The following is a 57,259-nucleotide window of genomic DNA, read 5'->3' as shown; positions in this document are numbered from 1 at the left end:
CCAACGGCTGCACCGTGTATGACGAGCGCCCGCTGATTTGCAGGCTGTTTGGCACAACCAAAACCCTGCCTTGCCCCAATGGGCGGCGGCCGGTGGAGTTGATCCATCCACGGGTGGAAAAGCAGATTCACGCCTACATGGCCAGCACTCGCCAGGTGCTGGTCTAGCAATTGAATGCGCGCGGTTAGTCCGGAATCGGCAGGTTCAGGCTCTCCTTCACCTCTTCCATCACGATATAGCTCTTGGATTCGCGCACATGGGGCAGCTTGAGCAGGATGTCGCCGAGCAATTTGCGGTACGACGCCATCTCGGAAATCCGCGCTTTCACCAGGTAATCGAAGTCGCCTGACACCAAGTGGCACTCCAGCACATGGGGCAGTTTCAGCACCGCGCGGCGGAACTCCTCAAAGGTGTCGCCCGACTTGTAATCCAGGCTGATCTCGACAAATACCAGCAAACTCCCCTTCAAATGCTGCGGATTGAGCCGCGCGTTATAGCCCATGATGATCCCCTCCCGCTCCAGGCGCCGCACCCGCTCGGTACAGGGCGTGGTCGACAGCCCGACCTTTTCCCCCAGCTCCGTGAACGAAATACGCCCATCGGCTTGCAGGATGCGCAGGATATTGCGGTCGATCTTGTCCAGCTCCCGCTTGGTCTGGGTGTTGGTACGCATAGGGGATACGCCTCTGTGAAAAGGGTTTTTGCCGAGAATTGTCGCCAAATATAGGCACTTATATAGTGAAATGCACTGGGGATTCTTTTTTACACTGCGCCCATCATTGCTCCAATAACACACGTCAGCGGCTGAGCCCGCGATGAGGATAAAAAATGCGCGTTCTGGTTTTGGGTAGCGGCGTCATTGGTGTGACCAGTGCCTACTATTTGGCACGGGCCGGCTATGAGGTGGTTGTGGTCGACCGTCAGCCTGCCGCTGCCATGGAAACCAGCTTCGCCAACGCCGGCCAGGTGTCGCCAGGTTATGCCTCGCCATGGGCCGCGCCGGGTGTGCCGCTCAAGGCGATCAAGTGGTTGCTGCAACGCCACGCGCCGCTGGCGATCAAGGCCACTGCCGATATCGACCAATACCTGTGGATGGCGCAGATGCTGCGCAACTGCACGGCCAGCCGCTATGCGGTGAACAAGGAGCGCATGGTGCGCCTGTCCGAGTACAGCCGCGATTGCCTCGACGAATTGCGCGCCGAAACCGGCATTGCCTACGAAGGCCGCAGCCTGGGGACGACGCAGTTGTTCCGCACCCAGGCGCAGCTCGACGGCGCTGCCAAGGACATCGCCGTGCTGCAGGCGTCGGGTGTGCCGTTCGAGTTGCTCGACCGCGCCGGCATCGCCCGCGTTGAGCCGGCCCTGGCCAGTGTCACTGATATTCTTGCCGGCGCCCTGCGCCTGCCGAACGACCAGACCGGCGATTGCCAGCTGTTCACCACGCGCCTGGCTGACATGTGCAGTCAGTTGGGTGTGGAGTTCCGCTTCGAACAGGATATCCAGCGCCTCGACTGGGCCGGCGACCGCGTCAATGGCGTGTGGGTCGACGGCAAGCTGGAAACCGCCGACCGCTACGTACTGGCCTTGGGCAGTTACTCGCCCAAGCTGCTCAAACCGCTGGGGATCAAGGCGCCGGTGTACCCGCTCAAGGGTTACTCGTTGACCGTGCCGATCACCAACCCGGCGATGGCGCCAACGTCGACCATTCTCGACGAGACCTACAAGGTCGCGATCACCCGTTTCGACAACCGCATCCGCGTCGGCGGCATGGCCGAAATAGCCGGTTTTGACCTGTCGCTGAACCCGCGTCGACGCGAAACCCTGGAGATGATCGTCAACGACCTTTATCCTCAGGGCGGCGATCTGGCCCAGGCGAATTTCTGGACCGGCCTGCGCCCGACCACGCCGGATGGCACGCCGATTGTGGGTGCCACCCCGTTCAGGAACCTGTTCCTCAATACCGGCCATGGCACCCTCGGCTGGACCATGGCGTGTGGCTCCGGTCGCTTGCTGGCCGACCTGATCGCGCGTAAAACTCCGCAGATCAGCGCCGAAGGCCTCGATATTTCCCGTTACGGTAGTCACCAGGAGTCCGCAAAACATGTCCATCCAGCGCCAGCTCACCAATGAGCGCATGAGTCAGATTGTGGTCCACAGCGGCACTGTCTATCTGGCGGGGCAGGTCGGCGACGACATGAGCGCCGGTATCGAACAGCAGACCCGCGAAACCCTGGTCAACATCGAGCGTTTGCTGGACCTCGCCGGCACCGACAAAACCCGGTTGCTGTCGGTGACCATCTACCTCAAAGACATCAACGCTGATTTTGCCGGCATGAACGCGGTGTGGGACCAGTGGCTGCCCAAGGGTGTCGCCCCGGCTCGCGCCACGGTTGAGGCCAGGTTGTGCGAACCGGACATTCTGGTAGAGCTGTCCGTCGTGGCTGCGTTGCCATAACTACCGATCCGGCGCCGACGCGTTCAGTCGGTGCCGGTTTTTTTCACCTTGCCGCCTACTGGATAGAAGCCCGCCGCCATGCGTCCTGCCCGTGCCCTCATTGATCTCCAGGCCCTGCGCCACAACTACCAATTGGCCCGTGAGGTCGCGGGAGCCAAGGCCCTTGCGGTGGTCAAGGCCGACGCCTATGGCCACGGCGCCGTGCGCGTGGCCCAGGCGCTGGAAGCCGAAGCCGACGGGTTTGCCGTGGCGTGCATCGAGGAAGCGCTGGAACTGCGAGCGGCCGGCATTCGTGCGCCGGTGCTGCTGCTGGAAGGGTTTTTCGAAGCCGACGAACTGCCGCTGATCATCGAGCATGATTTCTGGTGCGTGGTGCATTCGCTGTGGCAACTGGAGGCCATCGAACAGGCCCCCTTGAGCAAACCACTGACTGTCTGGCTCAAGCTCGACTCGGGCATGCACCGCGTCGGCCTGCATCCCGAGGATTACCCGTCGGCTTATCAGCGCCTGCTGGCCAGTGGCAAGGCGGCGAAGATCGTACTCATGAGCCACTTCGCCCGTGCCGATGAACTCGACTGCGTGCGCAGTGATGAACAGGTGGCGGTGTTCGAGGCGGCGCGCCAGGGCTTGTCGGCCGAGGTCAGCCTGCGCAATTCACCGTCGGTGATGGGCTGGCCACAGGTGTGCAGCGACTGGGTACGCCCCGGCATCATGCTGTACGGCGCCACCCCGTTTGGCGAAGACCAGGCCATCGCCGCGCGCCTGCAGCCGGTGATGACCCTGGAGTCGAAGGTGATTTGCGTGCGTGAACTGCCGGCTGGCGAGCCGGTGGGTTACGGCGCCAGGTTCATCACGCCCAGGCCGATGCGCGTCGGCGTGGTTGCCATGGGTTACGCAGATGGCTACCCGCGGCATGCACCTACCGGCACGCCGGTGCTGGTGGCGGGCCAGCGCAGCCAGTTGTTGGGGCGTGTGTCCATGGACATGCTGTGCGTCGATCTCACGGATATCCCGCACGCCGGCCTCGGTTCCACCGTGGAGCTATGGGGCAAACACATTCTTGCCAGTGACGTAGCCGCTGCCGCCGAGACCATCCCCTATCAGATCTTCTGCAACCTGCGCCGCGTGCCAAGGCTCTATTGCGGCGCTTGATCGCAAGCGAGCGAGACGGCCGTCCGGGATTCAGGCCCAAGTGTTGTAAATACTGAACGCTGTCGCCATGATAACGCTCAACTACAACAAAGCCTGAATCCCAGGAGGCACCAGCATTGGACGTCGGCGAACGACTGCAATCCATCCGTAAACTCAAAGGTCTTTCCCAGCGTGAGCTTGCCAAGCGCGCGGGCGTTACCAACAGCACCATTTCGATGATCGAAAAAAACAGCGTCAGCCCCTCGATCAGCTCCTTGCGCAAGGTGCTGGGCGGCATCCCCATGTCCATGGTCGAGTTCTTTTCCGAGGAGATTCTCCAGGAAGTCCCCACGCAGATCGTCTACAAGGCCCACGAGCTGATCGACATTTCCGACGGCGCCGTCACCATGAAGCTGGTCGGTCGGGCGCACCCCAGCCGGGCGATTGCGTTTCTCAACGAGATCTACCCGCCGGGCGCCGACACGGGCGAAGAAATGCTCACCCACGAAGGCGAAGAAACCGGGATCCTGGTGGAAGGGCGTCTGGAGTTGGTGGTCGGTCTTGAAACGTTTGTGCTCGAAGCGGGCGATAGCTACTACTTCGAGAGCAGCAGACCTCATCGTTTTCGCAACCCGTTCGACGTGCCGGCGCGACTGATCAGCGCAGCCACCCCCGCGAATTTTTAAGCAACGAGGCGCGCTGCCTGCGAAACCCTGGCCGCAGGCGTGAACAGCCACCATGAGGGTGAACGCGTGAACCGGATCAGCAGAATGCTGGCTGCACCAGCCACTTTATTGGCCCTGTGGGCGTTCAGCGCCCAGGCGGCAACCGACGACGACATTGCCAAGCGCCTGGAGCCTGTAGGCCAGGTGTGCGTTCAGGGTAAGGCCTGCACAGGCACGGACGTTGCCGTAACAGCGGGCGGCGCCAGTGCGAGAACGCCGGATGAGGTGATCGCCCAGCATTGCACCGCATGTCACAGCGCCGGCCTGTTGAACGCGCCGAAAATTGGCGATGCGGCAGACTGGGGTAAACGCGCCCAGGAGCAGGGAGGTCTTGATGGCTTGCTTGCCAAAGCCATCACCGGTATCAATGCCATGCCGCCCAAGGGCACCTGCGGGGATTGCTCGGATGACGAACTCAAGGGCGCCATCGAGAAAATGTCTGGGCTGAAATAGTCCGATCTTCGTCAAAAAGCCGCTGCGCCGTGGCTTTTTTGTGAGCGTCATTTGTGTTTCGATGCTGTTCATTGCAGCAAAGACCCGGCAATCTCGGTCCAACCCCACATCATGGAATGTCAGGAGGGTCGGATGGTGCAGTTGTGTTCAATCGAGCAAGCAGTTGACGACGTACTGGCGCGGTTGCCGGCGCATATCCACCTGGGCATCCCCCTGGGTCTGGGCAAACCCAATCAGTTCGTCAATGCGCTTTACCGGCGCATCGCCACGCTGCCGGACCGCGCCTTGACTGTCTACACCGCACTCAGCCTGGGCCGCCCGACGATGGGCGACGGCTTGCAGAAACGCTTCCTCGAACCCTTCATCGAGCGCGTGTTTGGCGATTACCCTGAGCTGGATTTCCTCGCTGACCTGAACAAGGACAGCCTGCCGAAGAACATCCGCGTGCAGCAGTTTTTCATGCAGCCCGGCAGCCTGCTGCACAGTGCGGCCGCGCAGCAGGATTACGTCAGCAGCAACTACAGCCACGCGGCGCGCGATATCAACGCCGCCGGGCTGAACCTGGTGGCGCAACTGGTCGCCAGCAGCCCTGAGCATCCCGACCGCCTGAGTCTGAGCTGCAACCCGGATATTTCCCTCGACCTGTTGCCAATGATCGCCAAGCGCCGCGAAGCCGGGGAAACCATTCTCGTCGTCGGCCAAGTGCACAGCGATTTGCCCTACATGCCCGGCGATGCCGAGCTGGGCATGGACGCCTTCGATTACCTGCTCGACGAGAAAGACAACACCACGCTGTTCTCCACGCCCAATATGCCGGTGGGCTTCCAGGACCACTTTATCGGCGTGCATGCCAGCACCCTGGTGCGCGATGGCGGCACGCTGCAGATCGGCATCGGCTCCATGGGCGACGCATTGACCGCCGCCTTGCTCGCGCGCCAGGCCGATAACGAGGCCTACCGTCTGCTGCTTACCGACCTGAATGTGTACCAGTGGGCGCGCCTGATCAGCCGTGAAGGCGGTGTCGATCCCTTCGTCCGTGGCCTCTACGGCTGCAGCGAAATGTTCGTCAACGGCCTGCTGGTGCTGGCGGATGCCGGGATCATACGGCGCAAGGTCTACCCGGATGTGGCGACTCAGGAGCAGGCCAACGCCGGCCTGCTCGACGATGCAGCGCAGCCCGACGGTGTGTCGGTTCACGGCGGCTTCTTCCTGGGCCCGCGCAGTTTTTACCAGCGCCTGCAGGAAATGACGCACGCCAAGCGCCTTGAATTCAAAATGACGCGCATCAGCTACATCAACGAACTGTATGGCCAGGAAGAACTCAAGCGCTTGCAACGCCTGGATGCGCGGTTCATCAACAGCGCGATCATGGTGACCCTGCTCGGCGCCGGCGTGGCTGACCAGCTTGAAGACGGCCGGGTACTCAGCGGCGTCGGCGGGCAGTACAACTTCGTCGCCCAAGGGCATGCGCTGGAAGGTGCACGCTCGATCCTGATCCTGCGCAGCTGGCGCGAGTCGGCGGGGGAGGTCAGCTCCAATATCGTCTGGGAATATGGCCACTGCACCATTCCCCGGCACCTGCGCGATATCGTCATCACCGAGTACGGTATCGCCGACCTGCGGGGTCAGACCGATGCCCAGGTGATCGAGGCGCTGCTCAATATCACCGACTCACGGTTCCAGGGTGACCTGATCGAGCGCGCGCAAAAGGCCGGCAAGTTGCCCAGGGATTTCCAGCTGGATCCGCGCTTTCGTGACAACACGCCGGAGCGCTTGAAAGCGATTCAGGCGCGGCATGGCCGGTTGTTCCCTGAGTACCCGCTGGGCACGGATTTTACCGACGAAGAACGGGATCTGTTGCGCGCGCTGAATTGGCTCAAGAGCAAATTCAAGCTGACGGAGATTCTTGAGTTGGGCCGTGCGGCGCTGGATGCGCCTGAGCCGGAGGCCTTTCCCAGGCACCTGGAGCGGATGCGCCTGAACAAGCCCGAGGGGTTAAAAGAAGACCTGTATCAGCGCCTGCTGCTCGCGGGCCTCCAGGCCACCGCACACTGAAAGACTCACACAAAACCAAATGTGCGAGGGGGCTTGCTCCCGATGGCGGTGTATCAGTCGTACATCCGGCGACTGACACCCTGCTATCGGGAGCAAGCCCCTCCCACTTTTTAGAGCGGTGTTGGCTCAGATGAAGGTGACGACACCCCCGGCCAGGGATTTCACCCGTGCCAGCGATTCAACCCGATAACCCTGCGCATCGAGTTCCGCACGGCCGCCCTGGAACGACTTCTCGATCACGATGCCCAGCCCGGCAACGGTCGCGCCGGCCTGCTTGATGATCGAGATCAGTGCCTGGGAGGCCTTGCCATTGGCCAAAAAGTCATCGATCACCAGTACGCGGTCGCTGCTGGTCAAGTGGCGCGGCGAAATGGCCACGGTGCTTTCGGTCTTCTTGGTGAAGGAATACACGGTCGCCGACAGCAGATTTTCAGTCAGGGTCAGGGACTGCTGCTTGCGGGCGAAAATCACCGGCACGCCGAGGTTCAGGCCGGTCATGATCGCCGGCGCGATGCCCGAGGCTTCGATGGTGACGATCTTGGTAATGCCCGAATCCTTGAACAGCGCGGCGAACTCGTCGCCGATCAGTTTCATCAGCGCCGGATCGATCTGGTGGTTCAAGAAGGCGTCGACCTTGAGAACCTGATCGGAAAGCACGATGCCTTCTTCGCGAATTTTCTTGTGCAGTGCTTCCACGGAAAGCTTCCTCTAATGGCGCGGTCTGCGCCGAAAGTAGATTAAAAAGTAGTCGATTCTAGCGCTTTAACATCGCGCGTATGTCGGCCAGGGCAGTGTTGCCGCGAACGGCCTTGACCTCGGTCGGGGTGTCGTCGTTGCCTTCCCAGGCCAGATCGTCCGGCGGCAGTTCGTCTAGGAACCGGCTGGGGGCGCAATCGATGATTTCGCCGTATTGCTTGCGCTTGGCGGCAAAGGTGAAGGCCAGCGTCTGACGTGCGCGGGTAATGCCCACATAGGCCAGTCGGCGTTCTTCCTCAATGGTGTCGGCTTCGATGCTGGAACGGTGCGGGAGGATTTCCTCCTCCATGCCCATGATGAACACGTAGGGAAATTCCAGGCCTTTGGAGGCATGCAAGGTCATCATCTGCACGCCTTCGGCGCCGTCTTCCTCTTCCTGCTGGCGCTCGAGCATGTCGCGCAGCACCAGCTTGCCGATGGCGTCCTCGACGGTCATTTCGCCGTCTTCGTCTTTTTCCAGGGTGTTCTTCAGCGCGTCGATCAGGAACCAGACGTTGCCCATGCGGTAATCCGCGGCCTTGTCGCTGGAGCTGTTGGTACGCAGCCAGTTCTCGTAATCGATGTCCATGACCATGCTGCGCAGGGCGCTGATCGGGTCTTCGCCGGCGCATTGTTCACGCACCTTGTCCATGAAGCGCTTGAAGCGCGCCAGGCGATCGGTGAAGCGCGTGTCCAGGTGCTCGCCCAGGCCGATTTCATCGGTGGCGGCGTACATCGAGATCTTGCGTTCGGTGGCGTAGTTACCGAGCTTTTCCAGCGTAGTCGAACCGATTTCCCGGCGTGGGACGTTGATCACGCGCAGGAAGGCATTGTCGTCATCGGGGTTCACGATCAGCCGGAAGTAGGCCATCAGGTCTTTGACTTCCTGGCGCCCGAAGAAGCTGTTGCCGCCCGACAGGCGATAGGGAATCTGATGGTGCTGCAGCTTCAACTCGATCAGTTTGGCCTGGTAGTTGCCGCGATACAGGATGGCGAAATCGCTGTAGGGCCGGTCGGTCCGCAGGTGCAGCGTGAGCAGTTCAACCGCCACGCGCTCGGCTTCGGCGTCTTCGTTGCGGCAGCGGATCACGCGGATCTCGTCGCCATGGCCCATCTCGCTCCACAGCTGTTTTTCAAACGCGTGAGGGTTGTTGGAGATCAGCACGTTGGCGCACCGCAGGATGCGGCTGGTGGAGCGGTAGTTCTGCTCCAGCATGACGACTTTCAACGACGGGTAGTCGTCCTTGAGCAGCATCAGGTTTTCCGGGCGAGCGCCGCGCCAGGCGTAGATCGACTGGTCATCGTCGCCGACCACGGTGAACTGGTTGCGCGTGCCGATCAGCAGCTTCACCAGCAGGTACTGGCTGGCGTTGGTGTCCTGGTATTCGTCCACCAGCAGGTAGCGCACCTTGTTCTGCCACTTTTCGAGGATGTCCTTGTGTTCCTGAAACAGCTTTACCGGCAGCAGGATCAAGTCGTCGAAGTCCACCGCGTTGAACGCCTTGAGCGTGCGCTGGTAGTGGGTGTAGACGATGGCGGCGGTCTGCTCCTTGGGATTGCGCGCCGCTTCCAGCGCCTCGGCAGGCAGGATCAGGTCGTTTTTCCACGACCCGATCATGTTCTTTATCTCGTCGACGCCGTCGTCGCCCGCGTATTCCTTCTGCATGATGTCGGTCATCAGCGACTTGACGTCCGTCTCGTCGAAGATCGAAAAGCCCGGCTTGTAGCCCAGCCGCGCATGCTCCTTGCGGATGATGTTCAGCCCCAGGTTGTGGAACGTACACACGGTGAGCCCACGGCCTTCGCCACCCTTGAGCAGGGTGCCGACGCGCTCTTTCATTTCCCGCGCCGCCTTGTTGGTAAAGGTCATGGCGACGATGTACTGGGCACGGATGCCGCAGTTCTGGATCAGGTGCGCGATCTTGCGGGTGATCACGCTGGTCTTGCCGGAGCCCGCGCCGGCGAGCACCAATAGAGGGCCGCCGACGTAGTTCACGGCTTCTTGCTGCCGGGGATTGAGTCGGGACATACAGAATTCGGGAAGTCGTTGTTCAAAAGGGCGGGCATTTTAACAGGCTGGCAAGATTCTGCTGCTCTGGATCGACGGTGTGACGTACCACTCGATCTAAATTTGCCGGTTTTGTTACTTTGCCGCAGGATGTGACGCGTTTTCAGGACTTTTTCTGACAACTTGCGTATTTGATAACCCCTATCATTGGTGATTATCAGGCCGCACGTCATAATGCCCGCCGCCAACGAAATTTTGCAGAGTCTAGGGAGCTAGCTTGGCTACGCCTGTCGAACCCTTGCGTTTGCTGCTGCTGTCCGATGCGCCTGAGTGGGCAGCCTTGTTGCGCGAGTGCCTGGCGCCGATGGGCGACGCAGCTGTGTTGATCAGCGCGCCCAATTGGGACTCGGTGAGCCGTCTGTTCGATGACGACCACAGCGCCGTGTTGTTGACCACCCCCGGCCTGCAACCCGGGCCAGGCCGCTGCAGCCTGCCGTGCGTATTGCTGCTGGAGCAGGAGCCGCTGGTTTCACCGCTGGGGGTCAGTGACTGGCTGGTGCGTGATGCACTGGACGCCGGCACGGTGCGCCGTTGCCTGCGCCATGTGCGTGAACGTGGCGTGCTCGAACACACGCTGCAGCGTCTGGCCGAGCAGGACCCGCTCACCGGGATCGCCAACCGCCAGGGCTTCCAGACCCTGTTGGCGGCGCGGCTGGCCGACAATGAAGGACGCGGCCTGGCTCTCGGTCACTTGGACCTCGACAACTTCCGCCATGCCAACGACGCCCTCGGCCATCAGGCCGGCGACCGGCTGATCCTGCAAGTGGTCTCACGGCTCAAGAGCCAACTCGAAGCCGGCGACCAGTTGGCACGCCTGGGCAGCGACGAATTCGCCCTGTTGATCGACACCCGCCGCGCCCCTCAGCGCGCCGAATGGATGGCCGAGCGCATCACCGAGGTCATGGCCGAGCCGTACTGGGTAGACGGTGAAAGCCTGCTGATCGGCTGCAGCCTGGGCGTGGCCCATGCCCGCGCGCGCGCTGGCGCCGATCCGTTGATGTGGCATGCGCACATCGCCATGCAGCAAGCCAAGAGCACCCAGGGCTGCACCTTTCATATCTTCAACGAGCGCATCAACCGCAATGCGCGCAGCCTTGCCGACCTCGAAAGCGAACTGCGCCGCGCCTTGCGCCGTGACGAGCTGGAACTGCATTACCAGCCGCGCCTGGACCTGGGCGACGGCCGTATCGTCGGCCTCGAAGCCCTGGTGCGCTGGCGCCACGGCGAGCGCGGGCTGCTGGCGCCCAGCGAATTCGTGCCCCTGGCCGAACAGAGCGGCCTGATCGTGCCGCTGGGTTACTGGGTGATCTCCCGCGCCCTGCGCGACATGCAGGACCTGCGCGAACGCGGCCTGCCGCCGCTGCACATGGCGGTCAACCTGTCGTTTCGCCAGTTCCAGGACAGCCAGTTGCTGTCCACCCTCAGTCGGCTGATCACCGAGCGTGGCGTGGAAGCGCAATGGCTGGAATTCGAGCTGACCGAAACCGCCGTGATGCGCCGCAGCGACCTGGTCAAGCAGACCATGGACGCCCTCGGCCGCCTCGGCGTGCGGTTTTCCCTGGACGACTTTGGCACTGGCTTTTCGTCGTTCGTGCACCTCAACAGCCTGCCGATTGCCTTGCTGAAGGTCGACAAGAGCTTTGTCGGCGGCATGGAGGAGCGCGAAGAGAACCGCAAGCTGGTCCACGCCATGATCAACCTGGCCCACAACCTCAACCTGGAAGTGGTGGCCGAAGGCGTGGAAACGCCGGAGCAACTGGCGTTGCTGCGCCTGTTCGGCTGCGACCAGGCCCAGGGCTACCTGATCAGCAAGCCGTTGCCGTTGCCGGAGTTGGTGCAGTATTTGACTCACGGCAAGGGCCAGCAGGCGCAACTGGGCTGACGTGCTGCAAGCCCAATCAAACCTGTGTGAGTGGGTTTGGAATCAGTCTTTACATCAGTTGACTGAAACGCTGCAGTCGGGTCCTGCGTTATAAACCGGACGCAACCTGCGGATCGCAATACCGAAACGTATTGTGGTGCAGCCCGTCTCTTCCGCAGGTGCTGCTCAACTTCGTTCACCGCCAGCGTCTCAACCTCGCCCCACGCCCGGTAGGTGGCCTGCCAGACGATCTGAACTTCCTGATCCGTCATCTCCAGCAGCGTGCCGATCTGGTCGGTGTGGAAGTAGTAGAGCTTTTGGACTTCACCTTCGCGTTGATCTAAGCGGGCTAATGGCGCGTAGCTGCTGGGTTCATCTTTGCCCGGGACTTTCCTCACACAGCATGCGCAAGCCTTGCCAGAGGAAGTTTTTGTGCTGCGTTTTGCCGTTGATCTGAGAGGTTTTGCCGACACGCCGGCCGAGGCTGTCATAGCGATAGGTGCCAGTGCTTTCAAGCCTGCTGTTAACCATCGTTTCAGCCCCGACCAGGCGGTTTTCGCAGTCGTAGCTGAACGTTTGAAGTCGGGTCATCCCGCTGCGTTTTTCGATCAGGTTGCCCCACGCGTCGTAGCGGTATTCCTGATCGCGCCATTGCTTGATGCGGTTGTCTTTAACCTGGTCAAACTGGCTCGTATTGAAGTTAAGACGGTTGGCTGCCGCGTCATAGCGAAACTCTTCACTGTCCACCAACCGGCCAGTATCGCGGCTATGCAGGTTGGCCGTTGGCTTCGTATTCGTACTTGATTTCGCCGCGCAACTTGTCGAGCGTGCGGACCAGTTCGTCGGCGGGGTCGTATTGGTAGCGGCGGTGAATCGGGTTGTAGGCGTGCTCCACCAACAGCTGTGGCGTTTCGCTGCCCAGCACGCGTGAGAGCTTGTCAGCCGCAAGCGTTGAAGCAAACTGCCAGGCCTTGCGCCCTAGAAAATGCTTTTTAGCAACTAGATTTTCATAGGCTAGATGCTATCCACTTGCCAGAGCCGTCTAACCGCTCTTTCCTCTTTATGACCCAGTCAGGATCTCGAAAAACCATGAAAAATCTGAATTGACTTTTGAAGCCAGCGGTCTGGGTCACAATAAATATCGACTCACTGTGATTCTCAGGCTCGATAACGTCCCTAGAAGGATCATATGTCACAGGAATCGTACTACCCAAATCAACTAATCGCTCGCGATTAATACCCTCATCGAGAGAGTGTATATTTAATATTTCCTCTAGTTTAACAGCATATTTTTGCTTAATCATAGAAATATCTATATCACTTTCATCTGCTTCATCTTGAGCAGAACAAAAACCAGCCTCCCAATCCTTCATGGAATTCATAAATTTCATCAAATCGTCGATTGCTTTTTCGCTCATGATACCTCCTAGTTAAAGAACCGCCCTTGCATTACACGCTCTCCATTCTGGAGGACGTTGTAAATTATTCTATCGGGCCGAGATACACCTTCCGCATATTTGAAAACAATATCCACATCTACGCTGCCGTTAGCCTTGATATACTGACTTAAGCTTTTTTCAAACTCACGAAATTGCCCCCTATTTATTTTTGAAAGTTGAGGGAATACACCATTTTTCCCCCCTGAACCGCCTAGCAATTTTCCAATTATATGACCTGCATCATCATCCGATTTACCTAACAGCCTAGCCCATACTCTAGATGAGTTATTAGTAGCAGTACCAGTTCCTAAGTCTTTTGCTGTGATAGTTGCGGTGGCTCGTAGAGGCTGACCCACTGCGCCTCGCGTTACATTAGTAGTTACACACCATCCAAGTGGGTCAATCCATCCATTGGTATTAGGTGCATATCCATAAAGGTTATCGCCACCCGACAACCCAATCGGATCCTGCGTTATAAACCTCCCCACCTGCGGATCGTAATACCGAAACGTATTGTAGTGCAGCCCCGTCTCATCATCGTAATACTGACCCTGAAACCGCAGGTTCTGCTCAACCTCACTCACCGCCAGCGTCTCAACCTCGCCCCACGCCCGGTAGGTGGCCTGCCAGACGATCTGACCTTGCTGATCCGTCATCTCCAGCGGCGTGCCGATCTGGTCGGTGTGGAAGTAGTAGAGCTTTTGTTCTTCACCTTCGGCTTGATCGACACGGGCCAGTGGCGCGTAGCTACCGGGTTCATAAACGTACAGGCTGCTTTGCCCGGGACTTTCCTCACGCAACATGCGCAAGCCTTGCCAGAGGAAGTTTTTGTGCTGCGTTTTGCCGTTGATTTCTGAGGTTTTGCCGACGCGCCGGCCGAGGCTGTCATAGCGATAGGTGCCAGTGCTTTCAAGCCTGCTATTGACCATCGTTTCAGCCTTGACCAGGCGGTTTTCGCAGTCGTAGCTGAACGTTTGAAGTCGTGTAATCCCGCTGCGTTTTTCGATCAGGTTGCCCCACGCGTCGTAGCGGTATTCCTGATCCCGCCATTGCTTGATGCGGTTGTCTTTGACCTGATCGAACTGGCTGGTGTTGAAATTCAGCCGGTTGGCTGCCGCGTCGTAGCGAAACTCTTCACTGTCCACCAACCGGCCAGTATCGCGGCTATGCAGTTGGCCGTTGGCTTCGTATTCGTACTTGATTTCGCCGCGCAACTTGTCGAGCGTGCGGACCAGTTCGCCGGCGGGGTCGTACTGGTAGCGGCGGTGGATCGGGTTGTAGGCGTGCTCCACCAACAGCTGTGGCGTTTCGCTGCCCAGCACGCGTGAGAGCTTGTCAGCCGCAAGCGTTGAAGCAAACTGCCAGGCCTTGCGCCCCATCGAGTCGTAGCCAAAACAACTGGTGAGCTTGCCTTGGCTGCGGTAAACCTCGCGGTGCAGGTCGTCGCGTTCCATGTCGCTGATCAACTGCCCGTCGAGGTTGAGTTGGTGCAGGTGGCCGCTGCCGTAATACAGATGGTTAAGGTGTTGGCCTGTGGGCAACGTCAGCGTGGTCAGGTTGCTCAGCGGATCGTATTCGTAGGCCAGTGCACCTTGCAGTGTGGTCTCTTGGATCAGACGGCCGAGCAGGTCGTAGGCAAATTCGAGCTTTTCTTCTGAGACGCCGAGCTTTTTACCGGTACTGGTTGGGCACCGTGCAATCGACAGCAGCCGGTCGCCTTCGTCGTACTCATAGTTCTGACGCGTGTCGTCGTTCAGCTTGGCCAGCAATCGTCCAATCGGATCACGCTCAAATTCGGTATGGCGTTGTGGCCGTTCGGCTCGTTCCCCATAGCCGATTTCGTCAAGGCGCGTGAGGTGCCCGCCGAGGTTGTAGCTGAAACGGCGCGTCAGGTTGTCGATGCGTTTTTCTTCGATCAACCGGTCGGAGGCGTCGTAGGCAAACTGGTACGCGGCATTGTTTTCGTTGACCAGTGCGGTCAAGCGAATGGCTTTGTCGTATTCATAGCGAATGCGCTGGCCCTTGGCGTCCTGACGGCTTGAGGGTAAGCCTCTTGAGGTTCTTAAAAGGCGCGTGGTCTGGCCTTTGCCGTCCGTGTGGGTAAGGACCTGGCCGAGGGCGTTGTAGGTAAACGACTCAGCCGTACCGTCGGGGTGGTCGATGCGCAGCACTTCGCCGTCGGGTTTGCGCTCAAGTTTTGTCGTCTGTTTCAGGGCGTCGGTAACGGCGACCAAATGCGCCCGTTCGTCATAGCGGTAATACGTGCTTTTGCCCGAGCAATCCTGAAACCGCTCCACCTGCGCGAGGTTGTTCCACCACAGATACTTGGACTTGTACGTGGCATCAATGATGGTGTGCGGCAGCCCATCTTCACTGTTGAGGTACTCGGTCTTGTGGCCCAGCGCATCGATTTCGGCGATCAGGTTGCCCTTATCGTCATAGCGCGCCGTCCACACGCTGCCGTCCGCAAAGGTGGTTTGCGTCACTAGCGTGGTGCTGAGGTGATACGTGTATTTGATCTTACGTCCGAGCGGATCGGTTTCTTCGACCAAGCGCGAAAAGTCGTCGTACTTGAACGTCAGACGATTCCCATCGGGCAGTGTGATCCCGGTGGTGTTGCCGGCTTCGTCAAGGTCGATGGCGTAGCGTTCGCCGCCGATATCGCGGCTGGCGATCACGCGCAGGTCTTGGTTGTAATGAATCTCCAGCTCACGGCCCAGCACATCGGTGGCCCAGGAGGTGCGGGCGTTGAGGTCGTAGCGGAAGTGAACATGCTCGCCGTCGCTGGTCCAGTGTTCAACCACGCGGGGTTTGCCGTCGAGGATTTCCCAGCGGTAATTGCAGCTCAGGCCCAGTGCGTTGCTGTGGCTGGTCATCAGGCCATCGGTGTAGCTGAAGCGGCGGATGGAGTCGTTGTTGCGGTTGATCACTTCGATAAGCTGGCCGTTATCGTCGTAGCGGTATCTGACCAGGGTTTCGACGGCCTCGTTGTCGACCACACGTTTGACGTGGGTGAGGCGCCCGAGGGGATTGTCGTAGTGCAGGTGCACCCGCACGCCGCCGTTGGCGCTGATATCGGTCAGCAGGCCTTCTTCGGTGCGAGTGAAGTGCAGGTAGTGGCCTAGGGCGTTTTCCAGGCGTTGCAGGGGGACTGAAACGTTGTTTTCGGCAATTTCGCCAAAGTAGAAAAACACGTTGTCCAGCGTCTGCACCACGTAATGGCCACCGGCGGTGCGCACCAGATGGACTTGCTCGTAAGGGTTGTAGAGGCGCTCACCCGGCTCGATATCGACAAACGGCACGCTGCGACCCTGATTGTCGGTGAGGTAAACGAAACTGCCTCTGCGGCGCAGGCTTTGTTCCCAGGGGAGCACCCAGCCCTGGCCGAGCACGCTGTCGACGCTCAGGTCACTGGCGTAAAAGCGTGACCAGTCGATGGGCATCAGGCCGGGCAGGCTGAAGTCCACCTCGTCAGGGATGACTTTGCGGCCGGTGGTGAGGTCGACCGGGTTGCCGGTCAGGCCACCGACTGCACGCTCTATCGCGGGGCCGATGACGAAGCGACCGGCCAGATAGCTGCCTGCCACGACGGCTGCAAAGCGCAGTGCGCAAGGGGTGGCGGCTTTGAGGCCCTGCATGAGGCCAAGCTTGAAGACGGGCAACAGATTGCGCCCCATCGAGGCCACGATCATCAGGATGTCGACAGTAACGCGCAGCCAGCCGGGGATTTCTTCATCGACGTCGAGGTAGCGTTCGGTGCCGCCGCCGATGAATACGTTGTTGGAGCCGCCGCCGATCCTTGCGCCGCAGGTCAGCTTGTCGTCCTTGCGCGCCGCGGCCACGCCATTGATAAACACGTTGGAGGAGCCTTCGGCCACCCTGACGGTCGCCGGATGCTGCTCGCACAAGGCGGTACTTAGTTTGGCGTGGGCGGCGTTGCGGCTGTTGATGAACACATTGTCGGAACAACCCACCCGCTGGATGCTCCCGGCGGGCGAACTGAGTAAAGAGCCAAAAAACTCCCCGATCATGGGGAGGGCGGAGGCGCCCAGACCGATGGCCGCGCCTAGAAGAAAACCACCGAACCCAGCCGTACATACCGTGAAGGCTGCAACCCCCACGATGGCCAGGCCAATAACCGCACCGGTCAGAAAGCCACCCAATGCACTGGTGTGTTCAATTTCGTCGCCCCAACGTGCCGCTTCGAACATGGGTTAGTCCTGTTCGGCGAGGGGGTTGGATGGGGATAAGTGCGGCCATTCCTGGCTTTGCTCGGCGTTGAAAGCTGGAAATTGATAGTCCATCAAAGTGAATTCCTGAAAACCAGCACACAAAAAACAACAGTCCATCGGACAAATCTTGTGCGCAAGATCCTAGTCAGCAGGTGGTCAGGTATCAACTAAAAAAAGCCGCAGCAGACTAAGCGTAGAGCTTGAAATGCAGGGAGTAGAGCTACTCCGTCCCGCAAATTTATGTGTTTCGCTCCATGTCAGATGCAGGATTTACACCCTGCGAATATTCCACTGTGGCAAGCAAGCCACCTCCCACCTAACTAGGCAGTGCCGCCTGCCGAATCATCCGCTTGATCTTCGCTTCAAACGCCCAGGTCAGGCTTACCGCCGCACACGCCAATCCCAGCGCCAGCCCCCACCACACCCCTGTCGGCCCCCAGCCAAAGGTGAACGCCATCAACCACGCCGACGGCGCGCCGATCAGCCAGTAGCAACCGAGCCCCACCAGAAAGGTGGTCTTGGCGTCCTTGAGCCCACGGATGCAGCCCATGGCGATGGTCTGCACACCGTCGAACAGTTCGAACCAGGCCGCCACGGCCAGCAGGCTGACGGCCAGTACGATCACATCGTGGAACGCCGGGTCGTTGTGGTCGAGAAACAGACCAATCAGCGGGTCGGAATACAGCCACAAAACCCCGGCAAACCCCAGCATCACCACGCCGCCAAAGCCCATGCCTACGCGCCCGGCCGTACGCACCTTCAGCAATTGCCCGGCGCCGTAGTGCTGGCCGATGCGCATGGTCACCGCGTAGGACATACCCGCCGGGACCATGAACGCCACCGAGACGATCTGCAGGGCAATCTGATGCGCCGCCAACTGCGTGCTGCCCATGGTGCCCATGCACAGCGCCGCAAAGGCGAACAGCCCGACCTCCACCGCATAGGTGCCGCCAATCGGCAGGCCCAGGCGCCATAGCTCGCGCAGGTAATGGGTATTGAGGCGCAGCAGGCCGGTGCTCAGCGGGTAGGCGGCATAGACGCGGTTGCTGCGGATGTACGCCATCAGGGCCAGCGCCATGCCATTGGCGACAATGGCAGTCACCAGGCCGATGCCCATCAGGCCGAGCTTGGGCAGGCCGAACATGCCTTCGATCAATGCATGGTTGAGCAGGTAGTTGACCACCGTGCCGCCCAGGCTGATCACCATCACGGGCGTCGCCTTGCCGATGGCGCTGGTGAAGCCGCGCAAGGCCATGAAGCTCAGGTAGCCGGGCAGGGCGAACGGCAGCAGGGTCAGGAACTGCCCCGCCGAATGCACGTTGGTTTCGGTCTGGCCGAACATCAGCAGCACCGGCTTGAGGTTCCACAACAGCAAGGCCGCCGCCAACGCCATCAACCAGGCGAGCCACAGCCCGGCCTGGGTCAGGCGGGTGGCGCCTTCGATATCCCCTGCACCATGACGAATGGCGACCAGCGTGCCCACCGCCGCAATCACGCCGATGCAGAAAATCGCCACGAACGAATAAGTCGCCGCGCCCAGGCCACCACCGGCCAGGGCTTCCGGGCTCAGGCGGGCCATCATCAAGGTGTCGGTCAGCACCATCAGCATGTGCGCCAGCTGTGAGGCGATCAACGGCCCTGACAGCCGCAGAATGGCCCAGAGTTCGGTACGTGCCGCAGGCTGCATGATCATCACACTCGAAAAGGCGGAAGGATGGCGAAGGGGGATTCTCGGTGCTTTGCGCGCAATTGTAAAAAGAGATGAATGCAATCGTTTGCGTAATGCCCCCTTGATTCTCTCAAGTATTGGCAAACCCCGCCGAAGTAGGTGTGTCGGACCTTCACCCCGACGTTTCCCACTAGATAATTTGCCGAGCATCGCTATGAGATCAGGATGATCCTGGCCTCGGTCAGGAGCTGTCATGTCTCAACCTCGCGCCCGGATTGCCTCACAGTTAGGCCTCGCATTGGCCGTGATTCTGGCTGTCGCCATCGGCGGCAGTACCGTTTTCGCCTTGCGTTCTCTCGACTCCGCCAACCTTGCCACCCGCGAGGAGCATCTGGCCAGCGAGGCGCGATTGCTCGCCGATCAGCTCAATACCTTCCACAGCACCCTGCGCGAGAGCACGCAGCGCCTCACCGGCCTGTTTGAACAGCGCTTCAGCGCCGGGTTGAGCGTGCGCGCCGATCAGATGATCGCCGTGGGCGGCGTGCAGACCCCGAGCCTGTTGCTGGGCAGCGATGTGCTCAACAATAACTTCACGGAAGTGGATGAGTTCAAGCAGATGTCCGGCGGTGTGGCCACGGTGTTCGTGCGCAGCGGCGACGACTTCATCCGCGTCAGCACCTCCCTGACCAAGCAGGACGGCAGCCGCGCCATCGGCACCGTGCTGGACCGCCAGGGCCCGGCCTATCAGCGCGTGCTCAATGGCCAGGTCTATATCGGCCGCGCCGTGTTGTTCGACCGCTCCTACATGACTCAGTACAGTCCGGTGCGCGACAGCAGCGGCAAGGTCATCGCCGTGCTGTTCATCGGCTTTGACTACACCGATGCGCAGGCCGCGCAGTTCGAAAACCTCAAGCGCTTCCGCATCGGCCAGACCGGTTCCCTGGCCCTGCTCGACGAACAGAAGCACTGGCTGGTGCCGCCCGCTGGCGTGCAGGCGCCGGATCAAGCCGTGCCGGTGATGCTGGACCTGGCGAAAAAGCCTGGCGCCGGCCGCTTCTGGAGTGACAAAAACGAAGATTTCTACAGCGTGTCGGTGCCCTTCGAAGGTGGCCCCTGGGCCGTGGTGGCGAGCATGCCGAAAGCCGAAATTCGTGCCGTGACCTGGGAAGTCGGCATGCGGCTGGTGATCGGGAGTGTGCTGGCGATGTTGCTGGCGGTGGGCGCAATCGTGTGGCTGTTGCGCAGCAAGCTGGCGCCGCTGAGCGACCTGGTGCGCCAGGCCGAAGCCTTGGGTGCGGGCGACTTGAGCGCACGCCTAAACGTCTCCAGCCATGACGAGATCGGCCAGTTGGCGCGTAGCTTCAACCAGATGGGCGAGGCGCTGTCGACCATGGTGTCGCAGATCCGCAAGGCGGCCGAAGAGGTCAACAGCCGTGCCCAGGCGTTGTCCGGGTTGTCGGGCGGTGCCTATGAAGGCATGGAGCAGCAGTCCGGTGAGATCACCAGTATGGCCGGCGCCGTGGAAGAGTTCAGCGCCACCTCCCTGAACATCGCCGACAACATGGGCAACACCGAGCGTCTCGCTCAGGAAAACGCCCAGCAAACCCGCATCGGCCGTACCTCGATGCAAGAGGCGTCGTCGTCTCTGGAACATATCGCCACCGCCCTGAACAGCACCGCCACGGTGATCAATACCCTCGGCCAGCGCTCCGAGGAAATCGGCGGCATTGTCGGTGTGATCACCGCCATCGCCGAACAGACCAACCTGCTGGCGCTCAACGCGGCCATCGAAGCTGCCCGCGCCGGTGAGCAAGGCCGTGGCTTCGCCGTGGTCGCCGACGAGGTGCGCAACCTGGCCTCGCGCACCCGCCAGGCCACCGATGAAATTTCCGTGATGATCCAGAGCATCCAGCAGGAAACCGGTAACGCCATCAGCACCATGGAACAAGGCAATGTCCTGATGCAGGAAGGCCTGTCGCGCAACGCCGACGTGGCCTCGGCCCTGGCGCGTATCGACGAGCAAAGCCGCTCGGCCGGTCAGCAGTTTGCCGCCATCACCACGGCTACCCAAGAGCAGAGCAGCACTGCGACGCTGCTCAGCAGCAACCTGCAGAGCATTGCGATGGCCAACAGCGAGCAGCGCGAAGTGGTGTCGAACCTGGCGATTACCGCCAAGGAGCTGGAGACGTTGGCGGCAGGCTTGCGCCATGAAGTGGACCGGTTCCGCTGAGCCGAAGGCGAGCGGTTATTTGCAATTCGCGCTGCTGGAGACTTCCTTGGTCGCCAGCTTCATGGCCTTGGCCAACTCGGTAGCATTGTTGCTGGCGTAGGTGCGTCCGCCGGTATTTTCAGCGATGCAACGCGAGGCGCCGCCAGCCCCGATGTTCACTACATTGACCCGCAGCCGCGGTTGCTGTTGGGCGATCTGGCGTGACACTGCACAGGCGTCCTGATCGCAGCCGTCTTCCCCGTCGATGAACATCACGATCATCGCGTCACGGTTGCGCCCGTCCACGGTGCCGGCGGCTTTTTGCAGGCTGGCGGCCAAGGGCGTGCCATCGTTGCCCACCAGCCCGCGAATGCCTGCCATGAGGCGTGGACGCTGATCAAAACGAAACACGCCGTGATCCGGCGTGGCGTTGCAACCGGCGAAGGTAATCAGGCGGATATCGATTTTCGAATCCAGCGCCTTGATCGTGGCATTGAGCGAGTCGGCGGCCACCTCCATGCGGTTGGGCGATTGGAAGATCTGCTGCACACGGTTTGGGTTGCGGTAACGGTTGGCGGGGTCGCCGAAGAACCAGTCTTCGTCAGCCTTCGCGGCGTTGATGTTGAGCATCATGGAGCCTGAGGTGTCGAGCACCACCACAAACTGCGGCGTTTCTACTGCGGGTGCGTCCTTGCGGCAGGCGTAATTGTCCAGCGAGGGCGGTGACGCAGGCTTGGCCACGGGCACGGGTTTCGGCTTGGGGGGCGGTGCCTGCACGGGTTCTGGTACCCGCGCAGGTTCCGGCTCCGGGACCACCACAGGCTCGGGTTCGGGGGCGGGCTCAGGTGCCGGCGCGACCACGGGCGCAGGGGTGACGATGGGCGCTTGCGCCACAGGCTCGACCACTGGCAACGGGCGCCAGAACCACCACGCCCATAGTGCAAGCAACAACAGTAATAACAGCAGTAAACCGAGCAGCAGCGCAGCCAGGCGCCAGCCTTTGCTGGTGGCGACGGCAGCAGCGACCGGGGCGACCGCGGCGGGCGCTATCACTGGCGGCGGCAGCACTTTGGCCGGCCGTGGTGTGTTCCAGCGAATCACCAAAGGCTCGCCATTGAGGCTGTAGAGGTCGGTCAGTGTGGGTTCGCCAATCAGCGATTCCAGCTCATGGGCGGCGCCTTGCTGGTCGCGTTTTTTCAACTCATCGGCGAGCTGGCTGAGGGCGTCCTGACGTTGCTGATAGGTTTGCAGCAGACGTTGCTGGCTGTCCTTGTCCAGGTCGGCGTAAGGCGTCGGCTGGCCGCCAAGTTCCGTCCACCACTCGAGGACGCCGTCGGCGCCGGTGCGCGGAATCGCAAACAGGCTCGCAGTCACCGGCGGAAGGTGTTTCTGGATCAGCGCAACCTTGTTCTGCAGTGCACTTGTTCCGTCCAGAACGGCTTGCGCGTCCCTGATGACCCGTTGCATGAAGGCAATTCCTGAAAATGAAGCAGGCACCCGTCAGAGGCCTGCAAAGTGGCAGAGGCCCGGTTTTACTCTTCGTAGCCGAGGCTGAACTGCAGTTGGTTGACCTTTTTCTGCAAGGTTTTCAACTGTTCCTGCTTGGCCGCCAACTGCTGGGGCGTAGCTGAACCGCCGGACGCCTGGGCCTGGTTGGCCTTCAACTGCTGTTCAAGGCTGGCGACCTGCTTTTGCACGTCGCCCTGATTGGCGCGGCGTTTTTTCAGGGTGCCGAGCAATTGCGCCAGGGACTGGTTCAACTGCGCCTGGGACTGCTGCTGGGTCGCGAGGTCGCGGCGGGTGTTAGCCTGCTGCGCGGCGATATTTTCGTAGACCTGATGGAACATCGCGTTCTCTTCGCGCGAGGCGGTCAGGGCAGCTTCTTTCTGCTTGACCTGATCGCTGTAGCCACCCGAATAGTCGCAATTCATTTTGGTCAGCATGCTGCTGTCACGGTTGCCGGCATCGCAGCTGCCGGGCGGTGTCGCACAACCGGCGAGGGCCAGAATGGCCGCCAGCCCGAATGAGTGTTTAAACGTAATCATGGTGAAGTTCTCAGCCCAGGGTGATTGCGGAGCGCTGGTTGTAAAGACCGTCGACTTCTTTTTGCAGCGCGGCGACTTTCTGGTTCATTTTCGCGATGCTTGCGTCGACCTGCTTGATCTCTACGCCGGCGCCGTCCTGGCGCTCCCGTTGAGCAACCTTGGCGTACTCGGTGGCCTTGTTGCGCATATTGGTCAGGTCCTTGCGCATGATCGCGATATTGTTGTCGATCTCGGCCAGGTCGGTTTTGGCCTTTTCGGCATTGAGCTTCTTGCTGGCCATGGCCTGCTTGATCTGGGCAATGCGCACCTGATCATCGTTGATCACTTGTTGTGCGGTCGCGGTACGCGCGATGACGTTCTGGGTGTCCTGCTGCACTTCGCTGTTCATCTTGCTCAAGCGCTGGCCAGTATCGGCGTATTCGCTGCGGCGCTGGTCCAGGTAATAGTTGGCGCCCATGGCCACGCCGCACGCGGTGATACCGGCCGCCACGGCACATACCGCCTTGTTGCTGCTGTTGGACAACGCGCAGGTGAGGATGCCAACACCCGCGCCCACGGCGCACGCCTGGTAGCCGGACTTGCTGAAGAACTGCGCGTCATTGCCCTGGGTCAGGCGGGGGTCGGTCTTGCCGGTATCGAGCATCGAACTGCCGGTACTCGCACAACCGCCCAGCAACAGGCTGCCCGTGAGGATGACGGCGATCTGTAGCTTGAAACGAGTCCATACGCTGCGTGACATGGTGTTGCTCCTGATGACGGGGTGGGTCATTTGTTATTGAGTGACGGTTATTGAGTCACAGACTTGCAGCTTTTCAACCAGGCTTCAGTGTCGATCTTCTGTTTTTGCAGGAAGGTCTTCTGATTGGCCCAGTGGGTGCGCAGGTAAGGCTTGAGGTCCTGCAGTTGTTTGTTGCGCGAGATGATTTCTTCCATCACCGGTACTTGAGCTTCGAGCAGTGGCTGGCCGTACAGCGTGCCGGATTCCACCAGGCTGCTGGCGTAGTAGCGGCTGAGCTTGTGCAGTCGGTCTTTCTGCTCGTCGAGCTTGCCTTTGCGCATGTCGCAGCTGGGGTCTTTCTCGGTGGCTTCGCAATTGAGCGCGTAGTTCTTTTGCAGAAAGTCCACGTACTGGCCGTCATCAAGCATCTTGGTACATAGAAAAGCGCCAAGGTTGAGGCTGGCGCGAATTGCCTGGTCGCGCGTCTCTTCCTGCTGCTGGTTGCTGGCCCGTAGCTGGTTTTCCAGGGCCTGAAGCTTCTCCTTGAGGGCTTTGTCTTCGACGCCCGAAGCCAATGTGCTCAACGCCTGCGCGGTACCCGGTGCCGCAGATGCCTGCGCGGTGCTGCCGGAGCCGAGTTTCTTCCAGCTGCTTTCGATGCTGGCAACACGTTCACGGGAGGTCAGGGTGGGAGATACCAGCGCCAGACGCAGTCCGGTGGTTTTGTTTTTTACCTGGCCTTCAGCGTTGTAATACGACTCTTCCTTGCGCTGGGCGGTGCGCATGTCGGCCTGTGCCGTCAGGTAGTTACCGCCGCGCACCACATAGCCGCCCGCCTGGCCGTGCTGGCGGTCAAGTTTGTTCAGGCGAAACGGTTCGAACATCATTTCACTGGCGTTGCCGAGCATGTCGTGGAGGCCCAGCGGGTTGGGCTTTTGCAGGCCAGCCAGTTGCAGCTTGCCGTTGGATGACTGCGCCCCGGCAAACCACTCATAGGCGTTCAGCCCTTCCGGCATCGGGTAGTGGCTGTCGCGAAACTCGGCGGTGCCGACTTCCAGCCCACCGCGAGCCGCGAACTCCCATTCAGTCTCGGTAGGCAGGCGCAGAAAGCCCTGCGCGCCGTCTTCTTTGGGCAACGAGTCGGCAGCGTTTTTACGCAGCCACAGGTTGTATTTATCGGCCGCTTCGACGGCCTGTACCCAACTGATCGAGACCTGCGGCAGGCGCATTTTGGTCGCTGCGGTGGGGCAGGTCGCGTCGGTGAGCGCGGCATATTGCAGCTCGCTCATTTCGTACTTGGCCAGCAGGTAATAGCGCGACTTGTCGCCCTTGGCCGCCGTGAAACTGCCGGCAATGAACGCCGGACGCGTCTGCTCGACGTAGCCGTATTCGGCGCCGTCCTGGCCGATGTTGATCGGGTAATCATCCAGCGGCCCGGCAAGAGGAATGAACACCTTGCGAAACACCATCGAGCCTTCGCACGGCATCGGCAGCACCACGTCGTTGTCCGCGGGCATCGGGTTGTAATATTTCTCGTCCCAGCCCGCCGCTGATACTTCGAGCGCGCAGCCCAGGCTCAAGGGCAATAGCCAGGCACACCGTTTATAGCTCACGCAGACTCTCCGCAGGTTCGATACTGATCGCACGCACGGCGCCGATAACGGCCACCAGTCCCGCGACCAAAAAGGTCAACAGCAGGGCCGCAAGGCCATGCCCAATAGTGATATGGCAGACAAACGTATCGGTCGCCTGGCTGCTGCCCAGCAAGTGGTCGAACAGTCGGCTGCCGATCAGATAGAACAACAACCCGCCGAGATAACCCGCCAGGCTAAGCAACAAGGCTTGCAGCACCACAAAGCCGGCCACCGCCGGACGGTTGAAGCCCAGCAGGCGCAACACCGCAAGGCTTTTGCGCTTGCGGTCGATATTGGCCAGGAACGCACCGACCATCGACGCCACGCAGCCAATCAACGCCGCCATGGCGATCACGCTGAAAATCAGGCCGAGCACGTGATTGATGGCCTTGACGTTATTGATGTCGGCCAGCCGGCTCGACGTCTCGATGCGTTGCTCGTTCAGCCAGCGCTCAAGCGGCGCGACCTGATCGATATCGCGGGCATATACCCTGGCGCGGGCATAAACGGGTTGCAGATCGCCCAGGGGTTTGCCGGTGTCTACGCCAAAGGCGCTGACCTGATAGCCGTCACGAAAATATTCCAGGCTCAGTAGCAAAGGCGGCGCGACAAAACCTGCGGCGCGCCCGAAGCGCGCACCGTCCAATACCGCCAGCACCGTAAGGTTCAGCTCACCGCGCTCGTTACGCCCCTCAAGGCGGCGCTCGGCACGCAGGCGTACGCTGTCGCCGGCTTTCACCTGCAGGCGCTGTGCGGCGCGTTCGCTGAGAATGACTTGCTGGCCAGTGGGTGTCAGCGTGCCCAGGCCCAGTTGTGGGTCACCCGCTTCAGTGGGAAGGATCTCGGCACCTTCGACAAACCGCTGCATGCCCACAAACAGATCGGCCTGGGTGTTCAGCGTGCGGGTCTGGCCAATCGCAAAACCGGTTTGCGGGCGCTGGCGCAAGGCGCTGATCCAGGCACTGTCATAGTTGCCGCTGCTGAGCATTTTGATTTCGAGGTTGCGCGGGTCCCGCAGCAGATCGTCCTGCAACTGGCTGACCACGCCATGTTTGAGGCCGAACAGCAGCAGCAACGGCGCGATCACCGCCACCAGCGAGGCGGCAATGCACAGCGACACTTTACGGTCGTGCCAGAGGTCTTCGAGCGCGAGCTTGCCGAGCAGGTGCAGCCGGTCAATCCATCGGTTCAAACCGTGTCTCTCCCTGACGGCTCACCGCGCCCAGGCGTGGCAAGCCAAAATCTTTCAGCAGCGCCCAGTCATGGGACACCACCAGCGCGCTCAAACCCAGGTTCGCCACCAGGCTCAGCAGCAGTTCAAACAAACGCCGGGCACTGTGTGGGTCCAGTGCAGCGGTGGGCTCGTCGGCCAGTAACAGCTGCGGCTCATGGGCAATGGCGCGTACGCAGGCGACCCGTTGCCGCTCGCCGATTGATAACGCTTGAGGGCGTTTGTCGAGCAGCGCATTGAGGCGCAGCACCTCGACCGCATGGTCGATGTGCGCACTGTGCAGCGGCATGCCGAGCATACGGCGTGGCAGGTTGATGTTGTCGCGCACGCTGAGAAATGGCAGTAAGCCGCCGCTCTGCAAGATGAACCCCAAGTGCCGCGAGCGCACGGTGGCCAGTGCTGGTTGATCATTGTTGGCCAGCAACTGCGCGATATCCTGAGGATGCCCGCCCTCTGCACTGGGGCTCAGCAAAAAACGCCCGAGTTCCACCGGCGCCAGCAGCAGGCCCAGCGCTTCCAGCAAGGTGCTCTTGCCGCAGCCGCTTTCGCCGGTAATCGCAAGGATTTGCCCGGCGCTTACCAGCAGGCGCGGCAGGCGCACCTGATGCGCCTGTGCTCCGTCGCCACGGCGCACCAGCAGGTTATCGATATCAAGAATGGGCATGAGCTTAGGGCATCATTTCCAGTGGTACGGGGTACACGTAATCCCGCGCGTCGCTGTTTTCAGCCAGGCCGACCCAACGGTCGACATCGGCGTTATAGCGTTGGTAATGGCGCAGTTTGGTGTTCAGCGTGCGGATGAATTTTTCCTGTGCCAGCCCATCCCAGCTCTTCCAGGTTTCTTCATCAAGGTTCAGCACCTCACTCTGATAGGGCAGGCCTTCGAGGTACTCACCCAGTACACCCATGTCCGCCAGCTTGGCGTTACTGTTCTGCTTGAGCTGGTTGGGGTCGGCGCCCATGGTCGCGGCCACTGAGCGCAAGCGATCAAACATCTCGGTGGGCGAAATCAGGCCTTCATTGGCGGCGTCGAGAATCTGCTTCATCACTGCGCTCAAGTCGCTGAGCTGGGCTTTGGTCAGTAACACCCGTACATCGGTGGTTGGAATGTTTTGCTTGATCAGGTCGCGGTCAGTAATCCAGGCCTGGAACACCGGAGGCGCTTTGCTGTTGGTTTTTTCGCCCAAATACGCCAGCTGCATCGCATGGCCAATGAGCGCGGCGTCTTCGAGCATTTTTTTCTCGCCAGGTTCTGCCTTGGCGTTCAGCGCACTGCCGATGGCATCGTCGCCCATATAGGCAGCTTTGACCTGCGAGGTGATGGCGGCAGCCAGGGAGTCGACCTTGCGCCCGAACTCTTGCACGTCGCCTGCGTTCACCGGGTAGTACAGCGAAGTGTTGGTGCCAGGGTAGGTCGACAGGTTTTGGTACTGGGCCTCAGCTTTGCTGTGGTCTTTGATGCCCGCCGGGGTTTTCAGGTGCAGGGTGTAAATCGCTACGCCGGGGTTAGCCGCTTCAAGGCGCACCTGCGAAGCGCTGAGGCCGGTTTGTGAAAGCTTGTTATCGCCCTCGATGGCCCCTGCATCGGTAATCAGCACCACGTAGCGCGCGCCGAACTGGCTCCAGTCGATCTTGTCGATGCTGTGCATCACACCGGCAAATGCATCTTCATCAAAGCTGCTGCTGGAGACCTTGGCCTGTTTCAGGTCCGCGACTTTGGCCAAAAAGTCGGTGCTGTCTTTGACCTGGTTCGGGTCTGCGTACATTTTGCTGACATAGTCCAGCCCCGGCACCGCCTTGGTGCTGGAGCGGAATGCCACCAGACCGAACTTCACCTGTTTACCGAGGTTCTGCGCTTCTATCTGCTGGTAGACCTTGCGAATCGCCTCCCGCGTACGGTCGATGTACGGGTCCATGGAAATAGTCGAGTCGATGACAAACACCACCGCCGCGCTGAATTCCTTCAACTGGCGGCTGGCGTTGGCCTCGGCTGCCGCTGGGTCGGTACTGCCTGCGGCACCTGTATCTTTGCTGCCAGCCTCATCGGCTTTGCTGACTGAGGCGACGTTGAGCAACCGCGTGCGGAAACCGCCCTCAGTCATTACTTCTTCGCCGCTGAGCACCGGCAGTAAATAGAATTGCTTCTGCAGGTCGACAAAGTAGGCCGGTTCTTCAGCCAGTACGCCGGGCACCGTTTTGCCTTGTTTGAGTGCTGCGCGCAGCGGTGCGACCTTGCTGACCGGGTCTGGCGCATCCAGGATGCCTTCGACCGTGGCGCGCTCTTTGAAAAACAGTAATCGGTCGCGGTTCGCCGGGTTGGTGAACGCCAGGGTCAGCTGCATTTTCCAGTCAGTGGTACACGCCGCCGGCAACCAGCCAATGGTTTTGCCATAGCTGTCGGGGCCGACTTTCAGCCATTCGGCGTTGGCGGCCTGCGCGCGCTCATACACGTAGAAACGGCTGAAGGTCGGTTGTGTAGTGCCCGGGGCGCCGCCGGCCGCAGGGCTGAGCTTGCAGCCGGGGGTGGTCAAGACGCGTTGAAAGAGGGTTTTTTTGCCTTCCTGGATCAGTGGCTTGTCGTCGGCACTGGCCAGCGAACCCATGCTCAGTGCCAGCACGGCGACGGTACTCAGCGTCCAGCGCTTGAGCGAAGTAGGATGGCTCACGGTTGCAATTCCCCCAGGCGCTGCTTGGCTTCGGTGTTATCCGGTTCGTGACCCAGAATGGTTTCGTACCAGTACGCTGCGGTGGCGTTGTCCGGTTTGGGGAAACATTCGCTGGCTTTCAGGTACTTGGGGTCGTATTCGCGGGCGTAAGCCTTGGCGATCAACATGTCGCCACCCTGGGCGCGGTTGGCATACAAGCGCTGAGCTACGCCACAGTGCTTGTTCGCCTTGGCGGCCTCAATGATTTCCAACAGTTGTGCGCTGGCCGGAGCGGCCTTGACGCAGGCTTGAATGAACGCCAGTTCCGGCTGGCTGTTCATGCTGGCCGCGTCGCAGGGCAGTGCCTGGGCGACCGGCGCCGGGGCTGGCACGTCAGGCGCGCGTGCCGGCGCTGAATCACCCAGCCACAGCCAGGCAGCTACGGCAGCCAGCAGGGCGATGAGCAGCGCTACCATCACGCCGATCAATACGTTGTTGCTGCGCTTGGCCGGTGTGACAGGCACCGGTTCCGGTTCGCGCGCAGCGACGATGGGCTCGGGCGCGGGCTCTTGGGGCGGCAGCTCCAGTACCAGCTCCGGTAACTCGGGGATTTGCGGCTCTGCTTCGGGCACGTCCAGTGTGGTTGCATCATAGGTGGAGCGGGTTTGACCACCGGCAGTCGACGAAAGCAGACCCAGGCCCGGGCGCACGACGCCCCGGTCACTATGGCCCAGGCTCTGTTCACGCAGTTCGATCTGGAAGTTTGAATTACCGCTTCCTTCCAGTAGTGGGTTCACCACATCCGGGCCCACCAGCGTTTCCAGCGCATCATCGGCTGCGCTGAATTGACTGACCTTGAACCAGAACGAGTTGTTGCTCCACTGCTGGCGGTCTTGCAGGTAGAAATGATCCTGATTGCGCTGGATGGAAAACTCCAGCTGTTCACTGACACCGTTCCACTTTTTTACCGACAGCCGCGCCTGACCCGGCACATTGGGTTCTAACGCAAGCAGATCTACACGAATGGGCATTGCTTATCTCGCTGTGAAGGCAGTGAGCACGAGGCCCAGCCGTTCATTCTGTTCAATGGTGATTTCGCGACCGGCGCCATGGCCGGCGTTTTCCACGGTGATATAAGCCAGGCCCGAGAGCCAGTCGCCGAGAAACCGCTGCGCCTGGTTCGCCGGTTGTGGCGGCAGCTGCGGCAATTGGCCCGGTGCAACATCGGCGTAGAACGAAAACAGCGGTGCCTTGGCACCGGCGCGGCTGTTCGGGCGCTCACTGACAGACTTCTGGAGGTAGCCGAACCACGACACGAAGTCACGCAGCACCAGTTGCACTTCGAGCACTTGGCGCTCCACCAGTTGGTCACGACGTGCACCACTCTGCGCCCGCTTGAGTACGGCGCGGCTGAGCTGGCCCGGGAGGTCGTGGCGATAACCGGCGGTAATCAACTCGTCGACCACCGCTTCGATCAGCGAACGTTCAAGGCCCAGCAAGCTCATCAGGTTCTGGCGTGTAGTCAGCTCTCGCAGATGGGCGATCCAGGCTTTGAAGGCGGCTTTGGCGAAACGGTGTTCGTTGCTTTGCTGCTCCTGCACCGGTGCGACGCTTGTGTGGCTGCTGGCTGTTGGCGCTTCGTCATTGAAGCTGTCGCTGAAGTCGAAGTCGAACCCGGCACTGTCGCTGTACAGGCTGGTGGCGGGTGCTGCGCTGGCGGGCTGGCTTTCATCCGCTTTCGTTGCTTGCGCGTCTTCGTAAACACCGCTCAAGTAAAGATCGCGAATATGTTCGCCGGGCATATCGAGCTGGTGGATAAATTCGCCCAATACCGTGGCGCGTCGGCCCAGGCCGGTAAGGATGGTTTGCGCCTGGATCTTTTTGGCGGCTGCGGCACCGTCACCATCGGCGTGGTACCAACTGCTCAGGCCATGAACGGTGAGGCTCTCGATGCACTCTTCGAGTTGTTCGCGAATGCGCGCCAGCTTGAACTCGATATTGGCGACGCCGTTGAAGCTGCTGGCGAAATAGCCGATGCCGCCGTCGTCCAGGCGCAGCATTTCAGTCCAGGCCTTGCCCGGGTTCTTGATGTGCCGCCCAACCAGCGCGTTTTTGGCAAAGCTCGCGCCAAGGCTGTCGAGGCGCGCCTGGTTGTCGGAATTGATCTCGATTTCCGGGCCGTTTTTATCCTGGCGAACAAACCCGGCATTCATGCGCGGCTTGCGCACCAGGTAGGTGTTCTGGAACGGCGTGCCGGCCCAGTCGGTCATCCACGGCAGGCTGCCGAAGCGTTCGAGCATGGTCAGCTTGACCATGCCATTCCAGCCTTCATCGTCCTGGTCGGGCTCTTGATTCAGGCCATTGGCAACGCGCAGGTCGAGCATGGTAAGCGCCCAGATCAGCCCGGCCTCACGCTTGCTGCGCGAGGCCGGAGTGGGGCCCTGGGTCTTGTCGATCCAGCGGGTGAGCACCGGGCCGACATCGTTCACATCACTTTGCTTGGTGGAGCTGGTGCACACCACCAGGGCATTCATTTCCTGGGTATCGGTGTAGCGCTCGAACAGGTAGGCGACCTTGCCCCGCAGAATCAACTGCGCCACGGAGTTATCCTTGGTGCTTGATTGCGGGTCACTGGAGTCGGCGATGTCCAGCAGGTTCTTGCGCCCGCGATAGCCTGGGAAGTCCAGCAGATCGACCTGGTTGACCAGTTCGTCCACCGGCGCCTCCAGCAGCACGAAGATCATTTCTGCCGTCAGCGCCGCCAGTTGCGCAACCGGAATGCTCTGGCTGCCCTGCAGGCGTCCGTCGACCTGTGGTCGCACGTTGATCGGCAAGTCCTGAGGCGTGCCGAAACGCTCGAGGATATCGACGTTCATGATGTTGTCGCGCTGGTGATACGCCTCGCCGTTGAAGCTGATTAGCGCTTCCAGCGGCGCGAAGACGGTTTGCGCCAGGCCGATCTTGTGCAGCGTGCCGGCCAGTTGCTGATAGGCGCGTGTCAGCTCGCGCTGCTCGCCCCAGAGGATCGACAACAGTTCGGCGCGCTCCTGGAAGTTCAGCCGTGGTGCCAATTGCAGCACTTTTGGCCAGTACGCGTGTTCGAGTTTTTTCACCGAGTTGGGTGCGGTCTCGCGCATGTAGTCCCAGAGCGAGACGATGTCGTCGGCGCTGACGCCTTGTTGCAGCGGGCCGTTTTCACGCCCTTCGAACGGCTGGAGCGCACGTTGAATGCGCTCTTCGTCAATCTGGTAGTTAATGCGCTCGAGGTCGAAGTCCTTGAACCAGGAGTTGGCGAGAATTTTCGCCAGCTCGATTTCACCGAACAGCTTAAGCTCGATGGGGAACTGAGGGTCTTCGCCGGGCTTGGCGCGGCGGCTGAAGCGTGTCACCAGGCCGGTGGCTTCCTTGCCGCCGCCGACGGGGTTGATGTGCTTGATAAAGTCCAGGCGGCGCTCGCCCAGCCGGGTTTCCAGCTTGCCGTTCTCGCCGGCTGCGAGCGCCGAGATCAGGTACGACTTGCCAGCCTGCGACAGGCCGAAAAAACCGATGGTCATCGGCGTGGTCGCTACGCGGCCCAGGCTGTGAGCCAGGTTGCGCGCACGGTGCAGGCGCAGGTTGAGGTTATCTGCTTCGCTGTCCAGGCGCGGCGCATTGATGCGGGTCTGGCTGATCCATTCCAGTGCCTGACCGGCACCTTCATAAACAGCGGCCCAACTGGCAGAAAGCTGAGTTTGCTCGGGGGTCAGGTCATTCATTTGCGTTTCACACTTCCACTGTCGAGCCAGTATTTGGTCTCGCTAAGACCCACGTCGAGCATGGTGTTGAGTTCCAGCTCAAGATCGCTGCGCGGGTTGAAGCTGACATTACTGCTATTGGATTCGATGCCTTGAACCACGAGCCTGTCACTGACCAGCCCCTGCTTGCGCGTGTGCCTGTCGCCCGCTTTGACTTCAAACCGAACCTTGAGCAGCGGCGCGGCGCCGTCTTCGCCGACCGCGCGGGAGAATTTTTCACGCCCGGCATGGGTGAAGCTCAGGGTATACAGCGGCGAGGCGGCCCAACGGTCTGCCGTCAGTTGGCGAAAACCCAGGCGCAAGTCGCCGCGCATTTCCAGTTGTGGCGTGTCGGCATCGTCACCAACGCCGATCACGGGCAGCTTGATCTTGTAGCTTTCGGGTTCGGTTTCGATGTCGCGGTAAAGCACGTCGGCCTCTTTGATCACATTGTTCTTGTCGATGACTCCGATGTGCTTGACCGTCGAGTACGGCTTGAGCGCCGAGGCGCGGAAATAGAAGTTCGGCACGCTGTGGTTGGCGCACAGCAGGCAGAGCATTGCCCCCACCGATGCGGTGCTTTTCGGGTCGTCGATACGGCCGTTTTTGTGGAACGGGTACCAGCCGCCCGTGCGGTAATTCTGCAGCGCCAGGATGCGTCCTGGTGGCAGCGGCAAGACCTTGCGAATGAAGGCTTGAATACCCGGCAGGCGCGATGGCCGCCCGGTCAGCAACAACACGTCACAGGGATAGTGCGCGACTACTTCGCACAGGGCTCCGAGGACTTTGGTGATGTTGATCTGGTCGTTGAGGAACGCGGCATGGAGCTTTTGCAGGTCGAAGCTGATGGGCGTCGCGTACAGGTCGAACCCGCTCTGGGTGCCGATATCACGGCGCACGGCGCTGTGGACGTATTCGAGTACGTTGTGGCTGATGGCGCTGTCACCCAGCAGTTCGCGGTAGGTGCGGGTATTGAGTTCAACCTGAGTCTGCGGGTCGTAATGCTCGTATTCCTTGAGCAGCGCGAGGGCCAATGGGGTGAACACTTGCAGGTTCAGCTGTTGGCGCAGGATGACGTCTTTGGCGTCGATATTTTCGGCACCGCACAACCTCGACATGAGTGAGTCGGCAGACTTGACCCCTGCCGCCTGCAAGGCCTTTTCAAAGCTTGGCAAGATGAAGTCCTGGATCACGTCCAGCACGATATCGTCGCCAGCCACTTTGAAACCGTCACGAAAACGCTGCTCCGGCACGATATGCACGTTGCTGCCGGTGCTGGTGTTGCCCGCGCGGTCCAGGCGGTAATCGGTGATCACAAGGTCGGTGGTGCCGCCGCCGATGTCGATGGTCGCCAGGGTGATGCGCTCACGGTCTGACTTGTCCGGACGTGCGAGGGTGGCGAAGAACTCTTCGGGATGCCCGGCAAAGTTTTCGTTGACCTCGGTGTACAGGTACACCAACTGGCCGCACGATGCTTCATCCCACTCCACACGGATACTCGGGATCGGCGTGGTGGGCTTGGTCGCGCCATCTTCGTGGGGGCTGTCTTCGCTGTCGTGCCAACCCAGGCTCTTCCACACCAGGCCGATGGCTTGAAATAGGCGCTCATTGAGAATGCTGCGCTCGGCCTGGGGCATGCCAGGCGGCACGGTCAAGGTGATGCTGTTGAGCTGACGCGGTTTGCGAGTATGGCCCTGACGCGAGCGTTGGGCGGGGCTGTTGATCTGCGAAAGGGCCTGTGCAATGACTTCGGCGAGCATGAACGTCATCAACGAACTGCGCGAGTAGCGCGGCATGAATACGGGCAAACGATCATCTTCGTCGAGGCTGTAGAGCGCCTCGCCGGTTTCGTTGATCAGGTGCGAAAACGGTGCCGCGGTGGCATAGGGTTCGTTGTCGGTCTTGACGTAAGCGGCATTGAAGCGCCAGCCGTGACCGTAAGGGTTTTCATCCCACAGGTAGCGCTTGGGGCTCGACAGCCCAGTGGACCCTTCGGTGCCGCGACGACGGCTGGCAAGGCGCCCGGCTTCACTGCCGACCCTGGCGATAGTCGCCCACTGGAACGCGTCGTGACGGCCACTTTTGACCGAGCAGTGGTCTTTGCCGAAATACGCCTGGGCAAATTCGACACGACTCTCAAAGGGCTCGTTGTAGGTATGTTCCGGGGTGATCAGGTCGCGCAGTTCGAGCACATAGTTTTGCTTGAGCCCGGAACCGGCCTGGCCGTGGTTTTCGATCAGGATGCCACAGGTGCGCGAGTTGCCGACGTCCAGCACCAGGTCTACCAGGATCGGCTTGACCAGACCATCGGGGTCATTGGCGATCACTTTGACTTCCGGGATCTCTACCTTGGCCTTGAGGTTGCTTTGCTGCGATGCAGACGGTTTCGCAAGCAGACTCAGCACGTTGAGGTAGTGGGCCAGGTGATGATGGGCGCGCACATCGGCGTCCAACTCATCGCGCGTGCGCTGCATGTTGCCTTCGTTGAACAGCTCCTGCAGCCATTCGTTGACCCACGGCAGGGCAAGGAACTCCTGCACCTCGGCCGGGTTGACCGCCAGTTTGAAGGCCACTCCGGAGCTGACGTCCTCCTCGTTCGGCGCCAGGTAGGCTGTACCGCTGCGCTTGTGCATGATGCGGCTGTCGAACGCCAGGGTCAGACGGTGCGTGTTGCCGTCGATGTCCGGGGTGGGCAGCTTGACCAGACGCAAGCGTGACCAGTTGACCGGGCCGTTATCGAAACGATACGGCGGCATGAAACGGAAGAACGGGATTGGCAGCCAAATGCCATCCAGCAGATCGAGGCTGCTTTTCATGTCCAGGCTGAACACCGGTTTGGCTTTTTCGATCTTTCCAGGTGCCGGTTCGTAGAAGTAGAAGTCTTTCTCTTCGTTGTACAGCAGGCGGCAGATACCCAGGTTCATAGGGGCGAACTCGCCGGCCGGTTCCTTGCGGGGATCCAGGCGCAGAGCGAAATCCATGAACTGGATACCGGTATCACTGACAAGAGTGACGGTGTCTTCGAATTGCGTGACTTCAGGCAGCATTGGTAGGTCTTCCAGTCTTATTCGCCCATCTGGCGCATGGACATTGGGAATTTTTCAGTTCCATAACCGCCGGTGCAGTCCGCGATACTGGTCGCGCCCTGTCGACAATCGACCTTTGGCATGTCGTAGTGACTTCCGTCGCCGCAGACTGCCTGGCCCTGGCTGTCGATCGACAGGCTGCCGCCTTTCATCGCCGCCGAAACCGGCCCGGTGCAGTTGACGCCGTTGGCGCGGTGCACGGTGACTTCGCCTTTGCCGTTGTTGAACTTGTATTCCAGGCGCAGTGGCTTGCCGGTCTTGCGGTCCTGAATGCCGGCCCCGGCGCGATACTGGCCATTGAGAAAGTCGGCCGTACCGTCGGGTGCTGCTGGCGGAATGCTAAGCCCGGCACTGGAAGGCTGGGAAGTGACAGGGGCTGGCGCTGTTGCAGGGGGCGTCTGAGGCTCGACGGCAGTTTCAGGGGCTTCTTGGGCCGCTGGCGTGGGTGATTCGGCCTGCGGTTGCTGCGCGTCCTGCTCCGCACTGGCTGCCGGGGCCTCGATAGAGCCACCATTGACGGGCACGCCGCCGCCGACAGTTGTGGCACCGGTACTGCTGGTGCCAGTGACAACGGGTATCTGGCCCCTGACTTCTGTTGTTTGAGGCTCAGTCGAGGTGATACCCGCAAGTGGCAGCGCTATACCGGGAACGCACCCGCGCAGGCTGAGCAGCAGCCATAAAAGAAGCAGCAGCAACGGCAGCAGCAAGAGCCACCACCAGCGACGCCACCAGGGACGCGCGATGACCGGCGGCAGCGGAGCTGAGACGACCGGCTCGTCCGGCGGCAGTTGGAAGACCAGCGGCGCCGCTGGCTTGGGGTAAAGGCATGTCAGCGGGTCGCGATTGGCGTCGGCATTTGCATGCTCGAACCCCCAAAAGGTCAGTACGGGTTTGCCTTGAACCAGGTACACGAAATTTTCGTCAGGGAAATGGATGACGCGCTTGAGCAGCTTGCCGAACACTGCTTTATCGCCGGTGTGTGCGTCGCCCTCGGAGCCGATAAAACGCTGGCTGAGTTCCTGGAGGGAGGTTTTCAGCCTTTCGAGCTGTTCGCGTGCGGGCGCACGCTCTTGCTCTGTCGCGCTACTCCAGGGAATGACGTCGCCGTCGATATCGCTGTACCAGTCAATCTGATTGCCGAGTTCATCGCTCTGCGGCACGGCCAGGTGCTTGACCAGTTCCGGATCTTTACGGCGAATTGCTTCGCGCAACTGCAGGGCTGCGCGATATACCGGTTGACCGGTTTCGCCCAGGGCAGTGAAAGACCCGCTTTTACCGCTGCGTAATAATGCCCCGCGCATCCAGACTCCATATGCTCATTCGCGCACAATGACAGGCGTGATGCCTGTAACCGCTCCCTGATTTAGATGGCGACCTTAATGTCAATTTGATGCCGCCGTCAATCTGGCAATTATTCGGTGCGATAGCTGGTTTTGCGCAGAGGTGTGAAGGTCTATATAGAAGGGCTCGCCGCGCGATATTGCAGGGCCTCTGCCAAGTGTTCGCGGCGGATTGCACTGACCTGCTCCAGGTCCGCCAGAGTACGGGCGACTTTGAGCAGCCGATGCGCCGCACGCAGGGACAACGTCAGCCGTTCGCACGCCGCCTCCAGCCAGCGCTCGTCGACCTTTGTCAGCGTGCAGTGCTCGCGCAATCCCGGCAGGTCCAGAAAGGCATTTGCACACCCCTGGCGTTGCTGTTGACGCTCACGAGCCTCGGCTACTCGCGCCGAGGCGGTGGCTGTTGTGTCACCGCCGTGTTGAATGGGGTTGAGCGCTGTGGTCTCCCGTGCCACGGTCAGGTGCAGGTCGATCCGGTCCAGCAACGGTCCGGAGAGCTTGTTGCGATAGCGCTGAACCTGTTCCGGCGTACAGCGACAGCGACCACTGGGCTCACCCATATACCCGCAGGGGCACGGGTTCATCGCCGCCACCAGTTGAAAGCGCGCCGGGAAGCTCACGCGGTCGCGGGCACGGGAGATCACGATGTGTCCCGACTCCAAAGGTTCGCGCAGCACCTCCAGCACCTTGCGATCAAACTCCGGCAATTCATCGAGGAACAGCACGCCATGGTGCGCCAGGGTGATTTCACCCGGTTGCGGTTTTGACCCACCGCCCACCAGCGCCGGGCCGGATGCAGAGTGATGGGGTTGGCGAAACGGCCGATTGGGCCAGTGGCTCAAGGGCGCCAGGCTGACGACCGATTGAATCGCCGCGACTTCCAGCGCCTCCTGCTCACTCAGCGGGGGTAACAGACCGGGCAGGCGACTGGCGAGCAAGGTCTTGCCGGTGCCGGGCGGGCCGCTGAGCAGCAGGTTATGCGCGCCCGCCGCCGCGATCAGCAAGGCGCGCTTGGCCGAGAGCTGGCCCTGCACTTCGCTCAGGTCAGGATACGGCGTGTTCAGGTACTGCAAGCCGTCTGACTTGTAGGGCTCAATCGGCACATGCCCATTCAGGTGCGCGACCACCTGCAACAGGTGATCCACCGCTATGACCTTCAACCCCGATGCCAGGCACGCCTCCTCGGCATTCGCCCGCGGCACTATCAAGGTGCGCCCGGCCTTGCGCGCGGCCAGCGCCGCCGGAAGCACGCCTTTGACGGCGCGCACCTCGCCGGACAACGCCAATTCCCCGAGGCACTCCACGTCATCGAGCATCAACGAAGGCACCTGCACACTGGCCGCCAGAATGCCCAGCGCAATCGCCAAATCAAAACGCCCGCCGTCCTTGGGCAGGTCGGCGGGCGCGAGGTTGAGGGTGATGCGGCGCGACGGGTATTGCAGGGCCGAATTGAGAATGGCGCTGCGTACGCGGTCCTTGCTTTCCTTGACGGCGGTTTCGGGCAACCCCACCAGCGTCAGGGACGGCAAACCATTGGCCATATGCACCTCGACGGTGACGGCGGGCGCTTCGACGCCAACCTGGGCGCGGCTGTGGACGATGGCGAGGGACATGCTCGTTCCTTGAAATGGAGGGCCGCCTTGTGCGGGTTTTTCAAGGGTAGACGAGACTGGACAGAGCGAGGCGAGGAGGTTTTACAGAACGTATCCGGTGCACGACACAGGATAAATGTGGGAGGGGGCTGGCTCCCGATGGCAGTGTGTCAGGCGTCTATGGGGTGTATGACACGCCGATATCGGGAGCAAGCCCCCTCCCACAATTTTCGCGGTTATTCAGCGGCAGTGGGTGTCAGCCGCGCCTCCAGCTCCGCCACCTTCGCCTCCAGGCTCTCCAACCGCGCACGCGTGCGGGCCAATACCACCATCTGGCTGTCAAATTCTTCGCGGCTTACCAGGTCGAGTTTGCTGAAGCCACTTTGCAGCAATGCCTTGAACTGGCTTTCGATTTCATTGCGGGGCAGCGGGGTGTCGCCGCTGAACAGGCGAGAGGCGTGGCCGCTCAGGGCGTCGAGGAAGTCTTTGGGCGCGAGCATGGGAAATATTCCGGAATAACTGTTGGCCGGCAGTGTATCACGCAGCGTCTATAGTCTTTTTCAAACGCGCAGATGCACGCTTTTCGCGCATCGCGCCGGGCGGCTGCGCACTGTTTTTGTGCGCATTGCGATCGCAAGGCTTACGTGCGTTGTGGAATAAACGGGCAAATGGCTGATTTAATTGGTTTTTACGGAGCTGGCAAGGTTTCTGCTTAGTCGATCATGACCCATGCACTGATGCAGTCGTTGTGACGAATGCAGTGCGCCGATGGATCAGGGGTACAGGTTTCGTCACCAGTGGTTTGCTTGCGTTGCAACGGTGAATGCCGAGGCAACGATGCGTTACAAAGCCAGGCACTGCGCTTAGACTTGAGTCGGGTTTGTTTTCCTGGGGCAAGTCCACCAATTCGGGAGAGAGTTTTCATGAAGCTAGTCACTGCCATCATCAAGCCGTTCAAGTTGGACGATGTCCGCGAGTCATTGTCCGAGATCGGCGTGCAGGGCATTACCGTTACTGAGGTCAAAGGCTTCGGTCGGCAGAAGGGTCACACCGAGCTGTATCGCGGCGCGGAATACGTGGTGGATTTCCTGCCGAAGGTGAAGATTGATGTCGCCATTGACGACAAGGATCTTGACCGGGTTATCGAAGCGATAACCAAGGCCGCCAACACCGGCAAGATCGGTGACGGCAAGATCTTCGTGGTCAATCTGGAACAGGCTATTCGCATCCGTACCGGCGAAACCGATACCGACGCAATCTAAGCCGCCAAACCCCAACGCCCCAGGAGAAAACAATATGACTCTGCGTAAACTCGCAGGGCTCGGAGCCCTGTTGTCCATCGTAATGCCAAGCCTGGCCATGGCGGCAGACGAAGTGGCGGCTCCAGTCCTCAACTCCGGCGACACCGCCTGGATGCTGACCGCCACCGCCCTGGTGCTGTTCATGACCATCCCGGGCCTTGCGCTGTTCTACGGCGGCATGGTCCGCTCCAAAAATATTCTGTCGGTGATGATGCAGTGCTTTGCCATCACTGGCCTGATCAGCATCCTGTGGGTCGTCTACGGCTACAGCATCGCGTTCGATACCACCGGTATGGAACAGGGCGTGGTCAACTTCAACTCCTTCTTCGGCGGCATGGGCAAGGCGTTCCTGGCGGGCGTGACCCCGGCCAGCATCACCGGGCCTGCGGCGCTGTTCCCCGAAGCAGTGTTCATCACCTTCCAGATGACCTTCGCCATCATCACCCCGGCGCTGATCGTCGGTGCATTCGCCGAGCGCATGAAATTCTCCGCGATGCTGATCTTCATGGCCATCTGGTTCACCCTGGTCTATGCGCCGATTGCGCACATGGTCTGGAGTGGTAATGGCGGCCTGCTGTGGGACTGGGGCGTGCTGGACTTCGCCGGCGGCACCGTGGTGCACATCAACGCCGGTGTGGCTGGCCTGGTGGCGTGCATCGTGCTCGGCAAGCGTAAAGGTTTCCCGACCACCCCGATGGCTCCGCACAACCTGGGTTACACGCTGGTGGGCGCGGCGATGCTGTGGATCGGCTGGTTCGGTTTCAACGCCGGTTCCGCGGCTGCGGCCAATGGCACCGCTGGCATGGCGATGCTGGTGACCCAGATCGCTACCGCTGCCGCGGCGCTGGGCTGGATGTTCGCCGAGTGGATCGCGCACGGTAAGCCAAGCGCACTGGGTATTGCCTCGGGTGTTGTCGCCGGTCTGGTTGCCGTTACGCCGGCTGCCGGTACCGTGGGCCCGATGGGCGCGCTGATCATCGGCCTGGCGGCCGGTGTCATCTGCTTCTTCTGCGCCACCACGCTCAAGCGCAAACTGGGCTACGACGACTCCCTGGACGCCTTCGGCGTGCACGGTATCGGCGGTATCGTTGGTGCGATCCTCACCGGTGTATTCGCAGCCCCTGCATTGGGCGGCTTCGGCACTGTGACCGACATCGCTGCACAGGTCTGGATCCAGTGCAAAGGCGTCGGTTTCACGGTGATCTACACAGCCATTGTGACCTTCGTCATCCTCAAGGTACTCGACATGGTCATGGGCCTGCGGGTTACCGAAGAAGAAGAGGCGGTGGGCCTCGACCTGGCGCAACACAACGAGCGTGGTTACAACTTGTAAGCATGCGAAAAAAACTGCCCGGCTTGCCGGGCATTTTTTTGTCTGGCGTTTGTCAGTCATAACACGCTGTACCGGTTTTTGCGCCGAGTTTGTAATGGGGCGCACTCGGTGCTTTCAAGGGTGCGAAAGTCTTACAGGCATGTAGGCGTATTCGGCACTTTGTTTTTTCCCAGAGCGCGCTAGAATGCGCGCCGATGGGCGGAGAACTGTATGTGGCAACAGACCCTGATTACCCTGCGGGCCAAGCCTCGGGGCTTTCACCTGGTGACCGACGAGCTGCTTGCCGGCTTGCCTGAGCTGAAGTCGTGTCGCGTGGGCCTGTTGCATCTGTGGCTGCAGCACACCTCGGCCTCGTTGACGGTCAACGAGAATGCCGACCCGGCGGTACGTCGTGACTTCGAACGGTTTTTCAACTCGCTGGTGCCGCAAGGTCGTTCCGGGTTCGAACACAATGACGAAGGACCGGATGATCTGCCTGCGCACTTCAAGGCCAGTCTGCTGGGCTGCCAGTTGAGTCTGCCGGTAAGCGCCGGCCGCTTGGCGATGGGGACCTGGCAAGGTGTTTATCTGGGCGAGCACCGTGATCAAGGCGGTGCTCGAAAAGTCCTCGCCACGTTGTACGGTGACGAGGCGTAAGCCACTGGTTATCCGGTGGATGTGATTTTTTTCCGGCGACCTCGACAGAGGATAAAGCTGGGCTATAACTAATCTGCTTTTCGCAAGTCATGAGGTAGAACATGAGCGACGATGATCTGGAACAAGACGACCTCGAAGTAGGTGATGAAGACGACACCGAAGAAGGTCTTGAGGCAGCGGCTGAAGACGTTGCCGACGAGGCCGATGATGGCGGTGGCGATGATGCGGCGCCCAAGGCCAAAGGCAAAGCCAAGGCTGCCGTGTCGGTAGACGAGTTGCCGAGCGTTGAAGCCAAGAACAAAGAGCGCGATGCCCTGGCCCGTGCGATGGAAGAGTTCCTCGCCAAAGGCGGCAAAGTGGTCGAGGTCGAGCCCAATGTCGTAGCGGATCCGCCGAAAAAACCGGATAACAAGTACGGCAGCCGACCTATCTGAGGTCAGCTACCTGCCTGTAGGAAAAAGCCCGCCGTCGCTGCGGGCTTTTTCATGCCTGATACAAATTTATAAATCAACACAAGGCAATGTGGGAGGGGGCTTGCTCCCGATAGCAGTGGGTCAGCCAACAGGTGTATGGGCTGACAGCCCGCTATCGGGAGCAAGCCCCCTCCCACAATTGATACTCAGTGTTGCAGCAAGCGCGTCACTTCCAGCCTGTGAGCAACCCCGGCAACTCCGTCAGGCTGCGAATCTCGGCATCCGGGTGCTTGTCCGCCTCCCACGCCTTGCCCGTCGGGTTGAACCACACCGCACGCAACCCGGCCTGCTGCGCGCCGGCAATATCATCCCCGGGATGATCGCCCACATGCACCGCCTCACTGGCTGCCACGCCGCCACGTTGCAGCGCTTCCTCAAACAATCGCGAGTCCGGTTTGGCGATGCCGATGTCCTCGGCGCGCAGCGCAAAGTGAAAATAATCCGCCAGGCCCACACGCTGCACGTCGGCGTTGCCGTTGGTGATTACGCCGAGCAGGAAGTGCTGGCGCAGCGCCTTGAGCATGGGCTCGGCGTCGGGGAACACGGTGAGCTGATGCCGTGCGTGGATGAACGCCTCGTAGCAGATGTCGGCCATTTGCGTGGCTTCAGGCTGTGGGTAGCCCGCTTCCTCGAAGGCCAGCATCAGCACGCGGTGGCGCAGCACGCTGATACGGTGTTTGAGCTCCGGATGGCGCTGCAGCACTTGCTGGCGCAGGCTGGCGAAATGCTCCAGGGGCAGGTCGCCGACTTTGGATGCATTGAGCGCCAGCCATTCGCGCATCGATGCTTCGGCGCTGATGATGACGGGTACGTTGTCCCAGAGCGTGTCGTCCAGGTCGAAGGTGATCAGCTTGATACTCATGAGTCGCCGCCCTTGATGCGTTTGGCCCGTGGATGGGCGCTGTCGTACACCGTTGCCAGGTGCTGGAAGTCCAGGTGGGTGTAGATCTGCGTGGTCTTGATGTCGGCGTGGCCGAGCAGTTCCTGGACCGCGCGCAGGTCCTGGGAGGATTCGAGCAGATGGCTGGCAAAAGAGTGCCGCAGCATGTGCGGGTGCAGGTTCTGCCCCAGCTCACGCTCGCCCGCCGCCTTGACCCGTACCTGGATGGCTCGCGGCCCCAGTCGCCGGCCTTGCTGGCTGATGAATACTGCGTCGTCCACCGGATTGGCCAGCGCCCGCAACGGCAACCACAGTTGCAGGGCTTCGCGGGCCTTTCTACCGACCGGCAGGACGCGGGTCTTGCTGCCTTTGCCCAGCACCTGCACCAGACCATCCGCGAGGTCCAGCTGGTCGAGGTTCAGGCCGGTCAGCTCCGAGAGGCGCAGCCCCGAGGAGTAGAACAGCTCCAGAATCGCCTGATCGCGATGGGCGAGGAAATCATCCTCCACCGCGCCATCGAGCAATTGCAGGGCGCGGTCCGTGTCGAGGGTCTTGGGCAGGCGCCGTTCGCCCTTGGGCGGCGACAGGCCATTGGCCGGATCGTGGTCGCACAAGCCTTCGCGGTTCAGGAAATGGTAAAGGCCGCGCACCGCCGACAGCAGGCGCGACAGGCTGCGCGACGACTGGCCTTGCTGGTGCAGCCTGGCGATCAGGCTGCGCAGTGCCTGGATGTCCAGGGCCTTCCAGCTGGTGACGTGCTGCTTTTCGCACCAGGCCAGCACCTTGTTCAAGTCGCGCCGGTAGGCTTCCAGGGTGTGCGGCGACACCTGGCGCTCGTTGCGCAGGTGCGCGCAATAAGCGTCCAGTTGCCCTTGCATGGCTAGCGCACCGCGCGCAGGGCGGTGGTGTAGCGCGGCAACACGCGGCCCAGCACTTCGGCGATGTAGGTCAGAAACAGCGTGCCTACCGAACTTTTGTAGTGCTGCGGGTCACGACTGGCGATGGCCAGTACGCCGTGCAGACCCTGGTGACTAAGGGCGACCACGGCGGTGGAGCCGATCTGCTTGCGCTGTTCGGCACCGAACAGAAAGTCCAGCTCGTGTTCACGCAAGGTGCCGCTGATGCTCTTGCCTTCGGACAACAGGCCGCCGATGGCGGTCTGTGCGTCGCTGCCACTGACCCAGCGCCCTACCGGCATCGGGTTTTCGCTGAACAGGATCAGGCTGACAAAAGGCACCTGGAAGTCCTCACGCAGGCTGTCCTCGACGGCCATTACCGTTTCTTCCAAGCTGGCGGCGTCCATCAGGGTCAGGATCAGGCGACGGGTCTTGTCGAACAGGCGATCGTTATCACGGGCCACGTCCATCAGGTGCGAGAGCCGATGGCGCATTTCGATGTTGCGCTCGCGCAGAATCTTCATCTGCCGCTCCACCAGCGACACGGTATCGCCGCGCTGGTGCGGAATACGAAGGGCCGGCAGCAGCTCTTCGTGTTCGACGAAGAAGTCCGGATTAGCCTCAAGGTACGCCGCGACTTCAGCGGCCTCCAGACTTTCGCTCGGGGTAGCGTGTGCGGGTACTCGAGGTTTATCGGTCATTGGCTTGGCTCACTCATAGACGGACCTGTCCTTCGTAGACGCGCGAGGCCGGCCCGGTCATCAGTACCGGGTGGCCCTGGCCTGCCCATTCGATGGACAGGCGTCCACCGGGCAGGTCGATCAGCAGCGGCGAATCCATCCAGCCCTGGCTGATCGCGGCCACGGCGGCGGCGCAGGCACCGGTGCCGCAGGCCTGTGTTTCGCCGACGCCGCGTTCCCACACACGCAGTTGCGCGCGGGAGCGGTCGATCACCTGCATGAAGCCCACGTTCACCCGCGCCGGAAAGCGCGGATGATGCTCGATCTTCGGCCCCAGTTCATGCACCGGCGCGTTGTTGATGTCATTGACCCGCAGCACCGCATGGGGATTGCCCATGGACACGGCGGCGATCTCGACGCTGTTGCCGTCCACGTCCAACGGGTAGCTTGCGGCCTGTGCGTCGGCCTGGAACGGGATGTCCGCCGGCACCAGGCGCGGCGCGCCCATGTTGACGCTGATCTGGCCGTCATTGCGGATATCCAGCTCGATCACGCCGCCCTTGGTCTCGACGCGGATCTGGCGCTTGGCGGTCAGGCGCTTGTCCAGCACAAAGCGCGCGAAGCAGCGGGCGCCGTTGCCACACTGTTCCACTTCGGTGCCGTCGGCGTTGAAGATCCGGTAGCGGAAATCCACCTCCGGATTGCTCGGCGCCTCGACGATCAGCAACTGGTCGAAACCAATGCCGGTGTGCCGGTCGCCCCATTGTTTGGCGTGCTTGGGCAGGATGTGCGCGTGCTGGCTGACCAGGTCGAGGACCATGAAATCGTTACCCAGCCCGTGCATCTTGGTAAAACGCAGCAGCATGGCTTACTCCGGCAGCAGGCTTTCGCCAGCATACAACTCGGCTACCGTCTCGCGGCGACGCACTTCAAATGCTTGATCACCGTCCACCAGCACCTCGGCGGTACGCCCGCGCGTGTTGTAGTTGGAACTCATGACAAACCCATAGGCGCCGGCCGAATGAATGGCCAGCAGATCGCCTTCGGCGAGCGCCAGTTGACGATCCTTGGCCAGGAAGTCGCCGGTCTCGCAGATCGGCCCGACGATATCGTAGGCGCGCGCTTCGCTGTCGCGAGGGGCCACGGCGGTGACATTCATCCATGCCTGGTACAGCGCCGGGCGGATCAGGTCGTTCATCGCCGCATCGACGATGGCGAAATCCTTGTGTTCGGTGTGCTTGAGGTACTCGACCTGAGTCAGCAGCACGCCGGCATTGGCGACGATGTAGCGGCCTGGCTCGAACAACAGCGCCAGGTCGCGGCCTTCGATACGCTCGCGCACAGCCTGGATGTAGTCGGCGATCAGCGGCGGCTCTTCGTCGCGATAACGCACCCCCACACCGCCACCGAGGTCGATATGGCGCAGGTAGATGCCGCAGTCGCCGAGGCGGTCGACCAGCGCCAGCAGGCGGTCGAGGGCATCGAGGAACGGTGGCAGGCTGGTCAGTTGCGAGCCGATGTGGCAGTCGACGCCCAGCACGTCCAGGTTCGGCAGTTGGGCGGCGCGGATGTACACGTCTTCGGCGTCGGCAATGGCGATGCCGAACTTGTTCTCTTTGAGACCGGTGGAAATGTACGGGTGGGTGCCGGCGTCGACGTCCGGGTTGACGCGCAGCGAGATCGGCGCGCGAACGCCCAGCTCGGCGGCCACCACCTGCAGGCGCTCCAGCTCGTCGGTGGATTCGACGTTGAAGCAGTGCACGCCTACTTCCAGGGCGCGGCGCATGTCGTCGCGGCTCTTGCCGACACCGGAGAACACAATCTTGTCAGCCTGGCCGCCGGCGGCGAGCACGCGCTCCAGCTCGCCACGGGACACGATGTCGAAACCGGCGCCCAGACGCGCCAGGACATTGAGTACGCCCAGGTTGGAGTTGGCCTTGACTGCGTAGCACACCAGGTGCGGCACGCCGTTCAGCGGGTCGGTGAAGGAGCGGTACTGCGCCTCGATGTGCGCACGCGAGTACACGTAGGTCGGGGTGCCAAAGCGCTCGGCAATTGCCGACAACGCCATGCCTTCCGCGAACAGCTCACCGTCCCGGTAGTTAAAAGCGTCCATGGTGTTCCCTTAGTAAGTGTCGTGCTTGTGCGCTTTTGAAGGCTTCTGCGACGATTGCGCCTGTTCGTTGGGGTCCTTGCTGTCATCGGGCAGGTACAGTGGGCCTTTTTGTCCACAAGCACTAACGAGGCAAGCGACCGCGACGAGCGCAGCAAGGGAAGAGATCAGGCGCTTCATGGCGAAATCCTTGAATATGCATTAATTGCGCCCGAGTATACCGACCACCCGGCAGCTTGCCTATGCGCCGAAATACCCGTCCGGCGGGGGTTTGCCGACTTGTTCGGGAATAGAGCTACGCTGGCCGGTGATAATTCGTACCGTCATCGGTAATGAAATCGGTATCCGTTGCATTCACGCAGGCGCCTCCGTATCGTGCGGCGCTTGAGCAGAACCCGACACTTTTGAGGTTGCCACAATGAGTTTGACCGAAGCCCGTTTTCACGATCTGGTGGATTCTACCCAGCAGGCGCTGGAGGATATTTTCGACGACAGCGGCCTGGACGTGGACCTGGAAAACTCGGCCGGCGTGTTGACGGTCAAGTTCGAGAACGGCACTCAGTTGATCTTCAGCCGGCAGGAACCGTTGCGGCAGTTGTGGCTGGCGGCACGTTCCGGTGGTTTTCACTTCGACTACAACGAAGAAGACAACAACTGGCAGTGCGATACCAGCGATGAGCTGCTCAGCGAGATGCTGGCCCGTCTGGTTCTGGAACAATCCGGCGCCGAGCTGGATTTCGACGAGATTTGACCGTGAGCCAGCCTGCCCCCACGCGTCCGCCCAAGCCGCTGTTCAGTAATGTGAGCCCGGCGGTGCCGTCACCTTGTATCAGTTTGTGTCGCCTGGACGATGAGAAAGTCTGCCGTGGCTGCTTCCGTCACGTGGAAGACATCCGCGAATGGCGCTCCGCCGACGATGCCCGGCGGCGCACTATCTGTGCCGAGGCCGAGCAGCGCCGGGCACTCGCCTGAGGTCGTCTTGTTTATTTGTGACGCTGTGGTAGTGTCCGGCTACGCCTCAACCCATCGAGGCCCGTGAGAACCCCGCCTTTCCTGGCGGGGTTTTGCTTTTTTGTGCAGAAAAAAGGAGTCTGCCTGAATCATGACCACCGCACCGTCCATCATCCTCACCCGTCTTGACGTGCAGCGTCTGGAGCAACTGATCGACCGCCTGGGCGACGAGTTTCCCGGTGTCGAAGCGTTGCAAGCCGAACTCGACCGCGCCGACGTGGTTGGCCACGATGAAGTGCCTGCGGGTGTCGTGACCATGAACTCCAGCGTGCATTGCCGCGAGCAAGGCAGCGGCAAGGACTACCACCTGACCCTGGTGTACCCAAAGCACGCGAATGCCGACGAAGGCAAGGTTTCGATCCTGGCGCCGGTCGGCAGCGCGCTGCTCGGCCTGCAGGTTGGCCAGCACATCGACTGGCCGGCGCCCGGCGGCAAGACTCTCAAGCTGGAGTTGCTCAGCGTCGAAGGCCAGCCAAAGGACGGCGGCGCCTTTCCGCTTTAAATCTGGCTGAGTGCCTCGTTCAGCGACACTTCCAGTTCGGCCTTGTAGCGCAGGTACAGGTTGCTCGGACTTTGCACATCACCGAGCAGGCCGGACAGGTCGAGGTCGGTGATGTAGCAGCGGTAGCGCTCGGTTTCCCGGCGTTGCCCGACGATTTCCCGGGCGACCACAGTGAACAGCTGGTCGCCGAATTCCAGTTCGCAAAACTCCCGCTGATTGCAGTACAGGGTAATGCCTACCTGGCCTGGCGCCGCCCTGGCGATGATTGCCTGCACCTCGTAAAAGGACGTGTTGGCCGGCGTCGAAGGCGCCGGACGCGGCTCGACCCCGCGCGCGCGGTTGCTGCCCGAAGGCAGCAGTTGGTAATACAGGACGTGGACTGCGCCCTGCGGTTGCTGTGGGTCAAGCGGCGATAACGCGTCACGCCGATAGATGATCGATTGCAGAAAACGCTGCAACGGCGCCAGCAGGCTCTGCTCGTCGTGAAACGGCAAGCGCTGTTGCCAGAGCGCATTGAACTCATCCAGCACATACAGCTCGGCGAAGCCTTCATTGACCCGGTAGAACACCTGCACGCAATCGGCCAGGCCCATCGGCAGCAACAGCGCCAGGTCGTGACCTTCCAGGGCCATGGCATCCAGGTGCCAGGGACTGTAACTGGCCAGTTCTTCGCCGAGGTAGGCGATCAGTGCTTGCTGAGTCGGCAGCGACACATGGTTGGCCTGACCCGGCGTCAACTCCATCACGTGATAGTGCTGCTGCACCTGCAGCAGGTAACGGTGGTTGGATTGCCCCAGCATCAAGTGTTGCGCGGTGTCGAAAATCTCCTCCACGCGCTGGGCAATGAACGGCGCACGGTTGTGGCAGAAGCAGCGCACGCGCAGGCGCGGCAGATGGTCGAGAGGCAACTGGTTGAGGTAGTCGCGCAGGCAATCGAGTAGCGCGTGGGGCCCGTCGTAACGGCTGACCATCACCTCGTTCCAGCTGTTGAGGGTGACCTGGTCCAGGGTCAGCACCAGGTTGTCGCGCACACCGGCGTAACTCAGGGAGTCGGTGCGCTCGGTGGTCATCAGGATATTCAGGTCGCGGTGGTGCTTGAGCGGATCGACGCCGACGTTGATCAGCAGCAACACCTCGTCGGGCACCGCCGAGCGCAGCAGGCGGGTTTCATCGACGCTGGGCAAGGGCAGGGGGAGGGTTTGCTGCAGGCTGCCCAGCAGGTTGAACAGTTCGAACTCGGTCATGTCGCTGGCGCCCGGGTGCAGGGCCAGGCGTGTGCTGCTGTCGATCACGCCGTTGCGGTGGCACCAGGTGAGCATTTCGAGCAGGTCACGGCTGCGCTTGATCGGTGCAAAGTGCTCCCACTCCAAGGCGGTGAGGCTGCCGTTGTACAGGCCCCAGTGGTGCTGGTCGGGCTCCTTGCGGTTAGGCGACTGCACCAGCGTCAGCGTGTCTTCGGCCAGGTCCGGGGCAATGCCGGGGTTGATGAATTCGACCTTGCCGGCCTTGCGCTCGAACGCTGCGTACAAGCGCCGGCCCAGTACATTGAGGTCGCGCCTGTTGATCGGGCTGACGGTCTGTTCGGTGCGGGCGAACTGGGTCAGGAACCGGTAACTGTAATTGAGCTCGCTGACCAGGGCGCGGCGCTCGGCCGCCACCTGGCGCACTTTCCACTGGCTGCGGCTGTCCAGCAGGGCCAGTTGGCGAGGGTCCCAGCCCCACTCATCGGCCAGGCGCTTGAGCAGCAAGTGTTGCCAACTGGCGGTGCGCTGGCCGGCGCTGAGCTTGCAGTTGACCTTCAGGTACAGTGCACGTCGTACCAGCTCCAGGCGCTCGGGTTCGTTGCGCGCGTTGAGGTACTCCTCGATACGGCGGTACATCACGATGTATGGATCCAGCTCATCCAGGTCCATACGGTCGGCGAACACGGCGCGTTTGAAGCGCAGGCTCAGGCAGTCCACGTTCGGGTGTTCGCTGGCGTAGACCTCGGTCAGCAACAGCTTGAGCAGCGACTTGTAGGGGGACTCGATGCCTTTGAACAGTTGCCAGAGCCCGGCGCCAATGAATTCACCCGGGGGAATGCGTGCCAGGTGGCCGAGGTCGAGGGTTTCATCGGCGCGGATAAAACGCTTGGAAATAAGCGTGTGGGTGAACTCGGCATATCGCGATTCTTCGTACACCGGCACCAGCCACCAGATCGGGGTGCGACCGGCCAGCCAGATGGCGGTGCGGTAGAACTCGTCCAGCAGCAGGTAGTGCTGAGTGGTGCCGCAATCGTCGGAACTCAGTTGCGTATCGCGCTCCCCCAGCACAAACCGCGTCGGCTCGATCAGGAAGAAATGCGCCTCGGCGCCCAGTGTCAGCGCCCAGGCTTCCAGCAACTGACATTTTTTACGCAGTTCGGCCAGTTCGATGTCGCCAAGGTCTGCGGCATGACACACCCACACGTCCATGTCGCTCTGGTCCGCCTGGGCCAGAGTGCCCAGGCTGCCCATCAGAAACAGGCCGTGGATCGGCCTGGGCTGGTTGCCGGGGCGCGGCTTGTAGGAGAACGAGCGGGTCAGCCGCTGGGCTTCGGCCAGGGCCTGGGCATCGGGTTCGAAATTCGACAGTCCGGCCGGCGTGCTGCCCGATACGTAGCCGGGCAACAGCGGATGGTTGACGTGGAAAAACAGCGGAAGCAGCGTCAATACGCTGTGCTGGCGCGGCGTCAGCCCTTCGACGGCACGGGCCATGCGACCTTCGTTGAGCGCCATGAAGCGCCCACGCAGTTGGGCCAGCACCTTGCGGTCGATGCCCTCGTCCAGGTCAGGGCGTATTTCATGGGTGCGGGTCATGTCGAACTCGGTGGCTCGCAGAGCCCGACGCGGGCGGCCGTGTAGGAGTCTACAGTCAGATGCGCAGGAGTTTTAGAGGGGAGTGGTGTTTAGTGTCGGAATTTTTCGCTCACCCACAGCAACGCCCGCGGAATCCGCAGGCAGCGGACTCCATGGGCGGTATCAGGTGTCAGGCGGCTTCTTTTTGGGTGGTGCTCAGGATGGTCAGCAGCCCTTGGGCGTGTTCGGCAGCATCGCGACCAAGGCTGGTCAGATAGCCACCATCGGGCTGGGTAATCAGTTCTTTGTCAAATAGGCGCCTGGCGGCGGCAACGGCAGTGGGGGCGGCGGTCTGATGGACTTTCAGGCCTTCCTGGGAGCTGTCCAGGTTGAAGAGTGCAAGGATTTCCAGTTCGGCAACCAACTCAGGGGTATACGACATAAGGACTCCAGACGTTCTAAATTTATTAGAGGCTAGCAGGCCATAAGGTGAACGCACTTTGCCGAACTGTCCAGCGTGTTGCTGCGTGCCGGGCTTATTCCTTTTCCGGTGGCAGCTCAGGCAGTGCCCGCAACGCTGTTTCGTACCAGTGGGTATCGAAGGGGCGGTCTTCGTCGAGCATCGCGTCGATCTCGAACGCCAGCACATGGGCCATCAAATTCAGGATGTCTTCGCGCTCGTAACCCACCAGCGTCAGCTTGTTGAACACGGCTTTGGCAGCCGGCGGGTTGTCGCTTTCGATCTGGTTTTCGATTGCTTCGATCAGCGTGTTTTCAGTGAATTCTTCTTCGTCGTTGTCGATGTCGGTTGGCTCGCTCATGGCAGGCTCCTCAAGGAAAGGGCGCCAGTCTACCTCCATTCAGGTGGGTGATGCTGCTGGTCAGGCAGGTCGCGAGGATCTATAACGCTTGCAGCCAACCCCGCACACGGCCTGGAGGCTTTGCGATGCTCAAGCTTTACGGATTTTCGGTCAGCAACTACTACAACATGGTCAAGCTGGCGCTGCTGGAAAAGGGGCTGCCCTTTGAAGAGGTGCCTTTTTATGCCGGACAAACTCAGGAAACCCTGACGATCAGCCCGCGCGGCAAAGTGCCCGTGCTGGAGGTAAAACAGGGTTTCATCAACGAAACCAGTGTGATCCTCGAATACATCGAGCAAACCCAGGAAGGGCCGGCGCTGTTGCCGGGCGACCCCTTCGCGCGGGCCCAGGTGCTGGCGCTGTGCCGGGAAATCGAGCTGTACATCGAGTTGCCCGCCCGCGCGTGTTTCGCCGAGGCATTTTTTGGCCTGTCGGTGCCGGAGGCGATCAAGGAAAAGTCCCGCGCCGAGTTGCTGTTGGGCGTTGGTTCCCTGGGGCGTCACGGCAAGTTTGCGCCGTATGTGGCGGGGGAGAGCTTCATGATTGCCGACCTGTACTTCATGTACAGCTTGAACCTGGCGTGTGGCGTGGGCGAGAAGCTGTTTGGCCTGGATTTGCTGGCTGAGTTGCCGAAGGCGAGGGCGTTGCTCGAGCGTTTGAATGACATGCCGAACGCACGTAAGGTCGAGGCGGACCGGCAGGCGGCGATGCCGGCGTTTCGGGCGATGATTGCGGCGAAAAAGTAAGCCAGTGTGAGAGGGGGCTTGCTCCCGATAGCAGTATGTCAGTCAGCACATGTGTTGGCTGACTCTGCGCTATCGGGAGCAAGTCCACTCCCACCGTTGGAATGCATTCCAGCGGGGGAGCTGCTCGCCTGCAATGGTTTCAGCGGCTGGCGAGCAGCGCCTGGCCGCGCGCGACCGCAGCTTTCACCTGTGCCGGTGCAGTGCCGCCGATGTGGTTGCGGGCATTTACCGAGCCTTCCAGGGTCAGTACAGCGAACACGTCCTGCTCGATCTGGTCGCTGAACTGGCGCAGTTCTTCCAGGCTCATTTCTGCCAGGTCCTTGCCGCTGTCCACGCCGTACTTCACCGCATGCCCGACGATTTCGTGGCAGTCGCGGAACGGCAGGCCACGGCGCACCAGGTAGTCGGCCAGGTCTGTCGCGGTGGAGAAACCACGCAAGGCCGCTTCACGCATGATCGCGTGTTTGGGCTTGATCGCCGGGATCATGTCGGCGAACGCGCGCAGCGAGTCGCGCAGAGTGTCGGCGGCGTCGAACAGCGGTTCCTTGTCTTCCTGGTTGTCCTTGTTGTAGGCCAGCGGCTGGCCTTTCATCAGGGTCAGCAGGCCCATCAGCGCGCCGAATACGCGGCCGCTCTTACCGCGAACCAGCTCGGGCACGTCGGGGTTTTTCTTTTGCGGCATGATCGAGCTGCCGGTGCAGAAGCGGTCCGGCAGATCGATGAACTGGAATTGCGCGCTGGTCCACAGCACCAGCTCTTCGGAGAACCGCGACAGGTGCATCATGGCGATGCTGGCGGCAGCGCAGAATTCGATGGCGAAGTCACGGTCCGACACGCCGTCCAGGGAGTTGCCGCCCACGGCATCAAAGCCAAGGAGTTGCGCGGTGTATTCGCGGTCGATCGGGTACGTGGTGCCGGCCAGTGCGGCGCTGCCCAGGGGCATGCGGTTGGCGCGCTTGCGGCAGTCCACCAGGCGCTCGTAGTCGCGGCTGAGCATTTCGAACCAGGCCAGCAAATGATGGCCGAAAGTCACTGGCTGCGCGGTCTGCAGGTGGGTGAACCCTGGCATGATGGTGTCCGACTCACGCTCGGCCTGCTCCAGCAAACCCTTTTGCAGGCGTGTGATTTCGGCCAGGATCAGGTCGATTTCATCGCGCAGCCACAGGCGGATATCGGTGGCCACCTGGTCGTTACGGCTGCGACCGGTGTGCAGCTTCTTGCCGGTTACGCCGATGCGGTCCGTAAGGCGCGCCTCGATATTCATGTGCACGTCTTCCAGATCGACGCGCCAGTCGAACGTGCCGGCTTCGATCTCACCGCCAATGGTGGTCAGACCGTCGATGATGCTGTCGCGCTCGGCATCGGTCAGCACGCCGACCTTGGCCAGCATCGTGGCGTGGGCGATGGAGCCCATGATGTCGTGGCGGTACAGGCGCTGGTCGAAATTAACGGAGGCGGTGAAGCGGGCGACGAAGGCGTCGACGGGTTCACTGAAGCGGCCGCCCCAGGACTGGTTGGTCTTGTCGGTGCTCATGGATTCGCTCGTGGTCTGCTTGAAAGAGGCGTGGAATGTGGCGCCGATAATAACAGGGTTGCCCTTGGAGGCGCTGCTGCGGGTGATCGGCAATTTATTTGTGCCAGAGGTGGCCAAGCGCCTTGCCGCCGGCCGCGTCCGAGACGAGACTGCAAGCGCGGGCTTATTGATACGATATTTGACGATTGAGCAATATCGTTCTGGCGAGCGTCTACAGTTGGACTGACAGTGTATGAACGCACCAAAGTCGGGTAATGCGGTCAGAGGCTGACTGTCCATTGAAAAAGGGGGTATTCGGATTGTGTATCAGCAAACCCTACGAAGATGCCCGGAGGCAGCAGGTCCTGGGCGCTAATGAACAGGTCCGGGTAAACATGGGTGCCGCTGCCGGGGCACTTTTTGCCGTTCGTACCAGTCTTAGCGTGGATCGCTGTGACGCAAGTCACCGCACCTGTCTACGCTATCCTTGTGCGAGACTCACGCAGGAATCCAGCGCAATATGAATGTCCTGATCGTTGATGACGAACCCCAAGCCCGCGAGCGTCTGAGCCGTCTGGTCAAAGAGCTCGAGGGTTATACAGTCCTGGAACCGAGTGCCACCACCGGCGAAGAGGCGTTGACGCTGATCGACAGCCTCAAGCCCGACGTAGTGCTGCTCGATATTCGCATGCCGGGCCTCGATGGCCTGCAAGTCGCAGCCCGCCTGAGCGAGCGCGAATCCCCCCCGGCGGTGGTGCTGTGTGCGGCAGAGGAAGAATTTTCTGCGCAGACCCTGGAAGACAGCGGTGTGAGCTTTCTGACCAAACCGGTGGCCGGCGAAGGTCTGCTCAAGGCCCTGAAAAAAGCCGAGCGCCCGAACCGCCTGCAACTGGCCGCCCTGACTCAGCCTGCTGCCCAAAGCGGTAACGGGCCGCGCAGCCATATCAGCGCGCGTACCCGCAAAGGCATCGAGCTTATCCCACTGGATCAGGTGGTCTATTTTATTGCTGATCACAAGTACGTGACCTTGCGTCACGAGGCCGGCGAAGTGTTGCTCGACGAGCCGCTCAAGGCGCTTGAGGATGAGTTTGGCGAGCGCTTCGTGCGCATCCATCGCAATGCGCTGGTGGCCCGTGAGCGTATCGAACGTTTGCAGCGCACGCCGCTGGGACACTTTCAGTTATTTCTCAAAGGGCTCAATGGCGATGCGTTGATCGTGAGTCGGCGCCATGTCGCCGGCGTGCGCAAGATGATGCAGCAGCTTTAGCCCCACGGATGGGGTGCTGCCCGTGCTGATTCAAGTCAAGGCGCACTGGCCTGAGCTGTTATTATCTGCCGTATCTACCCAGTACGGATCGTTCAATGTCTCTTCGCGAAATCCGCATCGCCACCCGTAAAAGTGCCTTGGCCTTGTGGCAGGCCGAATACGTCAAGGCCCGTCTTGAGCTGGCCCATCCGGGCCTCAAGGTGAGTCTGGTGCCCATGGTCAGTCGCGGCGACAAGCTGCTCGACTCGCCACTGTCCAAGATTGGCGGCAAGGGTCTGTTCGTCAAGGAACTGGAAACCGCACTGCTGGAAAACCACGCCGACATCGCCGTGCACTCGATGAAAGATGTGCCCATGGACTTCCCTGAAGGCCTGGGCCTTTTTTGTATCTGCGAGCGTGAAGACCCGCGTGATGCCTTTGTCTCCAATACTTACGCATCCTTGGATGAGCTGCCCCTTGGCAGCATCGTCGGCACGTCGAGCCTGCGCCGTCAGGCCCAGTTGCTCACGCGTCGTCCGGACCTGAAAATCCGCTTTCTGCGGGGCAACGTCAACACCCGCCTGGCCAAGCTGGATGCCGGTGAATATGACGCGATCATTCTGGCCGCCGCCGGTTTGATCCGCCTGGGCTTCGAAGACCGTATCACCTCGGCGATCAGCGTCGAAGACAGCTTGCCCGCCGGCGGGCAGGGCGCGGTAGGCATCGAATGCCGCACCGTCGACAGTGAAATCCACGCGCTGCTCAAGCCGCTGGATCACCAGGACACCGAGGTGCGGGTCACCGCCGAGCGCGCCCTGAACAAACACCTCAACGGCGGCTGCCAGGTGCCCATTGCCTGCTACGCGGTGCTTGAGGGCGAAAACCTGTGGCTGCGCGGGCTGGTTGGCGACCCGGACGGTGGTTTGCTGCTCACCGCCGAGACGCGCGGGCCACAGCGTGAAGCGACGGCGCTGGGCATCCAGGTGGCCGAAGCATTGCTGGAAAAAGGTGCCGGCGCCATTCTGCAAAAAGTTTACGGCGAGGCCGGACCGCAGTGAGCGGCTGGCGGGTGCTGCTGACGCGGCCGGCCGAGGAGTCGACGGCCCTGGCGGCGTCGCTGGCCGACGCCGGTATTTTCAGCAGCAGCCTGCCCTTGC

At 61.0% G+C, this 57,259-nt stretch carries 50 protein-coding genes and 1 pseudogene (2 of these 51 running past the window's edge); 21 read left to right on the top strand and 30 right to left on the bottom strand.

From position 1 onward, the window contains the following. Positions 1-167 carry the final stretch of a YkgJ family cysteine cluster protein gene (locus JOE32_RS16690; RefSeq protein WP_209986414.1) on the top strand. It extends 187 nt beyond the left edge of the window, so the window shows 167 of its 354 coding nt (coding positions 188-354); its start codon lies off the left edge, out of view; it ends in the stop codon at positions 165-167. A 17-nt stretch (positions 168-184) separates the two neighbouring features. Here the strand turns inward: JOE32_RS16690 and JOE32_RS16685 are convergent, their stop codons facing one another. Next, positions 185-673: an Lrp/AsnC ligand binding domain-containing protein gene (locus JOE32_RS16685; protein ID WP_003206849.1), complete on the bottom strand. Its 489-nt coding sequence runs from the start codon at positions 671-673 to the stop codon at positions 185-187. A 155-nt stretch (positions 674-828) separates the two neighbouring features. Between JOE32_RS16685 and dadA the strand changes: the two genes are divergently transcribed. The 6 genes from dadA to JOE32_RS16655 all read left to right on the top strand — a co-directional run bounded on the left by dadA (position 829) and on the right by JOE32_RS16655 (position 6,819). After that, the gene (dadA, locus tag JOE32_RS16680; protein ID WP_209986410.1) at positions 829-2,130 is read left to right on the top strand and encodes a D-amino acid dehydrogenase; all 1,302 of its coding nucleotides are present in this window, start codon (positions 829-831) and stop codon (positions 2,128-2,130) included. After that, positions 2,102-2,455 (top strand): RidA family protein, encoded by a 354-nt coding sequence (locus tag JOE32_RS16675; protein WP_209986407.1) that lies wholly within the window; start codon positions 2,102-2,104, stop codon positions 2,453-2,455. Before dadA ends, JOE32_RS16675 begins: the two co-directional genes overlap by 29 nt. A gap of 78 nt (positions 2,456-2,533) precedes the next feature. Continuing rightward, on the top strand, positions 2,534-3,607 hold the full coding sequence (alr, locus tag JOE32_RS16670) for an alanine racemase (RefSeq protein ID WP_209986403.1): 1,074 nt from the start codon (positions 2,534-2,536) through the stop codon (positions 3,605-3,607). Positions 3,608-3,723: 116 nt separating this feature from the next. After that, the gene (locus JOE32_RS16665) at positions 3,724-4,272 is read left to right on the top strand and encodes a cupin domain-containing protein (protein WP_209986400.1); all 549 of its coding nucleotides are present in this window, start codon (positions 3,724-3,726) and stop codon (positions 4,270-4,272) included. A 66-nt stretch (positions 4,273-4,338) separates the two neighbouring features. Then, positions 4,339-4,764, top strand: a complete 426-nt coding sequence (locus JOE32_RS16660; protein WP_209986397.1) for a c-type cytochrome — start codon at positions 4,339-4,341, stop codon at positions 4,762-4,764. A gap of 132 nt (positions 4,765-4,896) precedes the next feature. Continuing rightward, entirely contained in the window at positions 4,897-6,819 is a 1,923-nt protein-coding gene (locus JOE32_RS16655) for an acetyl-CoA hydrolase/transferase family protein (RefSeq protein ID WP_209986394.1), read from the top strand. Positions 6,820-6,945: 126 nt separating this feature from the next. Here the strand turns inward: JOE32_RS16655 and JOE32_RS16650 are convergent, their stop codons facing one another. Next, positions 6,946-7,515 (bottom strand): xanthine phosphoribosyltransferase, encoded by a 570-nt coding sequence (locus tag JOE32_RS16650; RefSeq protein WP_003176890.1) that lies wholly within the window; start codon positions 7,513-7,515, stop codon positions 6,946-6,948. A gap of 58 nt (positions 7,516-7,573) precedes the next feature. Further along, positions 7,574-9,583: a DNA helicase Rep gene (gene rep / locus JOE32_RS16645; protein WP_209986392.1), complete on the bottom strand. Its 2,010-nt coding sequence runs from the start codon at positions 9,581-9,583 to the stop codon at positions 7,574-7,576. A 256-nt stretch (positions 9,584-9,839) separates the two neighbouring features. On the opposite strand from rep, the gene JOE32_RS16640 reads away from it, so the two are divergent. Continuing rightward, positions 9,840-11,504, top strand: coding sequence for a bifunctional diguanylate cyclase/phosphodiesterase (locus JOE32_RS16640; protein ID WP_209986389.1), 1,665 nt, complete (start codon positions 9,840-9,842; stop codon positions 11,502-11,504). A 77-nt stretch (positions 11,505-11,581) separates the two neighbouring features. Here JOE32_RS16640 and JOE32_RS16635 read toward each other — a convergent pair. The 4 genes and pseudogenes from JOE32_RS16635 to JOE32_RS16620 all read right to left on the bottom strand — a co-directional run. Further along, positions 11,582-12,465: pseudogene (locus JOE32_RS16635) on the bottom strand (RHS domain-containing protein); the annotation flags it as partial. 25 nt (positions 12,466-12,490) lie between these two features. Beyond that, entirely contained in the window at positions 12,491-12,901 is a 411-nt protein-coding gene (locus tag JOE32_RS16630; RefSeq protein WP_209986387.1) for an NTF2 fold immunity protein, read from the bottom strand. Positions 12,902-12,909: 8 nt separating this feature from the next. Continuing rightward, on the bottom strand, positions 12,910-17,133 hold the full coding sequence (locus JOE32_RS16625; protein ID WP_209986383.1) for an RHS repeat-associated core domain-containing protein: 4,224 nt from the start codon (positions 17,131-17,133) through the stop codon (positions 12,910-12,912). Between the two features lie 337 nt (positions 17,134-17,470). Next, positions 17,471-18,847 (bottom strand): NorM family multidrug efflux MATE transporter, encoded by a 1,377-nt coding sequence (locus JOE32_RS16620; RefSeq protein ID WP_209986380.1) that lies wholly within the window; start codon positions 18,845-18,847, stop codon positions 17,471-17,473. A gap of 229 nt (positions 18,848-19,076) precedes the next feature. On the opposite strand from JOE32_RS16620, the gene JOE32_RS16615 reads away from it, so the two are divergent. Beyond that, positions 19,077-21,053, top strand: coding sequence for a methyl-accepting chemotaxis protein (locus JOE32_RS16615; RefSeq protein ID WP_209986377.1), 1,977 nt, complete (start codon positions 19,077-19,079; stop codon positions 21,051-21,053). A 15-nt stretch (positions 21,054-21,068) separates the two neighbouring features. On the opposite strand, the gene JOE32_RS16610 is transcribed toward JOE32_RS16615, so the two are convergent. The 13 genes from JOE32_RS16610 to JOE32_RS16550 all read right to left on the bottom strand — a co-directional run bounded on the left by JOE32_RS16610 (position 21,069) and on the right by JOE32_RS16550 (position 39,596). Beyond that, complete coding sequence (locus JOE32_RS16610; RefSeq protein ID WP_209986374.1) at positions 21,069-22,499, bottom strand: VWA domain-containing protein; 1,431 nt, start codon at positions 22,497-22,499, stop codon at positions 21,069-21,071. A gap of 65 nt (positions 22,500-22,564) precedes the next feature. After that, on the bottom strand, positions 22,565-23,077 hold the full coding sequence (locus JOE32_RS16605; RefSeq protein WP_209986372.1) for a hypothetical protein: 513 nt from the start codon (positions 23,075-23,077) through the stop codon (positions 22,565-22,567). A gap of 10 nt (positions 23,078-23,087) precedes the next feature. Further along, complete coding sequence (locus tag JOE32_RS16600; RefSeq protein WP_209986370.1) at positions 23,088-23,816, bottom strand: hypothetical protein; 729 nt, start codon at positions 23,814-23,816, stop codon at positions 23,088-23,090. A gap of 47 nt (positions 23,817-23,863) precedes the next feature. Further along, the gene (locus JOE32_RS16595; RefSeq protein WP_209986367.1) at positions 23,864-25,408 is read right to left on the bottom strand and encodes an SUMF1/EgtB/PvdO family nonheme iron enzyme; all 1,545 of its coding nucleotides are present in this window, start codon (positions 25,406-25,408) and stop codon (positions 23,864-23,866) included. Further along, entirely contained in the window at positions 25,398-26,621 is a 1,224-nt protein-coding gene (locus tag JOE32_RS16590) for an ABC transporter permease (protein WP_209986350.1), read from the bottom strand. Before JOE32_RS16590 ends, JOE32_RS16595 begins: the two co-directional genes overlap by 11 nt. Continuing rightward, the gene (locus JOE32_RS16585; RefSeq protein WP_209990574.1) at positions 26,605-27,318 is read right to left on the bottom strand and encodes an ABC transporter ATP-binding protein; all 714 of its coding nucleotides are present in this window, start codon (positions 27,316-27,318) and stop codon (positions 26,605-26,607) included. Before JOE32_RS16585 ends, JOE32_RS16590 begins: the two co-directional genes overlap by 17 nt. A gap of 10 nt (positions 27,319-27,328) precedes the next feature. Continuing rightward, positions 27,329-29,263 (bottom strand): vWA domain-containing protein, encoded by a 1,935-nt coding sequence (locus JOE32_RS16580; protein WP_209990571.1) that lies wholly within the window; start codon positions 29,261-29,263, stop codon positions 27,329-27,331. A 59-nt stretch (positions 29,264-29,322) separates the two neighbouring features. Continuing rightward, on the bottom strand, positions 29,323-30,336 hold the full coding sequence (locus tag JOE32_RS16575) for a hypothetical protein (RefSeq protein WP_209986346.1): 1,014 nt from the start codon (positions 30,334-30,336) through the stop codon (positions 29,323-29,325). A gap of 3 nt (positions 30,337-30,339) precedes the next feature. Beyond that, the gene (locus tag JOE32_RS16570; RefSeq protein WP_209986342.1) at positions 30,340-33,060 is read right to left on the bottom strand and encodes a virulence factor SrfC family protein; all 2,721 of its coding nucleotides are present in this window, start codon (positions 33,058-33,060) and stop codon (positions 30,340-30,342) included. Further along, on the bottom strand, positions 33,057-36,125 hold the full coding sequence (locus JOE32_RS16565) for a virulence factor SrfB (protein ID WP_209986338.1): 3,069 nt from the start codon (positions 36,123-36,125) through the stop codon (positions 33,057-33,059). The genes JOE32_RS16570 and JOE32_RS16565 overlap by 4 nt, the downstream gene beginning before the upstream one ends. Positions 36,126-36,142: 17 nt before the next feature. Beyond that, positions 36,143-37,465, bottom strand: a complete 1,323-nt coding sequence (locus tag JOE32_RS16560) for an SrfA family protein (protein WP_209986335.1) — start codon at positions 37,463-37,465, stop codon at positions 36,143-36,145. 152 nt (positions 37,466-37,617) lie between these two features. Continuing rightward, positions 37,618-39,117 (bottom strand): YifB family Mg chelatase-like AAA ATPase, encoded by a 1,500-nt coding sequence (locus JOE32_RS16555; protein ID WP_209986331.1) that lies wholly within the window; start codon positions 39,115-39,117, stop codon positions 37,618-37,620. A gap of 215 nt (positions 39,118-39,332) precedes the next feature. Then, the gene (locus tag JOE32_RS16550) at positions 39,333-39,596 is read right to left on the bottom strand and encodes an accessory factor UbiK family protein (RefSeq protein WP_209986328.1); all 264 of its coding nucleotides are present in this window, start codon (positions 39,594-39,596) and stop codon (positions 39,333-39,335) included. A 423-nt stretch (positions 39,597-40,019) separates the two neighbouring features. On the opposite strand from JOE32_RS16550, the gene glnK reads away from it, so the two are divergent. From glnK to sutA, 4 genes are all read left to right on the top strand, one after another. Beyond that, positions 40,020-40,358 (top strand): P-II family nitrogen regulator, encoded by a 339-nt coding sequence (glnK, locus tag JOE32_RS16545; protein WP_002555808.1) that lies wholly within the window; start codon positions 40,020-40,022, stop codon positions 40,356-40,358. A gap of 34 nt (positions 40,359-40,392) precedes the next feature. After that, a complete protein-coding gene (locus JOE32_RS16540) occupies positions 40,393-41,730 on the top strand; it encodes an ammonium transporter (protein ID WP_057006380.1) in 1,338 nt (445 codons plus the stop codon). Positions 41,731-41,940: 210 nt separating this feature from the next. Further along, positions 41,941-42,366: a secondary thiamine-phosphate synthase enzyme YjbQ gene (locus JOE32_RS16535; protein ID WP_209986325.1), complete on the top strand. Its 426-nt coding sequence runs from the start codon at positions 41,941-41,943 to the stop codon at positions 42,364-42,366. Positions 42,367-42,467: 101 nt separating this feature from the next. Continuing rightward, the gene (gene sutA, locus JOE32_RS16530; protein WP_057006382.1) at positions 42,468-42,800 is read left to right on the top strand and encodes a transcriptional regulator SutA; all 333 of its coding nucleotides are present in this window, start codon (positions 42,468-42,470) and stop codon (positions 42,798-42,800) included. 205 nt (positions 42,801-43,005) lie between these two features. On the opposite strand, the gene JOE32_RS16525 is transcribed toward sutA, so the two are convergent. From JOE32_RS16525 to JOE32_RS16500, 6 genes are read right to left on the bottom strand one after another with little or no spacing between them, the layout of a single operon-like run. Then, on the bottom strand, positions 43,006-43,701 hold the full coding sequence (locus JOE32_RS16525; protein ID WP_209986321.1) for an HAD-IA family hydrolase: 696 nt from the start codon (positions 43,699-43,701) through the stop codon (positions 43,006-43,008). Then, the gene (gene xerC, locus JOE32_RS16520) at positions 43,698-44,597 is read right to left on the bottom strand and encodes a tyrosine recombinase XerC (protein ID WP_209986318.1); all 900 of its coding nucleotides are present in this window, start codon (positions 44,595-44,597) and stop codon (positions 43,698-43,700) included. Before xerC ends, JOE32_RS16525 begins: the two co-directional genes overlap by 4 nt. Positions 44,598-44,599: 2 nt before the next feature. Continuing rightward, positions 44,600-45,316, bottom strand: coding sequence for a DUF484 family protein (locus JOE32_RS16515; RefSeq protein WP_209986315.1), 717 nt, complete (start codon positions 45,314-45,316; stop codon positions 44,600-44,602). Positions 45,317-45,329: 13 nt separating this feature from the next. After that, complete coding sequence (gene dapF, locus JOE32_RS16510; RefSeq protein ID WP_209986312.1) at positions 45,330-46,160, bottom strand: diaminopimelate epimerase; 831 nt, start codon at positions 46,158-46,160, stop codon at positions 45,330-45,332. Positions 46,161-46,163: 3 nt separating this feature from the next. Continuing rightward, positions 46,164-47,411: a diaminopimelate decarboxylase gene (gene lysA / locus JOE32_RS16505; protein ID WP_209986309.1), complete on the bottom strand. Its 1,248-nt coding sequence runs from the start codon at positions 47,409-47,411 to the stop codon at positions 46,164-46,166. 9 nt (positions 47,412-47,420) lie between these two features. Then, positions 47,421-47,588, bottom strand: coding sequence for a lipoprotein (locus tag JOE32_RS16500; RefSeq protein ID WP_003195417.1), 168 nt, complete (start codon positions 47,586-47,588; stop codon positions 47,421-47,423). Between the two features lie 238 nt (positions 47,589-47,826). Here JOE32_RS16500 and cyaY point away from each other — a divergent pair, with 238 nt between their 5' ends. From cyaY to rnk, 3 genes are all read left to right on the top strand, one after another. Next, positions 47,827-48,159 carry an iron donor protein CyaY gene (gene cyaY / locus JOE32_RS16495; RefSeq protein ID WP_003231561.1) on the top strand — a complete coding sequence of 111 codons (333 nt, stop codon included), beginning with the start codon at positions 47,827-47,829 and terminating at the stop codon, positions 48,157-48,159. Positions 48,160-48,161: 2 nt separating this feature from the next. Next, on the top strand, positions 48,162-48,380 hold the full coding sequence (locus JOE32_RS16490; protein WP_209986307.1) for a DUF1289 domain-containing protein: 219 nt from the start codon (positions 48,162-48,164) through the stop codon (positions 48,378-48,380). Positions 48,381-48,510: 130 nt separating this feature from the next. Beyond that, positions 48,511-48,921, top strand: a complete 411-nt coding sequence (gene rnk, locus JOE32_RS16485; RefSeq protein ID WP_209986305.1) for a nucleoside diphosphate kinase regulator — start codon at positions 48,511-48,513, stop codon at positions 48,919-48,921. Here the strand turns inward: rnk and JOE32_RS16480 are convergent. The 3 genes from JOE32_RS16480 to JOE32_RS16470 form a co-directional block, all read right to left on the bottom strand. After that, positions 48,918-51,758, bottom strand: coding sequence for a class I adenylate cyclase (locus tag JOE32_RS16480; RefSeq protein WP_209986302.1), 2,841 nt, complete (start codon positions 51,756-51,758; stop codon positions 48,918-48,920). The genes rnk and JOE32_RS16480 overlap by 4 nt on opposite strands. A gap of 169 nt (positions 51,759-51,927) precedes the next feature. Continuing rightward, on the bottom strand, positions 51,928-52,179 hold the full coding sequence (locus tag JOE32_RS16475) for a TIGR02647 family protein (protein ID WP_209986299.1): 252 nt from the start codon (positions 52,177-52,179) through the stop codon (positions 51,928-51,930). Positions 52,180-52,273: 94 nt separating this feature from the next. After that, positions 52,274-52,558: a hypothetical protein gene (locus JOE32_RS16470; protein ID WP_209986296.1), complete on the bottom strand. Its 285-nt coding sequence runs from the start codon at positions 52,556-52,558 to the stop codon at positions 52,274-52,276. Positions 52,559-52,683: 125 nt separating this feature from the next. Between JOE32_RS16470 and JOE32_RS16465 the strand changes: the two genes are divergently transcribed. Further along, positions 52,684-53,343 carry a glutathione S-transferase gene (locus tag JOE32_RS16465; RefSeq protein ID WP_209986293.1) on the top strand — a complete coding sequence of 220 codons (660 nt, stop codon included), beginning with the start codon at positions 52,684-52,686 and terminating at the stop codon, positions 53,341-53,343. 139 nt (positions 53,344-53,482) lie between these two features. On the opposite strand, the gene argH is transcribed toward JOE32_RS16465, so the two are convergent. After that, positions 53,483-54,877 carry an argininosuccinate lyase gene (argH, locus tag JOE32_RS16460; RefSeq protein WP_057006391.1) on the bottom strand — a complete coding sequence of 465 codons (1,395 nt, stop codon included), beginning with the start codon at positions 54,875-54,877 and terminating at the stop codon, positions 53,483-53,485. On the opposite strand from argH, the gene JOE32_RS16455 reads away from it, so the two are divergent. The 4 genes from JOE32_RS16455 to JOE32_RS25040 form a co-directional block, all read left to right on the top strand. Beyond that, the gene (locus JOE32_RS16455) at positions 54,864-55,103 is read left to right on the top strand and encodes a hypothetical protein (RefSeq protein ID WP_209986291.1); all 240 of its coding nucleotides are present in this window, start codon (positions 54,864-54,866) and stop codon (positions 55,101-55,103) included. The two genes, argH and JOE32_RS16455, sit on opposite strands and share 14 nt — an antisense overlap. Before the next feature lie 273 nt (positions 55,104-55,376). Next, positions 55,377-56,123 carry a LytTR family DNA-binding domain-containing protein gene (locus tag JOE32_RS16450; protein WP_209986288.1) on the top strand — a complete coding sequence of 249 codons (747 nt, stop codon included), beginning with the start codon at positions 55,377-55,379 and terminating at the stop codon, positions 56,121-56,123. Positions 56,124-56,218: 95 nt separating this feature from the next. Further along, a complete protein-coding gene (hemC, locus tag JOE32_RS16445) occupies positions 56,219-57,160 on the top strand; it encodes a hydroxymethylbilane synthase (protein ID WP_209986285.1) in 942 nt (313 codons plus the stop codon). Continuing rightward, positions 57,157-57,259: the beginning of a uroporphyrinogen-III synthase gene (locus tag JOE32_RS25040; protein WP_231422789.1), read on the top strand. 656 nt of this gene lie beyond the right edge of the window; 103 of the gene's 759 nt are visible here — the first part of the coding sequence; it begins with the start codon at positions 57,157-57,159; its stop codon lies beyond the right edge, outside the window. Before hemC ends, JOE32_RS25040 begins: the two co-directional genes overlap by 4 nt.

The sequence above is a fragment of the Pseudomonas sp. PvP025 genome, from assembly GCF_017832155.1.
Lineage (GTDB): Bacteria > Pseudomonadota > Gammaproteobacteria > Pseudomonadales > Pseudomonadaceae > Aquipseudomonas.
Note: the sequence above shows the minus strand (reverse complement) of the source record. Positions and strands in the feature narration are given on the sequence as shown.

Excerpts from the sequence above, each read along its gene's own strand:
- JOE32_RS16450 (WP_209986288.1), top strand. The coding sequence starts at position 55,377 with ATGAATGTCCTGATCGTTGATGACGAACCCCAAGCCCGCGAGCGTCTG.
- JOE32_RS16675 (WP_209986407.1), top strand. The coding sequence starts at position 2,102 with ATGTCCATCCAGCGCCAGCTCACCAATGAGCGCATGAGTCAGATTGTG.
- JOE32_RS16655 (WP_209986394.1), top strand. The coding sequence starts at position 4,897 with ATGGTGCAGTTGTGTTCAATCGAGCAAGCAGTTGACGACGTACTGGCG.
- JOE32_RS16540 (WP_057006380.1), top strand. The coding sequence starts at position 40,393 with ATGACTCTGCGTAAACTCGCAGGGCTCGGAGCCCTGTTGTCCATCGTA.
- argH (WP_057006391.1), bottom strand. The coding sequence starts at position 54,877 with ATGAGCACCGACAAGACCAACCAGTCCTGGGGCGGCCGCTTCAGTGAA.
- rep (WP_209986392.1), bottom strand. The coding sequence starts at position 9,583 with ATGTCCCGACTCAATCCCCGGCAGCAAGAAGCCGTGAACTACGTCGGC.
- JOE32_RS16620 (WP_209986380.1), bottom strand. The coding sequence starts at position 18,847 with ATGATCATGCAGCCTGCGGCACGTACCGAACTCTGGGCCATTCTGCGG.
- JOE32_RS16605 (WP_209986372.1), bottom strand. The coding sequence starts at position 23,077 with ATGATTACGTTTAAACACTCATTCGGGCTGGCGGCCATTCTGGCCCTC.
- JOE32_RS16475 (WP_209986299.1), bottom strand. The coding sequence starts at position 52,179 with ATGTCGTATACCCCTGAGTTGGTTGCCGAACTGGAAATCCTTGCACTC.
- JOE32_RS16570 (WP_209986342.1), bottom strand. The coding sequence starts at position 33,060 with ATGAATGACCTGACCCCCGAGCAAACTCAGCTTTCTGCCAGTTGGGCC.
- JOE32_RS16600 (WP_209986370.1), bottom strand. The coding sequence starts at position 23,816 with ATGTCACGCAGCGTATGGACTCGTTTCAAGCTACAGATCGCCGTCATC.
- JOE32_RS16625 (WP_209986383.1), bottom strand. The coding sequence starts at position 17,133 with ATGTTCGAAGCGGCACGTTGGGGCGACGAAATTGAACACACCAGTGCA.
- JOE32_RS16560 (WP_209986335.1), bottom strand. The coding sequence starts at position 37,465 with ATGCGCGGGGCATTATTACGCAGCGGTAAAAGCGGGTCTTTCACTGCC.
- JOE32_RS16480 (WP_209986302.1), bottom strand. The coding sequence starts at position 51,758 with ATGACCCGCACCCATGAAATACGCCCTGACCTGGACGAGGGCATCGAC.
- lysA (WP_209986309.1), bottom strand. The coding sequence starts at position 47,411 with ATGGACGCTTTTAACTACCGGGACGGTGAGCTGTTCGCGGAAGGCATG.
- JOE32_RS16630 (WP_209986387.1), bottom strand. The coding sequence starts at position 12,901 with ATGAGCGAAAAAGCAATCGACGATTTGATGAAATTTATGAATTCCATG.
- JOE32_RS16580 (WP_209990571.1), bottom strand. The coding sequence starts at position 29,263 with ATGGGTTCGCTGGCCAGTGCCGACGACAAGCCACTGATCCAGGAAGGC.
- JOE32_RS16565 (WP_209986338.1), bottom strand. The coding sequence starts at position 36,125 with ATGCTGCCTGAAGTCACGCAATTCGAAGACACCGTCACTCTTGTCAGT.
- JOE32_RS16470 (WP_209986296.1), bottom strand. The coding sequence starts at position 52,558 with ATGAGCGAGCCAACCGACATCGACAACGACGAAGAAGAATTCACTGAA.
- JOE32_RS16500 (WP_003195417.1), bottom strand. The coding sequence starts at position 47,588 with ATGAAGCGCCTGATCTCTTCCCTTGCTGCGCTCGTCGCGGTCGCTTGC.
- dapF (WP_209986312.1), bottom strand. The coding sequence starts at position 46,160 with ATGCTGCTGCGTTTTACCAAGATGCACGGGCTGGGTAACGATTTCATG.
- JOE32_RS16535 (WP_209986325.1), top strand. The coding sequence starts at position 41,941 with ATGTGGCAACAGACCCTGATTACCCTGCGGGCCAAGCCTCGGGGCTTT.
- rnk (WP_209986305.1), top strand. The coding sequence starts at position 48,511 with ATGACCACCGCACCGTCCATCATCCTCACCCGTCTTGACGTGCAGCGT.
- JOE32_RS16610 (WP_209986374.1), bottom strand. The coding sequence starts at position 22,499 with ATGCAACGGGTCATCAGGGACGCGCAAGCCGTTCTGGACGGAACAAGT.
- hemC (WP_209986285.1), top strand. The coding sequence starts at position 56,219 with ATGTCTCTTCGCGAAATCCGCATCGCCACCCGTAAAAGTGCCTTGGCC.
- JOE32_RS16525 (WP_209986321.1), bottom strand. The coding sequence starts at position 43,701 with ATGAGTATCAAGCTGATCACCTTCGACCTGGACGACACGCTCTGGGAC.
- JOE32_RS16550 (WP_209986328.1), bottom strand. The coding sequence starts at position 39,596 with ATGCTCGCGCCCAAAGACTTCCTCGACGCCCTGAGCGGCCACGCCTCT.
- JOE32_RS16685 (WP_003206849.1), bottom strand. The coding sequence starts at position 673 with ATGCGTACCAACACCCAGACCAAGCGGGAGCTGGACAAGATCGACCGC.
- JOE32_RS16515 (WP_209986315.1), bottom strand. The coding sequence starts at position 45,316 with ATGACCGATAAACCTCGAGTACCCGCACACGCTACCCCGAGCGAAAGT.
- JOE32_RS16575 (WP_209986346.1), bottom strand. The coding sequence starts at position 30,336 with ATGCCCATTCGTGTAGATCTGCTTGCGTTAGAACCCAATGTGCCGGGT.
- xerC (WP_209986318.1), bottom strand. The coding sequence starts at position 44,597 with ATGCAAGGGCAACTGGACGCTTATTGCGCGCACCTGCGCAACGAGCGC.
- sutA (WP_057006382.1), top strand. The coding sequence starts at position 42,468 with ATGAGCGACGATGATCTGGAACAAGACGACCTCGAAGTAGGTGATGAA.
- JOE32_RS16555 (WP_209986331.1), bottom strand. The coding sequence starts at position 39,117 with ATGTCCCTCGCCATCGTCCACAGCCGCGCCCAGGTTGGCGTCGAAGCG.
- alr (WP_209986403.1), top strand. The coding sequence starts at position 2,534 with ATGCGTCCTGCCCGTGCCCTCATTGATCTCCAGGCCCTGCGCCACAAC.
- JOE32_RS16465 (WP_209986293.1), top strand. The coding sequence starts at position 52,684 with ATGCTCAAGCTTTACGGATTTTCGGTCAGCAACTACTACAACATGGTC.
- dadA (WP_209986410.1), top strand. The coding sequence starts at position 829 with ATGCGCGTTCTGGTTTTGGGTAGCGGCGTCATTGGTGTGACCAGTGCC.
- JOE32_RS16615 (WP_209986377.1), top strand. The coding sequence starts at position 19,077 with ATGTCTCAACCTCGCGCCCGGATTGCCTCACAGTTAGGCCTCGCATTG.
- cyaY (WP_003231561.1), top strand. The coding sequence starts at position 47,827 with ATGAGTTTGACCGAAGCCCGTTTTCACGATCTGGTGGATTCTACCCAG.
- glnK (WP_002555808.1), top strand. The coding sequence starts at position 40,020 with ATGAAGCTAGTCACTGCCATCATCAAGCCGTTCAAGTTGGACGATGTC.